Source organism: Herbaspirillum sp. SJZ099 (assembly GCF_007828355.1).
GTDB lineage: Bacteria > Pseudomonadota > Gammaproteobacteria > Burkholderiales > Burkholderiaceae_D > Herbaspirillum.
Genome location: NZ_VIUO01000013.1, coordinates 1 through 57,671, shown reverse-complemented (window position 1 = coordinate 57,671; position 57,671 = coordinate 1). Strand labels below are relative to the sequence as shown.

At 61.5% G+C, this 57,671-nt stretch carries 44 protein-coding genes (1 of these 44 running past the window's edge); 27 read left to right on the top strand and 17 right to left on the bottom strand.

Features of this window, described 5'->3' with window-relative positions:
* The 7 genes from FB597_RS19275 to FB597_RS19245 form a co-directional block, all read right to left on the bottom strand.
* Positions 1-1,377, bottom strand: the 5' portion of a protein-coding gene (locus FB597_RS19275) for an ABC transporter substrate-binding protein (RefSeq protein WP_141912763.1). It extends 210 nt beyond the left edge of the window; only the first 1,377 of its 1,587 coding nucleotides appear in the window; its start codon is at positions 1,375-1,377; the stop codon falls past the left edge of the window.
* Positions 1,378-1,583: 206 nt separating this feature from the next.
* Positions 1,584-2,600 carry an ABC transporter ATP-binding protein gene (locus tag FB597_RS19270; protein WP_141912761.1) on the bottom strand — a complete coding sequence of 339 codons (1,017 nt, stop codon included), beginning with the start codon at positions 2,598-2,600 and terminating at the stop codon, positions 1,584-1,586.
* A complete protein-coding gene (locus FB597_RS19265) occupies positions 2,593-3,603 on the bottom strand; it encodes an ABC transporter ATP-binding protein (protein WP_144770419.1) in 1,011 nt (336 codons plus the stop codon). Before FB597_RS19265 ends, FB597_RS19270 begins: the two co-directional genes overlap by 8 nt.
* Positions 3,600-4,535, bottom strand: coding sequence for an ABC transporter permease (locus tag FB597_RS19260; RefSeq protein WP_186442824.1), 936 nt, complete (start codon positions 4,533-4,535; stop codon positions 3,600-3,602). Before FB597_RS19260 ends, FB597_RS19265 begins: the two co-directional genes overlap by 4 nt.
* 26 nt (positions 4,536-4,561) lie before the next feature.
* Positions 4,562-5,536 (bottom strand): ABC transporter permease, encoded by a 975-nt coding sequence (locus tag FB597_RS19255; RefSeq protein ID WP_141912754.1) that lies wholly within the window; start codon positions 5,534-5,536, stop codon positions 4,562-4,564.
* A complete protein-coding gene (locus FB597_RS19250; protein WP_141912751.1) occupies positions 5,533-6,999 on the bottom strand; it encodes an NAD(P)-binding domain-containing protein in 1,467 nt (488 codons plus the stop codon). Before FB597_RS19250 ends, FB597_RS19255 begins: the two co-directional genes overlap by 4 nt.
* Before the next feature lie 76 nt (positions 7,000-7,075).
* Positions 7,076-8,011, bottom strand: coding sequence for a LysR family transcriptional regulator (locus FB597_RS19245; protein ID WP_141912749.1), 936 nt, complete (start codon positions 8,009-8,011; stop codon positions 7,076-7,078).
* A 236-nt stretch (positions 8,012-8,247) separates the two neighbouring features.
* Between FB597_RS19245 and FB597_RS19240 the strand changes: the two genes are divergently transcribed.
* From FB597_RS19240 to FB597_RS19205, 8 genes are all read left to right on the top strand, one after another.
* Positions 8,248-9,438 (top strand): aminotransferase class V-fold PLP-dependent enzyme, encoded by a 1,191-nt coding sequence (locus FB597_RS19240; protein WP_141912746.1) that lies wholly within the window; start codon positions 8,248-8,250, stop codon positions 9,436-9,438.
* A 177-nt stretch (positions 9,439-9,615) separates the two neighbouring features.
* Complete coding sequence (locus FB597_RS19235) at positions 9,616-12,054, top strand: TonB-dependent receptor (RefSeq protein ID WP_141912743.1); 2,439 nt, start codon at positions 9,616-9,618, stop codon at positions 12,052-12,054.
* 195 nt (positions 12,055-12,249) lie between these two features.
* The gene (locus FB597_RS19230) at positions 12,250-13,260 is read left to right on the top strand and encodes a methionine ABC transporter ATP-binding protein (RefSeq protein ID WP_144770417.1); all 1,011 of its coding nucleotides are present in this window, start codon (positions 12,250-12,252) and stop codon (positions 13,258-13,260) included.
* Complete coding sequence (locus FB597_RS19225) at positions 13,257-13,943, top strand: methionine ABC transporter permease (protein ID WP_144770416.1); 687 nt, start codon at positions 13,257-13,259, stop codon at positions 13,941-13,943. Before FB597_RS19230 ends, FB597_RS19225 begins: the two co-directional genes overlap by 4 nt.
* A gap of 47 nt (positions 13,944-13,990) precedes the next feature.
* Entirely contained in the window at positions 13,991-14,782 is a 792-nt protein-coding gene (locus tag FB597_RS19220) for a MetQ/NlpA family ABC transporter substrate-binding protein (RefSeq protein ID WP_141912735.1), read from the top strand.
* A gap of 345 nt (positions 14,783-15,127) precedes the next feature.
* The gene (locus FB597_RS19215) at positions 15,128-16,033 is read left to right on the top strand and encodes a LysR family transcriptional regulator (RefSeq protein WP_144770415.1); all 906 of its coding nucleotides are present in this window, start codon (positions 15,128-15,130) and stop codon (positions 16,031-16,033) included.
* Positions 16,034-16,252: 219 nt separating this feature from the next.
* The gene (locus FB597_RS19210) at positions 16,253-17,236 is read left to right on the top strand and encodes a M14 family metallopeptidase (RefSeq protein ID WP_141912730.1); all 984 of its coding nucleotides are present in this window, start codon (positions 16,253-16,255) and stop codon (positions 17,234-17,236) included.
* Positions 17,237-17,414: 178 nt separating this feature from the next.
* On the top strand, positions 17,415-18,212 hold the full coding sequence (locus FB597_RS19205) for a transporter substrate-binding domain-containing protein (protein WP_141912727.1): 798 nt from the start codon (positions 17,415-17,417) through the stop codon (positions 18,210-18,212).
* 79 nt (positions 18,213-18,291) lie between these two features.
* On the opposite strand, the gene FB597_RS19200 is transcribed toward FB597_RS19205, so the two are convergent.
* Positions 18,292-19,935 (bottom strand): methyl-accepting chemotaxis protein, encoded by a 1,644-nt coding sequence (locus FB597_RS19200; protein ID WP_141912725.1) that lies wholly within the window; start codon positions 19,933-19,935, stop codon positions 18,292-18,294.
* Between the two features lie 377 nt (positions 19,936-20,312).
* On the opposite strand from FB597_RS19200, the gene FB597_RS19195 reads away from it, so the two are divergent.
* The 3 genes from FB597_RS19195 to FB597_RS19185 all read left to right on the top strand — a co-directional run bounded on the left by FB597_RS19195 (position 20,313) and on the right by FB597_RS19185 (position 24,163).
* Positions 20,313-21,713, top strand: a complete 1,401-nt coding sequence (locus FB597_RS19195; protein ID WP_144770414.1) for a PLP-dependent aminotransferase family protein — start codon at positions 20,313-20,315, stop codon at positions 21,711-21,713.
* 145 nt (positions 21,714-21,858) lie between these two features.
* Complete coding sequence (locus FB597_RS19190) at positions 21,859-22,434, top strand: hypothetical protein (protein ID WP_141912720.1); 576 nt, start codon at positions 21,859-21,861, stop codon at positions 22,432-22,434.
* Positions 22,435-23,179: 745 nt separating this feature from the next.
* Positions 23,180-24,163: a porin gene (locus tag FB597_RS19185; RefSeq protein ID WP_141912718.1), complete on the top strand. Its 984-nt coding sequence runs from the start codon at positions 23,180-23,182 to the stop codon at positions 24,161-24,163.
* Positions 24,164-24,579: 416 nt separating this feature from the next.
* Here the strand turns inward: FB597_RS19185 and FB597_RS19180 are convergent, their stop codons facing one another.
* The 3 genes from FB597_RS19180 to FB597_RS19170 all read right to left on the bottom strand — a co-directional run bounded on the left by FB597_RS19180 (position 24,580) and on the right by FB597_RS19170 (position 29,091).
* On the bottom strand, positions 24,580-25,584 hold the full coding sequence (locus FB597_RS19180; protein ID WP_141912715.1) for a two-component system response regulator: 1,005 nt from the start codon (positions 25,582-25,584) through the stop codon (positions 24,580-24,582).
* Between the two features lie 39 nt (positions 25,585-25,623).
* Complete coding sequence (locus FB597_RS19175) at positions 25,624-28,566, bottom strand: MHYT domain-containing protein (RefSeq protein WP_186442823.1); 2,943 nt, start codon at positions 28,564-28,566, stop codon at positions 25,624-25,626.
* 210 nt (positions 28,567-28,776) lie between these two features.
* Positions 28,777-29,091, bottom strand: a complete 315-nt coding sequence (locus FB597_RS19170) for a hypothetical protein (protein ID WP_144770413.1) — start codon at positions 29,089-29,091, stop codon at positions 28,777-28,779.
* A 131-nt stretch (positions 29,092-29,222) separates the two neighbouring features.
* Here FB597_RS19170 and FB597_RS19165 point away from each other — a divergent pair, with 131 nt between their 5' ends.
* From FB597_RS19165 to FB597_RS19135, 7 genes are all read left to right on the top strand, one after another.
* Positions 29,223-31,271, top strand: a complete 2,049-nt coding sequence (locus tag FB597_RS19165; RefSeq protein WP_255463905.1) for a bifunctional diguanylate cyclase/phosphodiesterase — start codon at positions 29,223-29,225, stop codon at positions 31,269-31,271.
* 386 nt (positions 31,272-31,657) lie between these two features.
* On the top strand, positions 31,658-32,158 hold the full coding sequence (locus tag FB597_RS19160; protein WP_144770412.1) for a rhodanese-like domain-containing protein: 501 nt from the start codon (positions 31,658-31,660) through the stop codon (positions 32,156-32,158).
* A 96-nt stretch (positions 32,159-32,254) separates the two neighbouring features.
* On the top strand, positions 32,255-33,064 hold the full coding sequence (epsC, locus tag FB597_RS19155) for a serine O-acetyltransferase EpsC (RefSeq protein WP_370454733.1): 810 nt from the start codon (positions 32,255-32,257) through the stop codon (positions 33,062-33,064).
* Between the two features lie 11 nt (positions 33,065-33,075).
* Positions 33,076-33,396 carry a helix-turn-helix domain-containing protein gene (locus FB597_RS19150; protein WP_255517219.1) on the top strand — a complete coding sequence of 107 codons (321 nt, stop codon included), beginning with the start codon at positions 33,076-33,078 and terminating at the stop codon, positions 33,394-33,396.
* A gap of 78 nt (positions 33,397-33,474) precedes the next feature.
* Positions 33,475-34,407: a family 2A encapsulin nanocompartment shell protein gene (locus FB597_RS19145; protein WP_141912700.1), complete on the top strand. Its 933-nt coding sequence runs from the start codon at positions 33,475-33,477 to the stop codon at positions 34,405-34,407.
* 18 nt (positions 34,408-34,425) lie between these two features.
* Positions 34,426-36,300, top strand: a complete 1,875-nt coding sequence (locus FB597_RS19140; RefSeq protein ID WP_370454734.1) for a family 2A encapsulin nanocompartment cargo protein cysteine desulfurase — start codon at positions 34,426-34,428, stop codon at positions 36,298-36,300.
* Positions 36,301-36,650: 350 nt separating this feature from the next.
* Positions 36,651-38,342 (top strand): methyl-accepting chemotaxis protein, encoded by a 1,692-nt coding sequence (locus FB597_RS19135; RefSeq protein ID WP_144770409.1) that lies wholly within the window; start codon positions 36,651-36,653, stop codon positions 38,340-38,342.
* A 171-nt stretch (positions 38,343-38,513) separates the two neighbouring features.
* Here the strand turns inward: FB597_RS19135 and FB597_RS19130 are convergent, their stop codons facing one another.
* Entirely contained in the window at positions 38,514-39,638 is a 1,125-nt protein-coding gene (locus FB597_RS19130) for an MFS transporter (RefSeq protein ID WP_255517218.1), read from the bottom strand.
* 192 nt (positions 39,639-39,830) lie between these two features.
* Here FB597_RS19130 and FB597_RS19125 point away from each other — a divergent pair, with 192 nt between their 5' ends.
* Complete coding sequence (locus FB597_RS19125; protein ID WP_144770408.1) at positions 39,831-40,823, top strand: LysR family transcriptional regulator; 993 nt, start codon at positions 39,831-39,833, stop codon at positions 40,821-40,823.
* Between the two features lie 185 nt (positions 40,824-41,008).
* Here FB597_RS19125 and FB597_RS19120 read toward each other — a convergent pair whose 3' ends face one another.
* Positions 41,009-41,971, bottom strand: a complete 963-nt coding sequence (locus FB597_RS19120) for a Dyp-type peroxidase (protein ID WP_144770407.1) — start codon at positions 41,969-41,971, stop codon at positions 41,009-41,011.
* Between the two features lie 502 nt (positions 41,972-42,473).
* On the opposite strand from FB597_RS19120, the gene FB597_RS19115 reads away from it, so the two are divergent.
* The 7 genes from FB597_RS19115 to FB597_RS19085 all read left to right on the top strand — a co-directional run bounded on the left by FB597_RS19115 (position 42,474) and on the right by FB597_RS19085 (position 47,787).
* On the top strand, positions 42,474-43,022 hold the full coding sequence (locus FB597_RS19115) for a response regulator transcription factor (protein ID WP_255463910.1): 549 nt from the start codon (positions 42,474-42,476) through the stop codon (positions 43,020-43,022).
* The gene (locus tag FB597_RS19110; RefSeq protein WP_186442822.1) at positions 43,015-43,665 is read left to right on the top strand and encodes a GGDEF domain-containing protein; all 651 of its coding nucleotides are present in this window, start codon (positions 43,015-43,017) and stop codon (positions 43,663-43,665) included. Before FB597_RS19115 ends, FB597_RS19110 begins: the two co-directional genes overlap by 8 nt.
* Positions 43,666-43,980: 315 nt before the next feature.
* Positions 43,981-45,114, top strand: a complete 1,134-nt coding sequence (locus tag FB597_RS19105) for an ABC transporter permease (RefSeq protein ID WP_144770422.1) — start codon at positions 43,981-43,983, stop codon at positions 45,112-45,114.
* Entirely contained in the window at positions 45,108-45,959 is an 852-nt protein-coding gene (locus FB597_RS19100) for an ABC transporter ATP-binding protein (protein ID WP_144770405.1), read from the top strand. The genes FB597_RS19105 and FB597_RS19100 overlap by 7 nt, the downstream gene beginning before the upstream one ends.
* Before the next feature lie 2 nt (positions 45,960-45,961).
* Complete coding sequence (locus FB597_RS19095; RefSeq protein ID WP_141912682.1) at positions 45,962-46,879, top strand: MlaD family protein; 918 nt, start codon at positions 45,962-45,964, stop codon at positions 46,877-46,879.
* Positions 46,876-47,517 carry an ABC-type transport auxiliary lipoprotein family protein gene (locus FB597_RS19090; RefSeq protein WP_144770404.1) on the top strand — a complete coding sequence of 214 codons (642 nt, stop codon included), beginning with the start codon at positions 46,876-46,878 and terminating at the stop codon, positions 47,515-47,517. The genes FB597_RS19095 and FB597_RS19090 overlap by 4 nt, the downstream gene beginning before the upstream one ends.
* Positions 47,518-47,565: 48 nt before the next feature.
* Complete coding sequence (locus FB597_RS19085) at positions 47,566-47,787, top strand: hypothetical protein (protein WP_144770403.1); 222 nt, start codon at positions 47,566-47,568, stop codon at positions 47,785-47,787.
* A 355-nt stretch (positions 47,788-48,142) separates the two neighbouring features.
* Here the strand turns inward: FB597_RS19085 and FB597_RS19080 are convergent, their stop codons facing one another.
* The 4 genes from FB597_RS19080 to FB597_RS19065 are packed head-to-tail and all read right to left on the bottom strand — an operon-like array spanning position 48,143 to position 56,456.
* On the bottom strand, positions 48,143-48,859 hold the full coding sequence (locus tag FB597_RS19080; protein ID WP_144770402.1) for a M48 family metallopeptidase: 717 nt from the start codon (positions 48,857-48,859) through the stop codon (positions 48,143-48,145).
* Complete coding sequence (locus tag FB597_RS19075) at positions 48,859-52,011, bottom strand: type I restriction endonuclease subunit R (RefSeq protein ID WP_144770401.1); 3,153 nt, start codon at positions 52,009-52,011, stop codon at positions 48,859-48,861. Before FB597_RS19075 ends, FB597_RS19080 begins: the two co-directional genes overlap by 1 nt.
* A 39-nt stretch (positions 52,012-52,050) precedes the next feature.
* The gene (locus tag FB597_RS19070) at positions 52,051-53,955 is read right to left on the bottom strand and encodes a restriction endonuclease subunit S (RefSeq protein ID WP_144770400.1); all 1,905 of its coding nucleotides are present in this window, start codon (positions 53,953-53,955) and stop codon (positions 52,051-52,053) included.
* Positions 53,952-56,456, bottom strand: coding sequence for a type I restriction-modification system subunit M (locus tag FB597_RS19065; protein ID WP_144770399.1), 2,505 nt, complete (start codon positions 56,454-56,456; stop codon positions 53,952-53,954). The genes FB597_RS19070 and FB597_RS19065 overlap by 4 nt, the downstream gene beginning before the upstream one ends.
* 733 nt (positions 56,457-57,189) lie before the next feature.
* Here FB597_RS19065 and FB597_RS19060 point away from each other — a divergent pair.
* Positions 57,190-57,525, top strand: a complete 336-nt coding sequence (locus FB597_RS19060; RefSeq protein WP_144770398.1) for a hypothetical protein — start codon at positions 57,190-57,192, stop codon at positions 57,523-57,525.
* Positions 57,526-57,671: the final 146 nt, after the last annotated feature.

The window sequence follows — 57,671 nt, the reverse complement described above, 5'->3', positions numbered from 1 at the left end:
CACGGCCGGGTTGCTGTAGTGGTTCCAGTTGGAAGCGCCGATGCCCTTCTTGGGATCGACCGAACCCAGCACGTTGACCAGCGCATAGCTGGCTTCGCCGGTGCCGTTGCCCCATGCCAGTACCGATACCGCGAACTCGTTCTTGTTGGCGCGCGAGGAGTAGGACGCCCACGGCAGCACCTCGACCTGGGTCTTGATGCCGATGCGGGTCCAGAACTGGGCCACCGCCTGCATGGTTTCCGGCGCTTGCGGGTAGCGGTCGTTAGGCACGTGGATGGTCAGCTTGAAGCCGTCCGGGAAGCCGGCGTCGGCCAGCAGCTTCTTGGCCTGGGCGGCGTCGAACGGGATGTTCTTGATCTCCGGGTTGTAGCCGAAGGTATCCGACGGCATCCACTGGTTGGCCTCGGTGGCGGCGCCCTGCAGGATGCGGTCGATCAGCGCCTTGCGGTTGATCGCCAGCGACATGGCGCGGCGCACGCGCACGTCCAGCAGCGGATTCTTGTCCAGCTGCTTGCCGGCGTTGTCGGTGATGTACGGGCTCGGGCCTTCATGGAAGCTCGGCTGGATCAGCAGCACGCGCAGGCCGTTGTACGGATAGACCGTGACGTTGGGCGACTGCTTGAGCTTGGCGATGTCGGACACCGAGACCTTGTCGATCACGTCCACATCGCCCGACAGCAGCGCCGCGGTGCGCGCGGCAGCGTTGTTGATGTAGCGGTAGTTGACCTTATCCCACAATGCCTTGCCGCCCCAGTAGCCGTCGTTGCGCTGCATCACCACGCGGTCGCCCGGGGTGTAGGAGACGAACTTGTAGGGGCCGGTGCCGACCACGGCGGCGCCGCTGTTGTAGTTCTCGGTGGCGGACTTCTCACCCACGTGCTTGCTGACGATATGCACCGAGGCCAGGTTCAGCGGCAGGTCGGGGTTGGGGATGTTGGTCTTGATCACCAGCGTCAGCGGGTCCTTGGCGGTGACCGACTCCACCGTGCGCAGGTAGCCGGCGAAGGTTGCCACGCTGCCCGGCACGCTGCGCGCGCGCTGGTAGGAGAAGATCACGTCGTCGGCGGTGAACGGCTTGCCGTCCTGCCACTTGACGTTGGGGCGCAGCTTGAACTCCCAGGTCTTGGGGTCGATGTTCTTCCACGACACGGCCAGGCCGGGCTGCAGCTTGTTGTAGTTGTTCTCCACCAGCAGGTCCCAGAAATGCAGGTCCACCGAGCGGTCGCCGGCATGGTTGTTCAGCTGCGGGTCCAGCGAGGACAGCGGGTCGGCGAAGGCGATATTCAGGTTCTGCGCGCGGACCGCGTCGGCGGCCGAGGCCAGTGCCACGCCGGTCAGGGCGACCGCCAGCAGGCGGGTCAGGAGTGTTTTTTTCATGTGCTGTTCCTCTCTAGGTTGAAAGCAATCAATAACTCATCGATAACATTGCAACGATGTTGTGATTCATGTTCGGCGCCGGTGCGTCTTCGATACGCGGCGTTGCCGCTACTCAGTCCGAACGGTAACCAATAAACATCCGTTCGGACTGAGTAGCCGCATAGCGGCGTATCGAAGGCACATCAGCGATACCGCACCACCAATCCTTAGTTCCCATCATTCAAATGACACGCGCTCATATGTCCCGGCGCGATTTCCTTCAGGGCCGGCGCCTCGTCGCGGCAGCGCTGCGTGGCGTACGGGCAGCGCGGGTTGAAGTGGCAGCCGGAAGGCGGGTGCAGCGGGCTGGGAATCTCGCCGGTGATCGCCGTGAACTCCTTCTTGCGCGCCGACAGGCGCGGCACCTCGGCCAGCAGCGCCTGGGTGTAGGGATGGTTGGCGTGGCCGAACAGCTCCTGCACCGGCGCGCTCTCCACCACCCGCCCCAGGTACATGATCACCACGCGGTCGGAGACATGCTCCACCACGCCCAGGTCATGGCTGATGAACAGGTAGGTCAGGCCAAGCTGCTCGCGCAGGTCGGCGAACAGGTTCAGGATCTGCGCCTGGATCGACACGTCCAGCGCCGCCACCGCCTCGTCGCACACCAGCATGCGCGGCTGCACCGCCAGCGCGCGGGCGATGCCGATGCGCTGGCGCTGGCCGCCGGAGAACTGGTGCGGATAGCGGTCGCGCAGCGCCGGGTCGAGCCCGGCGCGCAGCAGCTGGCGGCAGACGTAGTCGTCCAGGTCGCCTTCGACCTTGCCGTTGACCTGGGCCGCCTCGCCCACGATCTGGTCGATGCGCAGGCGCGGGTTAAGGCTGGCGTAGGGATTCTGGAAGATCATCTGCACATCCAGCCGGGCCGCCTCGCGCTCGGCGCCGGTCAGCGCGGCGCGGTCGCGCCCGCCCACCAGCGCCTGGCCGTCCGACGGATCGAGCAGGCCGCAGGCGATGCGGCCCAGCGTCGACTTGCCGCAACCGGATTCGCCCACCAGCCCCACCACTTCGCCGGGCATGACCTTGAGGTCGACGTTGTCCAGCGCCCGCGTGACGGCCGGCGCGCGCATCCAGCCGCGCTGCTGCAGCTGGCGCGCCAGCCAGCCGTCGCGACGTTCGCCGAAGCGCTTGCTGACGCCGCGCGTTTCGATGATGGGAACGGCCTGATGTTGCACGTCATGCATGGTGTGGCACCTTGGATTCATGTAACGCCGGGTGGAAGCAACGCACCAGGCGGCCGGCCAGCGGCTCGCTCAAGGCGGGCGCTACGAGGCATTGCTGGCTGACCCGCTCGCAGCGCGCGGCGAAGGCGCAGGTCGGCGGCAGGTGCAGCAGGTTGGGCGTCATGCCGGGAATCTGGCGCAGGCGGCGGCTGCCACCCTTGCGGTTATTGCTGGGCAGGCTGCCGATCAGGCCTTGCGTGTAGGGGTGCAGCGGCGCGTCCAGCACGGCGTCGACCGCGCCCTGCTCGACGATGCGCCCGACATACATCACCGCCACTTCATCGGCCAGGCCGGCCACCACCGACAGGTCGTGGGTGATCCAGATCAGCGCGGTGCCGTGCTGGCGCGCCAGCTTCTGCACTTCCGACAGGATCTGCGCCTGGATGGTCACGTCCAGCGCGGTGGTCGGCTCGTCGGCGATGATCAGGTCGGGCTTGTGCAGCAGCGCGATGGCGATTGCCACGCGCTGGCGCATGCCGCCGGAGAGCTGGTGCGGATAGGCCTGCAGCCGTTCTTCCGGGCTGGCGATGCCCATCATACCCAAGGTGTCGCGCGCCAGTTCGCGCGCGGCCTGGCGACTGACCTTGCTGTGCGCCAGCACGGCATCCACCATCTGCGCCTCGACCTTCAGCACCGGATTGAGCGTCATCATCGGGTCCTGGAAGATCATGGCGATGCGGTTGCCCTGCAGTTCGCGCAATTCGGTGCGGTTCATCTTCACCAGGTCGCGCCCCTGGAACAGGATCTCGCCGCCGACGATGCGGCCCGGCGCATCGACCATGCCGAGGATGGAGAAGCCGGTGACGCTCTTGCCCGAGCCGGATTCGCCCACCAGGCCGAGGATGCGGCCGCGGCCGACCGACAGCGAAACGTCGTCCACCGCCGGCAGCACGCCATCGGGGGTAAAGAAATGGGTGCGCAGGTTGCGCACTTCCAATGTAGGAATATTGTTGGGCGCGCTCACTTCAGCCACCTCGGGTTCAGGATGTCGCGCAGGCGGTCGCCCACCAGGTTGATGGCCACGATCACCACCAGCAGCGTGATGCCGGGATAGAAGCTGATCCAGTATTCGCCCGAGAGCATGTACTGGTAGCCGTTGGAAATCAGCAGGCCCAGCGACGGTTCGGTGATGGGCACGCCCAGGCCGAGGAAGGACAAGGTCGCCTCCAGCGTGATGGCGCGCGCCACCTGCAGCGTGCCGATCACGATCAGCGGCGGCAGGCAGTTGGGCAGGATGTGGCGCACCATGATGCGCCACGCCGACAGGTTCAGCCCGCGCGCCGCTTCCACATATTCCTTCTGGCGCTCGACCAGCGCCTGGCCGCGCGCGGTGCGGGCGTAGTAGGCCCACTCCAACACCACCAGCGTGATCATCACGTTCATGATGCCCTTGCCGACATAGGCCAGGATCAGCATCGCCACCAGGATCGACGGGAACGACAGCACCAGGTCGGCCTGGCGCATGAGCAGCGTATCGACCTTGCCGCCGGCATAGGCCGCCAGCAGCCCGACCAGCGTGCCGATGATGCCGGCAATCAGCGCCGAGCCGACGCCGATGCCCACGCTGATGCGCAGGCCATAGAGAATGGCCGAGACCAGGTCGCGGCCCTGGCCGTCGGTGCCCAGCCAGTAGGTGAACGTGCCGGCGCCGTTGGGCGTGCCGGGATGCAGGCGCGCATCCATCACGTCCAGCTGCATCAGGTCGTACGGGTTCTGCGGCGTGATCCAGGGCGCGACCAGCGCGGCCACGATCAGCAGCAGCACGATGGCCAGGCCCAGCATGGCCGACTTCGAGGCGATGAAATGACGCACCACACGGCGCCAGGGCGACTCGCGGCGCGGCGCGACGAAGGCGGACAGTTCGGCGATACGCGCCCGCACCTGCTCCTGCGTCATTGCCTGGATGCCTTGCTCTGGCGCGCTCATGCCTTGGCCTCCACCCGGACGCGCGGATCAAGAATCTTGTAGAGCACGTCCACCACCAGGTTGATGGCGACGAACATGCACACGATCACCATCAGGTAGGCCACGATCACCGGGCGGTCCAGCGCGTTGATGCTGTCCAGGATCAGCTTGCCGGCGCCGGGCCAGGCGAAGATGCTTTCGGTCACTACCGCGAACGCGATGGTGGAACCGAACTCCAGCCCCAGCACCGTCACCAGCGGGATCAGCGTATTGCGCAGCACGTACATCAGCACCACGCGCGCCGGGGCCAGGCCCTTGGCGCGGGCGAACTTGACGTAGTCCATCGGCAGCACCTCGCGCACGTTGGCGCGGGTCAGGCGGATCACCAGCGAAATCTTGAACAGCGACAGGTTGAGCGCCGGCAGGATCATGTGGCGCCAGCCGTCGGCGGTCAGCCATGACCACTGGATGCCGAACAGTTCCGCCGTCTGGCCGCGCCCGCCGGAAGGCAGCCAGCCCAGCGAGACCGAAAAGGCCATGATCAGCATCAGGCCGATCCAGAAGGTCGGCAGCGAAAAGCCGAAGATGCTGCCGGTCATCACCAGCTTCGAGAACGGATGGTCGGGCTTCATGCCGGCGAACAGGCCCAGCGGCATGCCCACCAGCACGGCCAGGATCAGCGCCGCGAAGGCCAGCTCCAGCGTGGCCGGCAGGCGCTGGAAGATCAGCAGGATGGCCGGCGAGTTGTACACGAAGCTGTTGCCCAGGTTGCCGTGCAGCGCGCCGCCCAGGAAGGACAGGTACTGGCGCCACACCGGCTGGTCCAGGCCGAGCTCCTGGATGATACGCAGGCGGTCGACCTGGTCGACGTCCTGGCCGATCAGGATATCGACCGGGTTGCCGATCAGGTGCAGGCCGAAGAAGACGATCACCGTCATCAGCAGCACCACCATCAGCGCCTGCAGCACGCTCTTTGCGATGGCCATGGTCATCCCGGCAGCTCCCATTCGGACGGGGTCCACTCGTCGCCGACCAGTTCGGGTTCTTCGTAGGCCTCGATATTGCGGTAATGGTATTCCACATCCTCGCCGTACATCAGGGAAGCGATGCCCTGCGCCAAGCGGTAAGCGCCGTCGCTGATGGCGGGAATGTCGCCGGAAACGGTGCCGTGGCTGGCGGTGGCCGGATAACAGAAACAATGCACGCGGTCCAGTCCGGGCAGCGCGCCGGGGGTCTTTTCCTGGAATTGGAACACCGGGCCGAGGTAAGGCGAATCGGCCAGCTCGGCATCCTCGTCGCCGGCCGGCGGCGTATAGCGCTCGCGCCAGGTCAGGATGTGCGGGCCGATGGCGGCGAATTCGGGACGCGCGCTCCAGTCGACGCGAAAACCGGTGGAGAAGAACAGGAAGTCCAGTTCCAGCGGGCCGCGGTTGGTGTCCAGCCGCAGCGCGCCATCCGGCTGGACGGCCACCTCCTCGATCGAGGTGCCGAGCAGGAAGCGGGCATTGGCAAAGCGCGATACGCGGCGGGTGCTGCCCGACGGCGGCGGCACCTGCTGCGCGTTGACGTAGTGGCGGATGCGCCATTTCCATTCGTCCGGCAGATGCTGGTGGCCGTTGACCAGGCCCGGGTTGCCCGAGCCCTTGCCCTTGTTGACGCGCGGCAGTTCCTTGCGGCGGATCAGCAGGTCCACCCGCGCCGCGCCCTGTTCCAGCGCGGTAGCCGCACTGTCCATGGCCGACGAGCCGCCGCCCACCACGCCCACCCGCTTGCCCTTGAGCGCGGCGTAATCGAACACATCGGAAGAATGCGCCCAGCGCGCGCGCGGCAGCTTGTCCACCAGCGGCGGCAGGTAAGCGCCGCCCAGGCCGTCGCGGCCGGTGGCCAACACCACGCGGCGCGCCAGCACCGACGACTCGCCCTGCGGCGTCGCCAGCTTCAGTTCCACCACGCCATCGGCGCGCGGCAGCACGGCCAGCACGCGGTGTTCGTTGCGGATATCCAGGCGCATCACGCGGCGGAACCAGCGCAGGTAATCCATCCACTGCAGGCGCGGGATCTTGTCCAGTTCTTCCCAGGCCTGCGCGCCGAACTGGGTTTCGAACCAGGCGCGGAAGGTCAGCGCCGGAAAGCCCAGCGCGGGACCGGTCAGGGTCTTGGGCGAGCGCAGCGTTTCCATGCGCGCGGTGGTGGCCCAGGGGCCTTCGAAGTCCTTGGGCGACTGGTCGTAGATGACATTGGGGATGCCCAGGTGGCTCAAGGCCACCGATGCGGCCATGCCGGCCTGGCCGCCGCCGATGATGGCCACGTCGAGCACCGCTGCGCCATCACGCTCGGTCTGCGGCGTCCAGGCCTTGCCGGGCAAGGCCAGCCATTCGAGATCCTGGCGCAGGCGCGCCTCCAGCGCCGCCAGGCCTTGCGGCGCAGTAGCGGCGGTCGATTCCATATTCGGCATGTGGCCCTCTTCAAAAGCGAAAAACGGACATGGCAGGCAAACCGTGGGGCCGCCTGCCGTCGCTTGTATCTGTCAGTTACAGCAATTCGTCATGTTCGGCCGCGTCGCGCTTGACGAAGCCGTGCAGGATGTTGCGCGCGGCGGTTTCGACCGCCCCGATCAGCGCCTGGGTGATGCCTTCGACCGGTTTGCCGAACGGCGTCACCACGCCGAAATAAAACGGAATATCCACCGCCAGCGGCCTGGCCACCAGCCCCTCGATGGGCATGCCCAGCGCCGTGATCGGCTCCACCAGCGCCACCCCCAGGCCGGCGCGCGCGGCCATGATGGCGTTGAAGGAGGTATTGGTGTCGATCGCCACGTCCAGCAGACTGTCCTCGCCCAGCGCGGTTTCGATGCGCTGGCGCAGGCGGTAGCGGTTGGACATGGTGATCACGCGTTCGCCGCGCAGGGCCGCGCGCGTGATCTTGTCTTTCCTGGCCAGCGGATGGTCGGCGCGCATCACCGCCACGCAGGGCGCCTCGCCGATCCAGTGCAGGTCGAGCCCGCGGTGCGCCACCGGCAGGCTGGTCAGGCCCAGGCTGACGGTACGGTGCAGCACGGAATGCACTACCTGCTCGGCCGAGGCGCTGCGCAAATGGATATGCTCCGGAAACGCCGAACTGCCCTGCGCCACCAGTTGCAAGGCCGCCGGCGCGATGGTCGAGGCCAGCGCCGGGGTCGCCACCAGATGCACCGGCTGCGCCTCTTCGCGGCCGATCTCGGCGGCGCGCTCGCGGATGCTGCGCAGCCCGACCAGCGAACGCTCGACCTCCTCGTACAACAGGAAGGCCTTGCCGGTCGGCGTCACGCGCGGCCCGTTGCGGTCGAACAACGCATAACCCAGCTCCGCTTCCAAGTCGCCGATGGCCTTGCTCACGGCCGGCTGCGAACGGCCCAGGCTGCGCCCGGCGCCAGTCACGCTGCCGATCGTCATTACCGCCGCGAAAGCTTCCAACTGGTTGAGATCCATCAATGTCCCGAATCAAGATCCATGCATATGATTTTCGGATTATAGGTTTGTATTTATTCTATTTCAGTATAATAATTTTGTATAAGCTAATGTAAGAAGCGCAAGGTCGGGCATAAATGGCCATACTTCCTGCCTGGCCCGCCATTTCGCCTTGTCTTTCAGGCAAGGCATGGCGCCATGCCCAAACCCAACGCTGCCCCAACGCCGCTTTTCCTGGACTTCCCGAATCCGCCGTCATGAACGCCCCCGCTCCCTGTCGCCCGCCTGCCAGCCTGACTTTCCCCATTTACCTGGACTATGGCGCCACCACGCCGGTCGATCCCCAAGTCGCCAGGATCATGTGCGACTTCCTCACCGACAAATTCGGCAACGCCGCCAGCAGCTCCCATCCTTTCGGCTGGGAAGCCAGGCGCGCGGTGGAAAAGGCGCGCGCCCAGGTGGCCGGCCTGCTGGGCGCGCAGCCCGGCGAGATCGTCTGGACTTCGGGCGCGACCGAATCGAACAACCTGGCCATCAAGGGCACGGCCCAGGCGCTGGCCGGCAAGGGCCGCCACCTGGTCACCGTGGCCACCGAGCACAAGGCGGTGCTGGACACCATGCACACGCTGGAACGCGCCGGCTTCGAAGTCACCTTCCTGCAACCGGGCGACAACGGGCTGGTCACGCCGCAACAGTTCCGCGCCGCGCTGCGCCCGGACACCATCCTGGCCTCAGTGATGTATGTGAACAACGAGATCGGCGTGATCCAGCCGATCGCCGAACTGGGCGAGATCTGCGCCGAACGCGGCATCGTGTTCCACGTCGACGCGGTGCAGGCGGCCGGCAAGATCCCGGTCGACCTGGCGCGCCTGACAGTGGACCTGATGTCGGTCTCCGCACACAAGGTCTACGGTCCCAAGGGCATCGGCGCGCTGTATGTGCGCAACCGTCCCGACTTGAAGCTGCAAGCCCAGATCGATGGCGGCGGCCATGAGAATGGCATGCGCTCCGGCACGCTGGCTACGCACCAGATCGTCGGCATGGGCGAGGCATTCGAACTGGCAGGCCAGTTGCTGGCCGAAGAAAGCGCGCGCATCCGCGCCCTGCGCGATCGCCTGTGGGCCGGCATCGGCCACCTGCCCGGCGTGCAATTGAACGGCTGCGCCGCCAACCGTGTGCCGCACAACCTCAACGTCAGCTTCCCGCCGACCCGCTACGGCACCCTGGCCAGCCAATTGCTCGGCATCGCGGTGTCGGCCGGCTCGGCCTGCAACTCGGCCGCTGCCGCGCCCTCTTTCGTGCTGCTGGCGATCGGCCGCTCGCCCGAAACGGCGCGCAACGCGATCCGCTTTTCGCTCGGCCGCGGCACCACCGAAGCCGAGATCGATTATGTGATCGCGGCAATTGGCCAGGTGATGGCGCTGGATGTGGTTGCCGATGGCGCCTGAACGCCGTCCTGCTTCCAGCGCCCTGAACGCTCGCGGAATGCGCCTGAGCCTTCGCCATCCCGATGCGCCGGCCTCATAAGGATATGCGGATCCCTTATGCAGAAATGCTGTATCTGTTTTGGATTTGAGCTCCCAGTTCGGCGACAATCCCCTCCATAGCATAAGGGGGAGCACGAATTGAACATCGCCGACGACACCCGGACGACAAGACATCGCCCGGCCGGCTGGCGCCTGGGCCTGGTGCTGGCAGCCATCGCAGCCGCCTGTCCGGCATGCGCGCAGGCGGCGGACCAGCATGGCGCCAATAACACCAATAGCGCCGATGCCAGGGTTGCGGCCGCAGCCGTACAGGCACAGGCATCGGCCCCGGACGATATCGCGCCGGACGCCTTGCAGACGATTACCGTCAACGCCCGCCGGCGCGATGAAGACCCGCAAAAAGTGCCGGTGCCGATGACCGTCCTCAACGGCGCAACGCTGGAAAACCAGCGCGTCTACCAATTGCAGGACTTGCAGCAACTGCTGCCCTCCACCAGCATATCGCTGGCGCAGCCGCGCCAGGCCAGCATCAGCGTGCGCGGCATCGGCGCCAATTCCGGCAACAGCGACGGCATCGACAGCAGCGTCGGCATCTATCTGGACAACGTCTACCTGGGCCGCGCCAGCATGGCCGTGACCGACCTGCTCGACATCGACCAGGTCGAATTGCTGCGCGGCCCGCAAGGAACGCTGTTCGGCAAGAACACCACCGCCGGCGTACTCAACATCCATACGCGGCAACCCTCGTTCGAACGCGACAACAGCGTGGAAGCCTCCACCGGCTCGAATGGCTATTACCAGACCAAGGCGATCTTGTCCGGCCCGATCAGCGATACCTGGGCCGGACGCCTGACCGTCTCGCAAACGCATCAGGGCGGCAATGTCGACAACCTCGCCAATGGCGAAAAGCTCAACGGCGGCACGCGCCGCGGCATCCGCGGCCAATTGCTGTACCAGCCGGACGACCGTTTCAGCCTGCGCCTGATCGGCGACTACAGCGAAGAAAATTCCAGCAATGGCGTCTCGGTGTTCTACAACGCCGGGCCGACCATCAACGGCGTGAACAAATACCTGGCCTCCAGCGCGCAGCTGGGTAACCGTCCGGTCACCGACCCCAGCCTGTACCAGGTGAATTTCGATGCCGACCAGCATGTCAGCGTGCGCCAGGGCGGCGCCTCGGCCGAAGCCAACTGGAAACTGGACAGCGGTTTCAAGCTGACCTCGATCACCGCCTGGCGTTTCTGGGACTTCAAGCCCGACAACGGCGCATTCACCCCGGTACTTTCCAATTACGGCGTGCAAGTCGAGGACAGCCAGTTCTCGCAAGAAATCAGGCTGGCTTCCCCCATCGGCGGCGCGTTCGATTATGTGGCGGGCGCCTATTACTTCAACCAGCGGCTCTCCAACCGGACCTTCTTCAACTACGGCCCCAAGGCCGACCTCGGCATTGTCGGCGCCAATTTTGGCGTGCTCAACAATGTGACATTGATCTCCCCCGGCCAGGTCGACACCGACAGCTACGCCTTGTTCGGCCAGGGCACCTGGCATGTCACCCAGCGTCTGGACGTGACCGCCGGCGTGCGCGGCACCTATGAGGAAAAACGCGGCTGGGTACGCCGCGACACGCCGCACAATGCCAATCCCGCCACGGCGCCGTTCTGGAACGCGTTCGGCCTGACTCCCTACGATTCGGGCAATCTGAAGATCGGCAATTTCAGCCCGTCCGCCCTGCTGAACCTGGCTTACAAGATCGATGACAACGTCCTGGGCTACGCCACGCTGTCGCATGGAGAAAAATCCGGCGGCCTGAGCATCGTCGGCGTTTCCAATGCGCCCACGCTGGGCAGCGGCTCGCTGCTGATCGGCCCCGAACGCGCCAACGCCGCCGAACTGGGCATCAAGAGCGCGCTGTTCGACCAGCGCCTGCACATCAACGCCAACCTGTTCTGGACCGGCATCAACAATTACCAGGCCACGGCCTTCCTGCCCAGCCCAAGCGGCATCAACCTGCCGACGCTGGTCAACGTCGGCAAGGTACGCAGCCGCGGCGCGGAACTGGACATCCAGGCCCAGCCGCTCAAAGGCCTCACGCTCGGATTCAATACCTCGTTCACCGATGCCACCTACCTGTCCTACGACAAAGCGCCATGCCCGGCCGAAATCGCCAACGCGGCCGGCGCGCCCTCCAGCTGCAGCCTGAGCGGGGCGCGCGTGGCCGACGTGCCGCGCTGGAGCGCCAGCCTGTCGGCGCAATACCGGCATCATGTGAGCGACAACGTCGACCATTACGTGGCCGGCAGCTACGCCTGGCGCTCGTCGGCGCGCGGCGCGGCGGACAATTCGGTCTATTCCGAAATCCCCGCCTACGGCCTGCTCAACCTGGCCACCGGATTGCGCCTCTACCAGGGCGACAGCAAGTCCTGGGAACTGTCCCTGTGGGCCCGCAACGTGTTGGACAAGCGCTATTACCTGTCGGTGTATTCGGCCGGCGCCGGGACGCAAGCCAGCGGCCTGTACTACAACGCCGCGGCGGGCCAGTCGCGCACCGTCGGCGCCACCTTGCGCTACAACTTCTGAGACGGCGGACATGGGCATTTTCCGGTTCTTGCCGGTCCGCCCGGCCCGCTGAATCCCGATTAATCGATCGACAAGAGGTTTCGCGCCCGCCAGAGCGCGCTTAATTCCTTTTTTTCATAAGCAAAAAACTAATAAGAACTTCCAGCCTAAATAACCAAAAGTTAGACTCGATCAGTCCCATCCATCCTGATCATCGTGATTCGCATCGAGCATCTTCATAAAAACTACCGGGCCGGCAAGCGCGACATCGTCGCCCTGCAAGACATCAACCTGGAAATCGCCCAAGGGGAGATCTTCGGCATCATCGGCCGCTCCGGCGCCGGCAAAAGCACGCTGATCCGCACGCTGAACCTGCTGGAACGTCCCGACAGCGGCCGCATCCTGATCGACGGCGAAGACATCACCGGACTCGGCCACGATGGCCTGCTGGCGCTGCGCCAGCGCATCGGCATGGTGTTCCAGCACTTCAACCTGTTGAACGCCAAGACCGTGGCCCAGAACATCGACTGGCCGCTGAAGATCACCGGCCGCTACAGCCGCGAGCAGCGCGACCGCCGTGTCGCCGAACTGCTGCAGCTGGTCGGCCTGGAAGCGCACCGCGACCAGTATCCGTCGCAACTGTCGGGCGGGCAAAAGCAGCGTGTCGGCATTGCCCGCGCGCTGGCCAATTCGCCGCGCCTGCTGCTGTGCGACGAGGCGACTTCCTCGCTCGATCCCGAAACCACCCAGTCCATCCTGCGCCTGCTGCTGGAAATCAACCGCAAGCTGGGCCTGACCATCGTACTCATCACGCACGAGATGCAAGTGATACGCAACATCTGCGACCGGGTGGCGGTGCTCGACGCCGGCATCGTGGTCGAACGCGGCGCCGTGGTCGATACCTTCCTGCATCCGAAACATGCGGTCACGCGCGCGCTGCTGGCCGAAAGCCTCGCCTGGGACGAAACGCTGGCGCCCTATGCGCGCCGCGCCGACAGCAAGCTGGTGCGCCTGACCTATGCCGGCGAACTGGCGGCCCAGCCGATCCTGTCGCAACTGACCGCGGCCACCGCGGCGCTGGCCACCATCGTGCAAGGTACTGTCTCGCGCATCAAGGACACGCCCTATGGGCAATTGCTGGTGGAGTTTTCCGGCGGCGAGCAGGCCGTGGCCCAGGTGCTGGAACGCCTGGCGGCCTCCGGCATCGAGCATGAGGTGCTGGCATGAGCGCGCTGGCAGATTTGCTGCAAACCTCGCTGTCGCAGGTCGACTGGAGCGAGGTGTGGGACGCCACCCTGGAAACCCTGGCCATGACCGGCGGCTCGCTGTTCTTCACGATACTGCTGGGCCTGCCGCTGGGGATCCTGCTGTTCCTCACCAACCGCAAGCAATTGCTGGCGCAACGCGGCGTATACCTGGCGTTGTCGCTGCTGGTCAACGTGCTGCGCTCGGTGCCCTTCCTGATCCTGCTGATCGTATTGATCCCGTTCACGCTGTGGCTGGTGGGCACCTCGCTGGGCGTGACCGGCGCCATTCCGCCCCTGGTGATCGGCACCGCGCCTTTCTTCGCGCGGCTTACCGAAAGCGTGCTGCGCGAGATCGACCGCGGCGTGATCGAGGCCTGTACCGCCATGGGCGCGCGGCGCCGCCAGATCATCTTCGGCGCGCTGCTGCCCGAGGCCCTGCCAGGCTTGCTGGCGGCGGTCACGATCACCGCCATCACGCTCATGTCGTATGCCGCGATGTCGGGCGTGATCGGCGGCGGCGGCCTGGGCGACCTGGCGATCCGCTACGGCTACCAACGCTTCCAGACCGAAGTGATGGTGGTGACCGTGGCCATCCTGGTGGTGCTGGTGCAGTTGCTGCAATTCTTCGGCGACCGCCTGGTGCTGCGCTTTACCCGTAAATGACCTTTTGAACACCTTTTGAACTCTCACAACAAGACTGGAGCGAATACATGTCCCGCAAACTGATCCCCCACCTGTTCGCCGGCGCCGCACTGGCGTTTTCCATCGGCGCCCATGCCGCCGACAAGCTGGTGATCGCCGCCACCCCGGTGCCGCATGCCGAGATCCTGGAACACATCAAGCCGGTGCTGGCCAAGGAAGGCGTCGACCTGCAGGTGAAGGTCTTCACCGACTACGTGCAGCCGGCCGCGCAGACCAACGAAAAGCAGGTCGACGGCAACTTCTTCGCGCACCAGCCGTATATCGACCAGTTCAAGAAAGCGCACAAGAACGACATCGAAGTATCGGTCGCCAAGGTGCACGTCGAGCCGTTCGCCGCCTATTCGCAAAAGTACAAGAAGATTGCCGACATCCCCAACGGCGCCACCATCGCCATTCCCAACGACCCGTCCAACTCGGGCCGCGCCCTGTTGCTGCTGGCCCGCAACGGCCTGATTAAACTGAAGGACAGCGCCAACATCTCGGCCACCCAGAAAGACATCGTCGAAAACCCGAAGAAGCTGAAATTCCGCGCGCTGGAAGCGGCCACGCTGCCGCGCGTGCTCAACCAGGTGGACGTGGCGCTGATCAACACCAACTACGCGCTGGAAGCCAAGCTGAACCCGGTCAAGGATTCGCTGTTCATCGAAGACGCCAACTCGCCCTACGCCAACCTGCTGGTGGCGCGCGAAGACAACAAGGACAGCCCCGCCATCAAGAAACTGGCCGCCGCGCTGAACTCGCCTGAGGTCAAGAAGTTCATCGAAGAGAAATACCAGGGCGCCATCGTGCCGGCGTTCTGAACCATCTCCCTCCTGCACGGGCCGGCCGCCATGAGGGCGGCTGCAGAAGCGCGCGAAGCGCCCTGCCGGTGCGTTCCACTGCGGGCCGCGGAGAAATCCGCGGCTTTTTTCTTTCCTCAACGGATCGATGTTGCGCATGCGCGGCGTCTCCTGGTTCCCGGTTCCCGGTTCCGGGCTCTGGCGGCCGGGGCCAGTATAAGTTCGGCAGAACTCGCGCGCAGCGGCGGCGAAGGTTTACAATCGCGCTCCAATGCAAGCAGCCCGTGCTTTGGAACAGGTCTTGCTCTTTCCGCACCGATCCACACCGCGCGCGAAGCTTGTGCGCTCAAGGCAAAGGAACCGCAAGTGCATCTCGTCTGGCTGGAAGATTTCATCGAACTGGCGCGCACGCGCAGCTTTTCGCGCGCTGCAGAAAACCGCTTCGTCACCCACCCCGCATTCGGTCGCCGCATCAAGGCGCTGGAGCAATGGGTGGGCGCCGAACTGGTCACGCGCACCCAGCCGGTGACGCTCACGCGCGCCGGCAAGCTGTTCCTCGATGCGGCGCACAATTCGGTGGATGTGCTGTATGCCGCACGCGCCCAGTTGCAGGAATCCTCGGCCGAGCCCGAGAAGGTGCTGCGCCTGGCCACAGGACGCACGCTGTCGCAGACCTTCTTCCCGGACTGGTACGAAGGCATCAAGCAGCATTGCGGCATGTTCCCGGTCTCGATCAGCACCGGCGGCGCGCAGGACGTGATCATGAAGCTGGCCGCCGGCGAGGCCGACATCCTGCTGATCTACTCCAGCCCCGCCACGCGCATGCTCATCGACCATCAGCGCTATGAGTCGCAGACCATCGCACATGAACTGCTGCTGCCGGTGTCCGCGCCCGACAAGCGCGGCAAGCCGCTGTACATGCTCGAAGCCAAGGCTGGCGCAATACCGTGGCTGGCCTTCTCGCAGACGCTGACGCTGCGCGGCGTACTGGCCAAGCACCTGGCTGAGCTGGAGCAGAAGCCGGCGCTGAAGATGGTCTACCAGGCCGACTCCTATGAATCGATCCAGGAGATGGCCGTGCGCGGCACCGGCGTGGCCTGGCTGCCGCAACGGCTGGTGCAGAAGGACATCGCCGAAGGGCGCTTGCTGGCGGTAGGCGAGCAAAACCTGCGCATCCGCTTCGATGTATCGCTGTACCGCGTACGCGGCAGTACGAATGAACTGGTCAACGCCATCTGGAATTATGCCGCGGCTGGCGACAGCCAGCACTGAATCGTCTCGACGGCGGCTCATTCCCGCCGCGCGGGACGCCGGGCAAGCACGCTATTGGTGAGCAAGCGCCCCAAGTTCGCGCGCCCGATGTCTTTCGCGCCCCGCCTTCAAACATCTCCTGCAGCGCCAATCCAAACGGCACAAGCCTGTGCCGAATCGGCACGGGGTCGCATGCGCGCCTGCCTATACTCGCCTGAAAACACAACGACCCAAGCATCCATGAAGACTCTGGAACAGATCCGCGCAACATTGCCGCAATACCCCGTAGAAGTTCAATTCCCCGACATCGGCCGCTGGCGCCACGGCAATACCGGCGTCGACTACGTTCACACTTTCGACAGCCATATGGAAGGCCCGCACGTGATGATCCTGGCGCTCATGCATGGCAACGAGGTCAGCGGCGCAATTGCCGTCGATCGCCTGCTCAAGCAGGGCCTGCATCCGGTCAGGGGCCGCGTCACGCTGGGCTTCGGCAACGTCGCCGCGTATGCGCGCTTCAATCCGCAGGACGCCGATGCCTCGCGCTACATCGACGAAGACATGAACCGCGTGTGGAGCGCGCAGCGGCTGGACGGCGACGACGACTCGTCCGAACTGCGCCGCGCGCGCGAACTGCGCCCCGTGATCGACACGGTGGACTTCATGCTGGATCTGCACTCCATGCACGAGGCCGCGCCGCCGCTGATCGTCAGCGGCCCGCTGGACAAGGGCATGGACTTCGCCGCGCAACTGGGCACACCGCAGCACGTGATCGTCGACCATGGCCATCCCAATGGCGTGCGCATGCGCGACTACGCCGGCTTCGGCGATCCGGCCAGCATGAAGAACGCACTGCTGGTGGAATGCGGCCAGCACTTTTCCGCCGCCAGCGAGCGCGTGGCACAGGACGTGGCCGCCCGCTTCCTGCTGGCGACAGGCGCGGTGGAACGCGCCGACGTGGCGCATCTGATGCAGCAAGGCGAACTGCCGGCGCAACGCTTCATCGGCGTCACCGAGCCGGTGGTGGCGCAAGGCATGGAACTGGAATTCGCGGCCGACTATCGCGGCATGGAGGTCATCCCCAAGGCTGGCACGGTCATTGCAAAAGAGAATGAGCGCGAGATCACCACGCCCTATGACGACTGTACGCTGGTCATGCCCTCCTTGCGGCATATCGGATCGGGCGTCACCGTCGTCAGGCTGGGCCGGGATATCGCGCGATAGCAGAAGAGACGAATCTCTCGCACGGCGCATCAGACGCCGCACGACCCGCGGCGGCATGCAGATATCACCGCGGTGCAGATGGACGGGCCGCATCCCTGTCCCCATCTGCACGAAGGGGCGGCATCCGGAACCTGGGGCCGGCGCCGCAAACCAAGGAACTTACTTTCAAAGGGTAATTATGAAATTTGCAAAACCGGTGCTGGCCGCTTCCTTTGGCCTGCTGTCCGTCTTCACCGTCAACGCCCACGCCGATGCGCTGGCCGACATCCAGAAAGCCGGCGTGGTGAAAATCGCCGTGCCACAGGATTTCGCCCCGTTCGGCTCGGTCAACGCCGACCTGCAATTGCAGGGCCTGGACATCGACGTCGCCAAGCTGATCGCGCAAAAGATGGGGGTCAAGGTGCAACTGGTGCCGGTGGCCAGCGCCAACCGCATCGCCTACCTGCAAACGCATAAGGCCGACCTGGTGATCTCCACCCTGGGCAAGAATGCCGAGCGCGAAAAGGTGATCGACTTCTCGCAAGCCTATGCGCCCTACAACAACAGCGTGTTCGGCGTGGCCGCCATCAAGGTCGCCAATGCCGCCGACCTGGCCGGCAAGACCGTGGGCGTGGCCCGCGGCACCTTCCAGGACATCCAACTGACCGATACCGCACCCAAGAGCACCACCATCAAGCGCTATGAAGACAACAACGCCATGATCTCGGCCTACGTCTCGGGCCAGGTGCAACTGGTCGGCACCGGTGACTTCGTCGCCTATGCGCTGGGCGAGAAGGCGCCGGACAACAAGCCGGTGCTGAAGTACATCATCAACGAATCGAGCTGCAGCGTCGGCCTGAACAAGGGCGAACCGGCACTGCTGGCCAAGGTCAACGAAGTGATCACCGCGGCCAAGAAGAACGGAGAGATCAACGCCATCGTCAAGAAGTGGCTCAACGTGCCGCTGCCGCAGAAGATGGCCACTACCTTCCAATGATGTCCAGCTGATGCTGATGCATCCATGAAAAACGGCGGACATTGTCCGCCGTTTTTTTTCGTCTCATCCACACCAGCAATCAAGCCTGCAGCAACGCCCTCTTGCGCCCCAGCAACGGCAACCGCCTGCCGGAAACAGCAGCCGCCTCAACCTCCGGCAACCCCGACTCCCCACTGCCGTCCACCTGGAACACACTGACCAGTTGGGTAAGATTCCCGGCCTGGCCCCGCATGGAAGCCGCCGCCGCCGCTGCCTGCTCAACCAGCGCGGCATTCTGCTGAGTCACATCATCCAGTTGCGCGATCGCATCGTTGACCTGCTGGATCCCTTCGCTCTGCTCGGCACTCGCAACGCTGATCTCATTGACGATGGCGTTGACGTGCTGCACGCTCTCGACGACGCGCGTCATGGTCGCCCCGGCTTGCTCCACCAACGCGCTGCCGGCGCCGACCTTGTTCACGGAATCGTCGATCAGCGTCTTGATCTCCTTGGCGGCGGCCGCCGAACGTTGCGCCAGCGAACGCACTTCAGACGCCACCACCGCGAAACCGCGCCCCTGCTCGCCGGCGCGCGCCGCTTCCACCGCGGCGTTGAGCGCCAGGATATTGGTCTGGAAAGCGATGCCGTCGATCACGCTGATGATGTCCACTATCTTCTTCGACGAATCGTTGATCTCATCCATCGTCTCCACCACGCGCCCCACCACCGCGCCGCCTTCGCCGGCAATGCCGGAGGCGGCAGCCGCCAGGCGGCTGGCCTCGCGCGCGTTGTCGGCATTGGTGCGCACGGTGGAAATCAGTTCTTCCATGGCGGAGGCCGTTTCCTCCAGCGCGCCGGCCTGCTGTTCGGTGCGCGCCGACAAGTCCTGGTTGCCTTCGGCGATCTCGCCCGAGGCGGTGGCAATGGCATCGGTACCCTGCCGCACGCGGGTGACGATGCCGCGCAGGCGGCCGTTCATCTCCATCAGCGAACCGAGCAACTGGCCAACCTCGTCACGCGAGCGGATCTCGATGTGCGCCGTCAGGTCGCCCTCGGCCACGCGCCTGGACAAGGCCACCGCCTGCTTCAGCGGATGCACGATGCCGCGCGTGAGCACCCAGGCGCACAGCACGCCGAACAACAGCGCGGCGGCTTCCAGCGCCATCAGCAGGATGCGGCTTTGCTTCGCGACCTGCTCGATGTTCGACGATGCCAGGTCGATCTCGCTTTGTTCCGCCTTCAACAGCTTCTGCATCGTCGCCTGGTATTTCTTGGCCATCGGCATGAACTCCTGGATCAGCACGTTGTTGGCGCCGTCCTGGTCGCCAGTGGACTTCATGTCCATCATGTTCAGGTAAATCGACTTGTAATTTTTCTGCAAGCCTTCGATCTCGGCGTACAGCGACTTCTCTTCATCGGAGGCAAACAGCTGCGCCAACTCCTTCTGCAGCTCGGCGCTTTCCTTGCCGGAAGCCAGTTCCTCGTTGAGGAAGTAGTTGTTCAGCGTCGGATCGGTACTGCGCGACATGGCGATGGTGCGCAGGATGGCCGCGCGCAGGTTGCCGTACCAGGCGGAAATCAGGCGCTCCTTGCGCACCGATTGCGTCACCATCTGGTGTGTCACGTCGGTGACCACCTGCAGGCGCCACACGCCGATCGCCATGATCAGGATCGACAGCGCCAGCACCACCGCGAAACCGATCGCGAGGCGGCCGCCAATTCTCATGTTCGAAAAAACCTTCATTTGTACATCCCCTTCATTGACTGTTGTCCGACGGCCCCCGATACCGCCGCCCCAAATATTTTCAGCAAGAAATGTACCCGCCATGCGAGCGGCAAGCCCGTGAGGATGCCGCCATCCCGCAGGATGGAAAAGTCCACCGCGGGCGCATGGGCTACTGGCAGGTCGTGGTGATCGTTCCGCAGACAGGCCCCCTGTTCTCAATACTTGGCATGAAGCTTGCAAATAGCTGACAACCTATATTCGCGGCCGTGCCGCGCGGCGGCTTGCGCCGTTGAAAAAAAACCATCATCTGTATTGCCCTCACGGCAGTACAGCCATTCTCGCCGCCCGATTCTGCACAGGCGCATTCGACAACACCTCAACGCAAAAGGAATTCAATGGCGCTGGTCAGGATTTCCGGAAGTTCGGAGCTCTCGCTGGTAGAACAGATCGTCGGACAAATGAAGCAACTGATCGACAACGGCGTGGTGCGCAACGGCAGTCGCGCGGTGTCGATCCGCTGCTTTGCGCGCGACCACAAGATCAGCGCCCACACCGTGGCCGAAGCCTACGCGCGGCTGGTCGCACATGGTTATTACCAGTCCCGGCCGCGCAGCGGGTTCTTCGTCTCCCGCCCGCAGGTCTACGCGCACAGCAGCGATGCGGCTGAAGACGGCGCGATGGAACCCGACCACCTGTGGCAGTTGCGCTCTCACTTCACCATGCGCCACGACCGGCTGGGCGCATCCAGCGGCCGCATGCCATCGGACTGGCTGGATATCGACCTGATCCGCAGCGGCATGAAATTACTGGCGGCCAAGGCCGACACCAGCCTGGCGCAATATGGCGATCCCTACGGCTATGCGCCGCTGCGCGGCCTGCTGCAGACGCGGCTACTGGGTCTGGGCATTCACGCCCAGCCAGAGCAGATCCTGCTGACCAGCGGCGCCACACAGGCAGCCGACCTGGTGATGCGCTGCTTCCTCAAGCGCGGCGATCGGGTACTGGTGGAGGATCCCGGCTACTTCAACCTGTTCAGCAACTTGCACCTGCACGGCATCCGGCCTGTTCCCGTGCCGCGCAAGGCCGATGGCCCCGACCTCGACATGCTCGACGCGCTGGCGCGCGAACACCGGCCGGCGATGATGTTCGTGCAGTCCATGCTGCATGCGCCGACCGGCTCCAGCCTCTCGCCGGCCAACGCACACCGCCTGCTGAAGCTGGCCGAACAGCACGACTTCCGCATCGTCGAAAATGATGTCTACTGCGACATGCTGGGCCTGACGCTGCCGCGCCTGGCCACGCTGGACCAGTTGGCGCGCGTGTTCTATGTCGGCAGCTTTTCCAAGACCCTGTCATCGGCCACGCGCGTGGGCTTCATCGCTGGTGCGGCGCAGTTCGTGGACGAGCTGTGCAGCCACAAGATGGTGGCCAGCATCACCGGCAGCCAGGTCGACGAACGCCTGGTCTACCATGCGCTGAGCGAAGGCCAGTACCGGCGCAGCGTCGAGCGCATGCGCTATCGCCTGGCCAATGCCCTGCAGATGGCCGGTGACATGCTGGAAGAACAGGGATTCGAAATCTTCTGCCGCCCGCTGGGGGGCAAGTTCGTGTGGGCGCGCCACCTTCAGATCGACGACTCGGAAGATATCTGGCGCCGCGCCGCCCAGGCCGGCATCCTGATCGCGCCGGGCAAGGTGTTCCGCAACCATCTCCAGGCCACCCCCTGGTTCCGCCTCAATGTCGCCTATTGCACGGAACCTGCGCTGCTCAATTTCCTCCGTGGCCTGCGGGCCTGAAGCATGGGCGATTCCCGCGCCGTGGCAAGCGCTTGATGTAATCGGCACCTGCCTGTGCCGAAAACGCAATTCCACCTGCCTCCCCACTTCTATACTGCACACGCATCGCAGTAAAGCCGACGCGAACACGCTATGCCTGGAAGGCATGGACTCTATGCAAAGAGAGTCATTTTCAAGCATGGCCCGCGCGCCTACACTTACCTCAATTTCAATCGTTCCGTCGCAGCCGCAAAGCTGTGCGGCGGCCACCTTATCTGTGGAGGACGGCGTGCCACCTTCGTCAATGCATCAACATGCCCTCGCGCCGCAAGCACGCCTGGCATCGAACCGCATGCGCGCGCCGCTGCGCCTGCGATTCGGTTTTCCGCGCGTGTATCTGGTGAAAATGCTTCAGCGGAAAATCGCCGAGCAGCTCTACATCGGCAGCGAAGCCTGTGCCATCGGCATGCGCGACGAAGATGGGAGATTCCTCACACTGGCAGACGGCGATGAATTCGACGGCCCTGACTTCACATTGCGGCTCATCTACGCGATCGGATCGCAACGGGTATTCGACCATGGCATCGATGTCAGCATCGGCATCCTGTTGGGTTGCTACGTGCTGACCGTACGCGACCAGCGCTTCAACATCGGCTTCATCCCGACGCTGGATGAAGCGATGCTGACCACCGCGGTGCGCTGGATCATCCGCAATCTCGATACGGCAGCGCTGGCGCGCTGACCATCACCGGTTCCCTGGCGACTTTTACGAGTCACCCTCTGTTACCGCGCCTTAGGGCGCGGTTTTTTTTGCGATCGATGCCAACACGATGGTGCATGGCGTGCGCGTTTCCAGTGCGCCTTCGCATGCTTTTCATGCACGCCTGGAGATGCCTCCAAGAGCGACTCTCTTCTTGTTCCGTTTCACCACGCCTCGCCTCGACCGGGCCTGAATAATTTTTTATAACATTGTTGTTTCACCGCCACTGGCGCGCAAGAAAATTCATCACGCGCGGCATCCCTTCCTCCTGCCATTGCACCTTCTGTATTGCCCGCCGCCGGCAATCTGTATGCGACCGCCCGCCCCTCCGGCCACCACGCTCTTCTCCTTGCGAGTCCGCCCGGCGCGCTGCGGCTCATTGCCGCAGATGCGCGAGCAAAACCGGATAACTGCCATACAAGTCACGGCGCGCCTGCGCATCGCTTCGTCCACCCGGCTGTACTGATTCGCCGCCAATACAGCAATGGCAAATCGCTGGCGATCTGTCTATCGCTGCATTCCGGCTCGCTCCCTACCATTGCTTCAACAAAAAATCATTCGGGGGAATGCAGTGATTCCGGGCCATCGCCGATGCGACGGCCGCACCAGGCAGTTTCCGCGGCTGCGAGGCCGCGGATGACCGCGCATGTCGCATGTGTCGCCATATCCGGGTCGCCGGACGGGACGCTTGCAGCACTCACACGACGTTCAACTCACAGGGGTAAAAATGAAAAAATCACTGTTGGCATTCGCCGCACTCGCATCCATCACCGGCGTCGCATCGGCACAAAGCAGCGTCACCATCTATGGCGTGGTCGACATGGGCCTGAAAGTGGAAAACGCCGGCTCCGGCACCCGCTTGTCCCTGGATAGCGGCAACCAAAGCGGCAGCCGCATCGGCTTCAAGGGCAGCGAGGATCTGGGCGGCGGCCTGAAGGCCAACTTCGTGCTGGAGTCCGGCTTCAACGCCGACACCGGCGCCATGGGCGCAGCTGGCGTGCTGTTCAACCGCCAGTCCTACGTCAGCCTGTCGGGCGGCTTCGGTGAAGTCAAACTCGGCCGCACCCAGACCATGGTCTACTCCAACGCATCGGTGTTCGATCCGTTCGGCGACACGCTGGCCGGCGACTCCGCGCGCATCTTCAACTATGGCGGCAGCCGCACCGACAATACCGTCAACTACAGCTACTCCGCCGCCAACGGCGTGAACGGCCAGGTTGCCTACAGCTTCGGTGAAGTGGCCGGCGACAACAGCGCCAACCGCACCATGGCCGGCGCAATCGGCTACGCTGCCGGCCCGCTCGCAGTAGTGCTGACCCACCAGAACACCAAGAACGCCACCGGCTCCGATGCCGCCAAGACCACTCTGCTGGGCGGCAACTACAACTTCGGCCTGCTGCAACCCTTTGTCGCCTACGCGATCAACAAGGGCGTCGGCACACTGGACACCCGCGATGCCCTGCTCGGCCTGAACATCAACGTCACGCCCAACGACGTCATCATGACCTCGCTGATGCACAAGTACGACAAGTCCGCCGACCACCGCGACGCCACCCAGATCGCGCTGGGCTACAGCCACAACCTGTCCAAGCGCACCAACCTGTACACCAGCTGGTCGCGCCTGTCGAACAACTACGCCGTCAACTACAAGGCTGACCGCAACGGCTCCGCCGACAACCTGTTCAATGTCGGCATCCGCCACAAGTTTTGATGCCTGAGCGCCGCCGCACAAACGGCGGCCCTTGCATCCTTCGCAGTTCTTGAGGGGCCGCGCCGCCCGAACACCGGTGGCGCGGCCTGCAGTGCCGGCAGTGATTGATGCGAACAAGTCACTGCTTTTCATGTCCGGCTGGGCCTCTGGCGCAACCGGACTTTTTTCGCCGCCGGGCTCGCAGCAGACTACTGGCCCGCACCTCGCGAGAAAGTCCCGGCATGTGCGCCAACAAATTGTCAACAAATGGCAACGGCCTCCAGCGAGGCGCCGATGTTCCTGGCGGAATAAAAAAAGACGATGGAAAATTCCACCGTCTTTTTTATTGCCATGGCATGCGCACATGCCGTCACGCCTGCGTCCGCTTCATGCCGGCATCCTGCGCCATCGCCTCCTGGCAATCGACAGATGCGCGCTCAGACGGCGACATCCATCGGGTCGCTCCAGCGCGCCTTGATCTCAAGAATCTCCGGCAGGCATTCGATGAATAGCGGCACCAGTTCGGGATCGAAGTGCCTGCCGCTTTCGCGCCGGATCAAATCCAGCGCATCGTCGACCGACCAGGCGGATTTGTACGGCCTTGCGCTGGTCAGGGCATCGAACACATCGGCGATAGCGATGATGCGCGCCGCCTGCGGGATGTCGTTGCCGGACAAGCCGTTCGGATAGCCGCTGCCGTCCCATTTCTCATGATGGTACAGGGCGATGAGCCTGGCCGTCTTCAGCAAGCCGGAAGCATGCTCGCCGATGATGTCCGCACCGATGCGCGCATGCTGCTGCATGATGAACCACTCTTCCGGCTCAAGCTTGCCGGGCTTCTGCAGGATCGCGTCGGGAATGCCGATCTTGCCCACATCGTGCATCGGCGCCGCATGCAGCAGCTCCTCTGCTTCGGCCTCGCCATAGCCGGCGCGCAGCGCCAGGGTTTTCGCATAGTGACTCATGCGGATGACATGCATGCCGGTTTCGTTATCCTTGTATTCGGCGGCCATGCCCAGGCATTGCACCACCTGCAGCCGGGTCTCCCGCAGCACGTCCAGCTGCACCAGCGACAGTTGGCTCTTGACGCGCGCCTTGACGATGATCGGGCTGAACGGCTTGGTGATGTAGTCCACCGCGCCCAGGTCGAAGCCCATCTGCTCATCGGATACCTGGTTCAATGCCGTAATGAAAATGACCGGGATCGACTGGGTCGCCGGCGCGCTCTTGAGCACCTTGCAAACGTCGTAGCCGGTCATGCCCGGCATCATCACATCCAGCAGGATCAGGTCGACCTTTTCGGTCTGCGCCAATTGCAGCGCCTTTTCCCCGTCCCGGGAAAACAGGAGCCGATATTCGTCCTGCAGCGTATGCTTGAGGACTTGCAGGTTGGTAGGCTCGTCGTCTACCAGCAAGATGCATTTTCGTTCTTCGTTTTTCATAGCCTTGTGCTCTTCAACATGGTCGTCCGCCCCGGCTTCTTATACGGCGGGCGGCTGCTCCGCCTTGAGTGATTCGATCAGTTTTCCAAGCTGTTCATCGGCGCTCTCGAAATCGAACGATTCGATGGCGTCATGGATCGAATTGCGAACTCCGACCTCGCCATTCTCGATCAGCCAGTTGCTGATCTTGTCGAAATTGTCTTCATCGAGTTCACCATGCCGCAAGCTCTTGCTCAGCTGTTCCAGCGCGGCGGCGATATCGGCAGGATCGACCGGGCTACCGCCAGCGGCCGCGATCTGCGAGGAGGACCATTGCTGCTCCTGCAACACGCTCTTGACCAGGTCCAGCTGCTCCCGCAACGCTTGCAACTGCCCGAACCAGTCTTCGGCGGGGCCGTCGGTTCCCCGTTCCAGAATGCCGCTCAGGTTCGCCACGGCACTCAAGCCCAGGTTGGCGGCCGCGCCGCGAATGCCATGCAGGCTCTTGGCCGTCAACGCCCAGTCCACCGTATCCGCGGACGCATCCCGGGGCGGCAGCGGATGGCGTTTCTCGACCTCGGCCAGGAAGCGGAAAATGGCTTCGGCCATGCGTTCCCTGGTACGCCACAACTGTTCTCCCCTGGCCCAATCGATCACCTTGTCCTGGCCGTCCTGGAGGTCGATCATGACCCGCTCGCCAGGCGCCACTTTCAGCACGCGCGCAATTTCGGCACGCAGCTTGGGAATATCGAAAGGCTTGCTGGCGAAGCCGTTCATGCCCGCCGCCTGCGCCGCTTTGCGGTCGGCCTCCATGACACTGGCGGTCAAGGCGATGATCGGCGTCTTGTCGCGCCCCTGCCGGGCTTCCTCGACGCGAATGCGGCGGGTGGCCTCCAGGCCATCCACGTTCGGCATATGCACATCCATCAGCACCAGGTCGTAGCGGCCCGCGAAGAACAGTTCTATCACCTGGGTGCCGTCGCTGGCGGCCGTCACCGTATGGCCGGCTTCTTCCAGCAAGAGCGTGAGCAGCTCCACATTCTGGGGAACGTCATCGGCAATCAGCACATTCAATGCCGGCAGCTTGCTGATGCCCAGTGCATTTGCCTGGAACGCCGGCTTATCGCCGGGCTTGAGCGGAAGCGACAGCCTGAAGACGCTGCCTTTGCCCAATTCGCTTTGCGCCGAAATCGTTCCTTCCATCAATTCGATCAACTGGCTGGCAATCGTGGTGCCCAAACCCGTCCCGCCGAAGCGGCGGCTGATGGAGGCGTCGGCCTGCGAGAACGGGTCGAAGATGCGGCTCAACTGTTCCGGCGTCATGCCGATGCCGGTATCCCACACTTCGATGCCGACGCCATCGCCGTCCCGGAAAAGATGCAGGCGTACCGTGCCTTGCTGGGTAAATTTGATGGCGTTGCCGAGCAAGTTGGTCAATACCTGCTGGATCCGCAGCGGATCGCCCTTGAAATACTCCGGCATGCCCTCGGCGTAATCGAGGATCAGGTTCAGTTTCTTCTTTTCGGCATTGAGCCGCAGGGAAGTCACGATTTGCTGCGCCACTTCCAGCAGGGAAAAGTCGATGCTCTCCAGCGTCACGCCGCCCTTTTCCAGCTTGGTGGTATCGAGGATGTCGTTGATCAGGCCCAGCAGCGAGCGCGCCGACTGGTGCACCGTGGTCATGTGGGCGCGTTGCGTGGCGCTCAACTCCCCCTTGAGCAGCAGCTCCGAGAATCCGATCACGGCATTCATCGGGGTGCGGATCTCATGGCTCATGTTGGCCAGGAAGGTGGTCTTGGCCGCCGCGGCCTGTTCGGCCTTTTCCGCGGCTTCGCGCAACGATGCCTCCAGCGCCCGGCGCTCGCTGATGTCGGTCACGAAGCCGACGAACAGGGGCGTTCCCGGCAAGTCGACCTGTCCCACGGCCAGGCGCACGGGAATCAGCTTGCCGCTCTTGTGCAGCGCGGTCACCTCGCGCCCCTGGCCGATGATCTTGGCGAGTCCGGTAGCCAGGAAATTCTTCAGGTAACCGTCGTGGCGCGACTGGTCCGGTTCCGGCATCAGTATCTTGATGTTCTTGCCCAGCACCTCATCGGCCGACCATCCGAACAGGCGTTCGGCCGAGCGGTTCATCGCTTGCACCGTGCCCTTGCTGTCGATGGTGATGATCCCGTCGACCGCCGTCTCGACGATGGCGCGGATGCGCGACTCGCTCTCCTTCATCATCTGGAATGTCTGCTTGTAACGCATCATCCCATTGGCCGCCGTCACCAGTATCGTCACGGTAATGGTGAACATGGAAAGCGCCAGCGAGGCAAATGTCGTGCTGATGAGGATCCCGCCATGCTGGGTGTCGGGCGAGCCGATGAAACGGGCCGCGCTCATGCCGGTGTAATGCATGCCGCAAATCGCCAGGCCCATGATGCAACCGCTGATGACCAGGCGCGTGAGGCGCCGCATCCCGATGCCTTGCAGCTTGAAGCGCACGCCCAGGGAGATCGTCGCCAGGACCACGGCCACCAGGATGGACAGGGAGAAATACAGGGGGTCGTAACGCAAGACAGCCGACATCCGCATGGCCGCCATGCCGGTGTAATGCATGGTGCCGATGCCGGCGCCCATCAGCACGCCGCCGGCCAACAGTTGCAGCATGGATACATTGTCCCGCGACAACATGCTCAATGCCACCCATGAGGCGGCCAGCGCCGGGACGATCGACAACGCCGTGATCCCCAGGCTGTAATCCACCGACACGCACAGATCGAATGCCAGCATGCCGATGAAATGCATCGTCCAGATGCCGCCCCCCAATGCGATGGCGCCCGTGGCGATGGCGACCTGCCGGTGCAGCCGCTGGGTGCTATGCCTTGCCACATAAGCGGTTTGCAAGGCCATGGTGGCCGAAAACATCGACACGAACAACGACAGCAGTACCAGCCCGGGACTGTAAGTGCCTTGTAGAACATCCCCGCCATTCAAGGCACTAAAAAAGAAATTGCCCATCCGCCTTCTTCCCCCGACACATCAAAAGTTCACATATTTTGTGACATTCTATCCATTAATTGCCAACCCATTGTTCCAATAACGCTATCGGCATGGCAGGCCCGGCGCACGACATGGCCTGGGAGACATGTTCGTGCGAACCTTCATTCCCGGCGCCCATTGGGCATGACTTTCGGATACTTCTCAGGCATGATTCGGAAAACAAAAAAATCAGCCGATGCGCAGCACCACGCGCCTTGGCGATAACGAGCGCCATGTCCCCGTCTTGTTTTCCATGTTTCTCCGGAACCCAATGCGGGCATTCCTGATGGACTGCCCGCCCGCGACAACACATCCTTTGTCGCGCCGGGAGACGCAAGCAGGAGACATGCGATTGAGACAAACAACAAAGGGAAAAACCCGGCGCATCTGAGTTAACAAAGGCCAAACCGCAAAGGGAAATGCCTGCACATCCGAGTTGTGTGCGGCGGCATCCGATGCGGCGCCCAATATGATCCATTGCCACCGCAGCAATGTTCCGTTCATGTGTTACCGGTTCGACGGCAAGACCGCAATCAGTGTGGAAAACAACCATGTCCGTGCCTATCAGCGATACTCACGATCTTCCAGTCACCTCCCAAGCATATTTTCCGCCACGACACGCAAGAAACCGCACCTTGCCAGAACGCAGCTCGCGCCATTTCCATGAACAGGCGCTGGTTGGCGTTTACATGGTCGATGCGGTGGGCAACGTGCTGTACGCCAACCCCAAAATGGCGGATATCCTGGGCTACGGCCATGCGGAGGCGATGATCGGATTGCCGTTTCCAGAGCTGGTCGCGCCGGAAGACCTGGCGCAGGTCCAGGCGCACCACCGGCAATTGCTGGAAGGCGCGCGCAGCCACGTCCGCCATACGCGCCGCATGGTCGGCCAGGATGGCGTCCGGCGCTGGGTGGATGTACATGGCAGCGTGGATGAGCTTGACGGCCGCACGGTCCTGATTGAAATGGCGCTGGATGTCCACGAGCAGGTGCAGGCGGCGTGGCATTCGCGCCTGGCCGACCGGGTGTTCGAATCGGCCAGCGAGGGCATCCTCATCACCGATGAACAGTTCCGCATCCTGACGGTCAACCCGGCTTTCACCCGGATTACCGGTTACGGCATCGATGAGGCGCTCGGCAAGCATTCGCGCATGATGACCGGCCCCAGCTCCCGCACCGGCGTCAACCGCAGCATGCTGGAACAACTGGCCTCCATCGGGAACTGGCAAGGCGAAATGATGGACCGGCGCAAGGACGGCACCTGGTACCCGGCCTGGCTGTCGATCTCGACCATCCGCGGCAATCACGATGCCATTTCACATTATGTGGGCGTCTTCACCGACAACACCATCCGCAAGGAAGCGGAAAACAAGCTGGCCTACCTGGCCGAGCATGACAGCCTGACGGGACTGCTCAACCGCAACAGCCTCATGCGCATCCTTTCCGAAAAGATCGGCAGCGCAGAACAATGCGATCGGCAGCTGGTGCTTTTTTTCATCGATTTCGACCGGTTCAAATCCGTCAACGATACGCTGGGCCACCATTCCGGCGACCAATTGCTGGTTGCCGCGACCGAACGGCTGCGCCGGCAATTGCGGCAACAGGATGTGCTGGCGCGCTTCGGCGGGGATGAGTTCATCGTGGTGCTCGATGATGCCGCCTCGGAAGGCATGGCGGCCGAGTTGGCGCAACGCCTCATGTCCGACATGGCCGAACCGTTTTTCATCAACGGCCACAAGATATTCATGAGCGCCAGCATCGGTTGCGCGATTTATCCGCAACATGGCAAGGATGCCATGACCATGCTCAAAAACGCCGATATCGCCATGTACCGCGCGAAAGAACGCGGGAAGAACGCCTTCCAGCTGTTCAACAAGGAAATGAGCGACCATGCGCTGGAGCAGATGCTGCTGGAAAACAGCTTGCGGCACGCCCTGGAACGGCAGGAGTTCGAACTGTTTTACCAGCCGCAGTTCGGCGCCGCCGACAACCGGCTGTGCGGCATGGAAGCGCTGGTGCGCTGGCGCCATCCGTCCCGCGGACTGGTGGCGCCGGGGCTGTTCATCAGCCTGGCAGAACAAACCGGGCTGATCGTTCCGCTGGGCGGCTGGATTTTGCGGGAAGCCTGCAGGCAGGGCAAAGCCTGGCTGGATCGCGGGTATCGTTTCGGGCGCATTGCCGTGAACCTGTCGCCGTGCCAATTCCTGTCCGACGATCTTCCCGCCGCCATCGACGCCGCGCTGGCGCAAAGCGGCCTGCCGCCCTCCCTGCTGGAACTGGAGATCACCGAGAGCGCAATCATGCAAAACCAGCAGGCGGCCACGGCGCTGCTCAAGCGCATGCGCGAACTGGGCGTGGCCATTTCGGTCGATGATTTTGGCACGGGCTATTCATCCCTGGCGAGCCTGAAGCAATATCCGCTCGACACGCTCAAGATCGACCGCAGTTTCGTCAAGGACATTCCCCATGACGCCGACAACGTCGCCATTACCGAAGCCATCATCGCCATCGCGCATAAGCTGCGCCTGCGGGTGGTGGCCGAAGGCGTCGAGTCCGAAGAGCAGAATGCCTTTTTGCGCTCGGCCGGCTGCGATATCATCCAGGGCTACCTGCACGCGCATCCATTGGCGCCTGCTGAAATCGAAAACCGCTGGCTCGCAGACAAGCGCAGCGTGGCATGTTGACGGTCGGCGCCAGCCCCGCCCCATCGCTCCCCCGGATGCGACAGCGGCCGGGGCGCTGATCCAAGCGGCCGGCCCTCGCATGCGCCAGGACAGGCAAACCGGCCGGAGCCGCGCTCCCGCCATTGCCGTTGCGCCCGATCCCGATCGCGCCTTGATCCATGCCGCCGCCATGGCGGCATGGATCAAGGCGCAAGGCTTCCCCGATAGCCGGCGGCAAGCAGCATGGGTACACCGCCTTATGCGTTTTACTTCTTTCAAGCCTCCCTTTTATTCGTTCGCTTTCTTCTCCCGTGGTTTTAGAGTGGCCCCATGAATTGCCGTCTATAACCACCAATTCCGGGACTGCTTTCGCAACGGCAGCACCCCTTGCATCAGGAGAATTCGCGATGTCATCAGGCTCCCCCCTCAGCGCCGTCCCGGCGAAACTTGCCGCCCCGCTCGAACTGCCGCAGGAACTGGCCGCCATCCGCGACCAGGCGGCCGCCGCCGGCCTGCCTTACGCCGGCGGCGTGACGCCGCAGGCCGCATGGGCGCTGTTCTCGGCCGGCAAGGCATTGCTGGTCGACGTGCGCACCGCCGAAGAACGCAAGTTCGTCGGCCATGTCCCCGGCAGCGCCCATGTCGCCTGGGCCACCGGCACCTCGCTGTCGCGCAATCCCCGTTTCGTGCGCGAACTGGAAAGCAAGATCGGCGGCAAGGAGGTGCCCACCCTGCTGCTGTGCCGCAGCGGCAAGCGTTCGGCGGCAGCGGCACAAGCCGCCGCCAAGGCCGGGCTGACCTGTATTTTCAATGTGCTGGAAGGCTTCGAAGGCGAGATCGACGAACAACTCCAGCGCGGAAAAGCTAACGGCTGGCGCTTCCATGGCTTGCCCTGGCTACAGGACTAGGATCGGGACTAGGGTAAGCACGCATCCGGCTGCACAACATATCTCACGAGGACCACGTGGCCAATTTCGATATCCACCAGATCGTCCAGTCGCTGCATGAAGCGCGTTTGGACTGGCGTCTCTCGCAACGGCGCAACAACGACGCCAATGGCCGTGAATTCCCCTCGCGCGACGCGCTGGCGACGATCGTCGACAGCCTCAAGGGCGTGCTGTTCCCGATGCGGCTGGGGCCGCCGGACTTGCGGCAGGAAATACAGCGCCAGCCTGCAAAACAAGGCCGTGCCGGAGCTCGATGCCGACGCCTTGCATGTGACGCGCGCCTTCGGCGCCTCGCTCCCGGATATCCGCAGCCTGCTCGACAGCGACGTGCTGGCCGCCTTCCATGGCGACCCGGCTGCGCGCAGCGTCGACGAGGTGCTGCTGTGCTACCCCGGCACGCTGGCGATGATCCACTACCGGCTGGCGCATCGCCTCTACCAGCTGGGCCTGCCGCTGCTGGCCCGCATCATCTCGGAACTGGCGCACAGCGCCACCGGCATCGATATCCACCCCGGCGCCCGCATCGGTTCGGGCTTCTTCATCGACCACGGCACCGGCGTGGTGATCGGCGAAACCGCCATCATCGGCAATAACGTGCGCATCTACCAAGCCGTCACGCTGGGCGCCAAGCGCTTTCCCACCGATGCCCAGGGCAAGCTGGAAAAGGGCAATGCGCGCCATCCGGTGGTCGAGGACGATGTCGTCATTTACGCCGGCGCCACCATCCTCGGCCGCATCACCCTGGGCCGCGGCGCGGTGATCGGCGGCAATGTCTGGCTGACCCACGATGTGCCGGCCGGGGCGCATATCTCGCAGGCGGCGTCGCGCGAAGAAGGCGCCGTGTTCACGGCCGCCGCCGCGGCATGACGGAGATCGACATGAACCCGGTTGCCGACAGGCCAGCGCTGCGCACCGAGGACGAGGCGCTGTCCAGCGCGCTGGTCCAAAGCTTCGGCATCGGCGTGCGCCAGCTGCGGCGCGCGCGCGGCTGGTCGCAGGAGCGCCTGGCCGAAAACTCGAACCTGAACCGCTCCTACATCGGGGAGATCGAGCGCGGTACCGCGATCGCTTCTTTGGTGACCGTGGAAAAACTGGCCAATGCGCTCACCTTGTCGCCGTCCGAACTGGTGACGCGCGGTGAAAACATCAGTCAGCAGAATCTCGTGCGTGGTTTGAAATTGATGGCTATAGCATGTTGAGCCATCCCCTGCCAGCCGCGACACTTTGAGCCGTCGCTTCACACACTTTCCCCTTAACCCACCCATATTGGAGTCCAGATGTCGGCAACAGTCGGCGGTACCACCGCACTCGGCGATAACGCAGCAAGGCAACTAGCCAACGCCACCAAAACCGCGCCCCAACTCGAAACCATCAGCCCGCGCTGGTTGACGCATCTGTTGCAATGGGTTCCGGTGGAGGCCGGCATCTATCGCCTGAACAAGGTCAGGAATCCGGAATCGATCAAGGTCACCTGCACCGCGCGCGAAGAGGAAAACCAGTTGCCGCGCACCTTCGTCGACTACGAGGAGCAACCGCGCGAGTATTTCCTGAATGCGGTGTCCACCATCCTCGACGTGCATACCCGCGTCTCGGACCTGTACAGCAGCCCACACGACCAGATCAAGGAACAGTTGCGCCTGACCATCGAGACCATCAAGGAAAACCAGGAAAGCGAACTGATCAACAACCCCGACTACGGCCTGCTGGCCCAGGTGACGGAGGAGCAGCGCATCTTCCCGCTGACCGGCGCGCCGACCCCGGACGACCTCGATGAGCTGCTGACCAAGGTCTGGAAAGAGCCGGCCTTCTTCCTGGCGCATCCGCTGGCGATCGCCGCCTTCGGCCGTGAAGCCACCCGCCGCGGCACCCCGCCGCCGACCATCAGCCTGTTCGGTTCGCAGTTCATCACCTGGCGCGGCGTCCCGCTGATCCCGTCGGACAAGGTGCCGGTGGCCGACGGCAAGAGCAAGATCCTGCTCTTGCGCGTGGGCGACAAGCGCCAGGGCGTGGTCGGCCTGTTCCAGCCGGGCCTGCCGGGCGAACAGAGCCCGGGCCTGTCGGTACGCTTCATGGGCATCAACAACCATGCGATCTCGTCGTACCTGATCTCGCTGTATTGCTCGCTGGCGGTGCTGACCAGCGATGCGCTGGCGGTGCTGGACGACGTCGAGATCAACAAGTACCACGACTATCCCGACACCTACAAATAAGAGGACGCAATCGTGAGCATCCCCTCTTCCGCTCCCGCCGGACCGGGCCTGCCGCCGGCCGCGGCAGTGCCGGATGCGTCGGCAGCGCCGTTCGACCCGGCGCTGCTGGCGCGCCTGGCCACGGAACTGTTCGCCGCGCCTCCGCTTTCAGCGCCATTTGCGCCGCATGGCGTGCAGGCGCCGGCCAACATCGCGCCGCCGGCCTCGCCGCTGTCCGGCCCGGCCGGCTTCGGCCAGGGCGTTCCCGGCACCGCCATTCCCCAGGGACTGGCGCCGGGCGTCAACCTAATCCCGTCGTCGCCGCACCAGGTGCTGTCGCTGGGCAACCGCGCGCCATCGCTGGCGCCGGCCGCGCAAGCCGGCAACGGCGTCCCCGACAAGGCACTGTCGGCCTTGCCGGCTTATGAGCCGCGCCTGGGCGGCGCCGTCACCGGCGTGCCGCAGACGGCCTCGCCGGCGGCGGCCTTGCCTGCGGCCGATACCGGCTATTACTTCCTCGACGGCGGCCACGGCCATCCCTCGGCGGGCACGCCGCCCCAGCCGCCGCAGGCATCGGCCACGCCGCAGTATTACTTCCTGCATGCTGTGGAACTGCCCGGCGGCTTCGTCACGCCGCCCAAGCAGGACCCGCACAACCGCGCGCCGCTGGCCGGCAGCGGCCGGCATCCTGCGTTCGACGTGCATGCGGTGCGGCGCGACTTTCCGATCCTGCAAGAGCGCGTCAACGGCCGCAAGCTGATCTGGTTCGACAACGCCGCCACCACGCACAAGCCGCAGTCGGTGATCGACCGCATCAGCGAGTTCTACCGCCGCGAAAACTCCAACATCCACCGCGCCGCGCATGAACTGGCCGCGCGCGCCACCGATGCCTACGAAGGCGCGCGCGAACGGGTGCGCGGCTTCATCAACGCGCCGGACGTGAACGAAGTCATCTTCGTGCGCGGCACCACCGAGGCCATCAACCTGGTGGCCAAGAGCTGGGGCGCCAAACACGTCGGCGCCGGCGACGAGATCATCGTCTCGCACCTGGAACACCACGCCAACATCGTCCCCTGGCAGCAACTGGCGGCCGAGAAAGGCGCCAGGCTGCGGGTGATCCCGGTGGACGATTCGGGGCAGGTCTTGCTGGACGAATATGCCAAGCTGCTCAACGACCGCACCAAAATCGTGGCCGTCACGCAGGTCTCGAACGCGCTGGGCACGGTCACGCCGGTCAAGGAAATCGTCGAACTGGCGCATCGCGCCGGCGCCAAAGCGTTGGTCGACGGCGCGCAATCGGTGTCGCACATACGCACCGACGTGCAGGCGCTGGGAGCGGACTTCTTCGTGTTCTCCGGCCACAAGGTGTTCGGGCCGACCGGCATCGGCGTGCTCTGGGGCAAGCGCGCAGTGCTGGAAGACATGCCGCCCTGGCAAGGCGGCGGCAACATGATCGCCGACGTCACCTTCGAGAAGACCGTGTTCCAGCCGCTGCCCAATACCTTTGAAGCCGGTACCGGCAACATCGCCGACGCCGTCGGCCTGGGGGCGGCGATCGACTATGTCAACCGCATCGGCATCGAGAACATCGCCGGCTATGAGCATGCGCTGCTGGAGTACGGCATGCAAAAGCTGGGCGAGATCAAGGGCCTGCGGCTGATCGGCACGGCCGCGCACAAGGCCAGCGTGATGTCCTTCGTGCTGGACGGCTATTCGACCGAGGAAGTGGGCAAGGCGCTCAACCAGGAAGGCATCGCGGTGCGCACCGGCCACCACTGCGCCCAACCGATCCTGCGCCGCTTCGGCGTGGAGACCACCGTGCGTCCGTCGCTGGCGTTCTATAACACCTTCGACGAAATCGACTGCCTGCTGGCCGTCGTCGGACGCCTGGCCGCCCAACGCGGCAAGCACTGAAGGCGCAGGAGTACGGCAGATGGCCCGGGTGCAACAAGGGCCATCTGCCGCCCCTGATGCTCAGGGCCAGCAGCCCATCGCGCTCCTGGTCGCCGATACTTCCCCACCTCCCCGACGCCCTCCCGGCGCAACGGCCCGTTCCGTCTCCTGAACCGATATCCCGCTAACGGCGCCTTCTCCCGCCTCCGGACTGCGACAGCTATTGCATTGCTGGAAAGAAATACGCACAATCAGCACCAAATGTGTGCGCCGCTGCGGCTTGCCATCCATGGCGCCGGCATTCACCTTCCACACACTCGCCTGACAGCCGGTTTCAACAGTTTTTTCACGACGTCAAAAAGGGGAAGAAAATGCGCATAACAAACTTGAAAATTGGTACACGCCTGGGCATCGGCTTTGGATTTCTGGTGGTGTTGTTGATGGCAATGGCAACACTGGGCACCTCACGGCTGTTTCTGCTCAATTCGCAGATGGACGATGTCATCAACGACAAATATCCTAAAACCGTACTGGCCAACGAGATCATCGACAAGGTCAACCTGATCGCGCGCGCTTCGCGCAACATATTGCTGATGACCGATACCGGACAGACCGGCAAGGAAATACAGGTGATCCATGAGGCCAGCCAGAAGACCCAGGCTGCAATCGAGAAACTCGACGGCATGATCAAGGGAGACAAGGGGCGCGCCCTGATGAAGGACATCCTGGAAGCGCGTACGCAATACAATGCCAAGCGCGACGAGGTGTTGCGGCTGGTCCAGGAAGGCGCCAGGAACGAGGCCACCATTCTCTTGCTGGAAACCGTCCGCCCCTTGCAATTGGGCTACATGAGCACGGTTGAAAAATTGATCGCGCACCAGAACCAGCTGATGCACGAGTCCGGTGAAGATGCCAAGACCGAGTACCGGGAAGCGCGCAACCTGATGATCGCCCTGGGCACGATGGCCATCGCGTTCGCCGTGCTGACGGCCTGGCTGGTCACGCGCAGCATCACCTGGCCGCTCAACCGCGCCGTCAAGGTGGCGCAAACCGTCGCCGCCGGGGACCTGACATCGCAAATCGACGCCACCGGCAAGGATGAAACCGGGCAGTTGCTGCGCGCGTTGCGGACCATGAATGACAATCTCCTTAATATCGTCACGCAGGTACGCCTGGGCACCGACACCATTTCCACCGCCTCGACCCAGATCGCCGCCGGCAACCTGGACCTCTCCAGCCGTACCGAGGAACAGGCCAGCTCGCTCGAAGAAACGGCCTCCTCCATGGAACAGCTGACTAGCGCGGTCAAGCAGAATGCCGAGCATGCGCGCGAAGCGAACCAACTTGCCATCTCGGCTTCGGCCGTGGCAGTCGAAGGCGGCAACGTCGTCGGCCAGGTGGTCGACACGATGACGGCCATCAATGAATCGTCGCGCAAGATTGTCGATATCATCGGCGTGATCGACGGCATTGCCTTCCAGACCAATATCCTGGCCTTGAATGCCGCCGTGGAAGCGGCGCGCGCGGGCGAGCAGGGCCGCGGCTTCGCGGTCGTGGCCAGCGAAGTGCGCACGCTGGCGCAGCGCAGCGCCGCCGCGGCCAAGGAGATCAAGTCGCTCATCGACGACTCGGTCGACAAGGTCGACTCCGGCAGCAAACTGGTCGGACAGGCAGGCCAGACCATGAACGAAGTGGTGGCCAGCGTCAAACGCGTGACCGACATCGTCGGTGAAATCACCGACGCCAGCCGCGAACAAGGCGAAGGGATCGAACAGGTCAACCAGGCGGTTTCGCAAATGGACCAGGTCACGCAGCAGAATGCGGCACTGGTCGAAGAAGCAGCGGCCGCCGCACAGTCCTTGCAGCATCAGGCGTCCAACCTGTCCCAGATCGTTGGCGTGTTCAAGATCGACGGCAACCGCCTGGCGCACGATACCGCTGCCGCGCCCGAACAATACGCCCGCAATATCACACCCAAGCTGCCCACCCTGACGCGTGACGACGGGAAAAAACGCCTGGCGCCAGCCGCTACGGCGGCCAAGGACGACTGGGAACAATTCTAACGATCGCCCCCGGACACACCCGCTGATGCGGGTGTGTTCATCACGGGCTTACCTTCGTCCATGAGGGCGCGGCTCACGGCAACCATTGATCTCATGCTCAGGAACAGCGGTCTGCCATTTCGATGTCTCTTATCGGCCAAGAGCAAACCTTCCATGCCTCGCCATTCTTGTTCAACGGCTGCGGGCGCCCGGTGCAAATCCGGCACGTGAAGCCAGCCAAGCCACCGTCGCAGCGGTCGCCAGCATCACGACGACCGCAACAGGCAACATCCCGGCGCCCCCGCTCTGCAACAACACGCCCCCCACCCCGCTGCTGGCGGCAAACGCCAGATTGAACACCGTGACGAGTATCGACTGCGCACTGTCTGCATGCTCTCCGGCATGATCGGCAAGTGCTGTTTGCAGCAGCGTGGGAGCCCCTCCGAAACTTAAGCCCCAGGTGGCAATGGCAACATAGATGAGCACGGAGTTGGCGGGTTCGAGGCTAAGCACTGCCGCTGTCGCTGTAAAGACCGCCAGACATCCGAGCACGAGGTAACGCAGCCAACGGTCGATCATCATGCCGACCAGCCAATTTCCGGCCACCGCACTTAGCCCGAACAGCAGCAATGCCGGCTCCAGCAAGCGTGCGAAACCTAGCCATGCAAGCAGCGAAGCTATGTAGGTATATAGCAGGTAGTGAGCGAATATCCAGAGCGCCAACACCAGCAGGATCGGACGAATACCGGGCTGCATGACTAGCTGCGCCAATCGCATGCGCCGATGCTCCGGCTCGCCGTCGAATTGCGGAACGGCGGCATATACCCATGCAATCAGGCTGACGCCCATCGCGGCCAGGAGGAAGAACACGCTGCGCCAGCCCGCCAATGCGCCCAGCCAACTGCCCAGCGGCATCCCCAGGGCCAGCGCCAGTGGAATACCGGCCATCGCCAGCGCCATGGCACCACCTTGTCGCTCGGACGTCACCAGGCGGCGCGCATACCCGGCCAGGAGACTCCAGGTCACGCCAGTTGCCAGGCCGATCACCAATCGGGAGAGCAAAGCTAGCGGGTAACAATCCGTCGCAGCAGTCACCACATTACCCACCACGAAAACCAGCAGCGCTGCCACCAGCAACCGGCGTCTCTGCCATCCTGCCGTCAGGGACGTCAGTGGGATGGCAGCCAGTCCGGCGCCGAAGGCACAGCAAGTGACTAACTGGCCGGCGCCCGCCTGCGAGATGCCAAAATCTGCGGCAATCCTTGGCAGCAATCCAGCCGGCATGCTCTCATTTGCGGTGGCAATGAAACTGGCCATCGTCAACGCCAGGAGACTGGGCAAGGGGAATCCCCTGCTTCCTGGCTCGCCGGCGCTCATATGAGTTAAGTTCGATTGTTTCGTCACCGTAGGCCCTTTCATCATCTTCCAAGTCAGGGATACAGTGTGATTTAATAATTTAGAATTGATAATTAGCTCAATATTTGAATTACTTTCAAAACCAAATGAATAATGGCCACTGATCGACTTGGCGACATACGCCTTTTTGCCGATACCGCCGTACTGGGAAGTTTGTCCGCCGCCGGCCGCAAGCTTGGCCTCTCGCCAGCGGCAGCCAGCGCCAGGCTCCTCAAGCTGGAGACGGCACTGCATGCGAAGCTCTTTCATCGGTCTACACGCAAGCTTCGCCTGACCGAGGAGGGGCGGGTTTATCTCCGCTATTGCAAGATCGCGCTGGAGGCCATCGACGATGCCGAGGCAGAACTCCTGGCAAACACGCGCGAAATCAGCGGCAAGATTCGTATTTCTGCCTCCGCTGATTTTGGGCGTCGCACCCTCAAGCCATGGCTGGACGAATTCTGCCGCCAGCATCCCCATCTGAAAATCGCACTCAGCCTGTCGGATGGATTGGCGGATTTGCTGCGAGACGACATCGACCTGGCCATTCGTTTTGGCATGCCCGCCGAAGGCACATTGGCCACGCGTCGTCTGGCGCCGAACTGGCGAGTGCTTTGCGCCACCCCAGCGTATTTGGCACGACATGGAACGCCGCAGACCGTGGAAGATCTCGCGCACCACGATTTTGTTTTACTGTCGACTAGCGCCGGACCGTTGAGCGAACTACGCTTCCAGAAAAATGGGCATCAGCAGTGTTTCGACATTCCTTTAGCGCGCGCTTGGGAAACCAATGATGGCGCCCTGGCTCGGGAATGGATGCTGGACGGTAAAGGGCTGGCCAGGAAAACCATCTGGGATGCCATCGACGACATCCGCTGTGGAAAAATCACATCCGTGCTTGACCAACATGGCATCGAAGAAGCAGGCGTCCATGCGGTTTTTCACGCCGGCACGTTGATGCCTGCACGCGTACGTGCGCTGCTCGACTTCCTGGTGATCCGGTTCGATCAGGCAACCTCGGAACTGTTGAGCGTGGTGCATGCTCCCGGAAAAGCGGGTGTCGCCACCAAGGCAACCACGCCAAAAAGGCTTGCATCGAAAAAGTAAGAGGCAGTGCAATGCTGAGGAAAAGGAAAAACAGGAAAAACGACATCCATGGAACGTCCAGAGCGATCTGCCAATCAGCCGGTGGTTAACTGTCTTGCGATCGACTCATGTCATTGAATCGAGGCCATCTTCGAACTTCTGGCACACCAGAGTGTTGAACCATCGGGAATGAAGAATTTACGAACCTAGTCGCTATCTTCCGGCGCGATCCCCGCGCTCGCCAAGGCATCCAAACTTGGCACGAAATAGATCGCGGAAGAAAGAGGCGTGGAAAAATCCAGCAACCGATCAGTCTGTTCAATCCCGTCGGGGCCGACCCCATACATCTGCTCAAGCATTCCCAGCGTCACGGAAATATCGCTGCAAAAGCCTACGAACATGATGCCCGACTCCCGCGCATTGCCATAATTGGCATTGCGCCGGACGATATCCATTTCCTCGCCATTCCTCCGGAACTGGTTTCTGCCGACATGGGAATTGCCAGGCAACGGATCCAGTTCGTGGCTTCCGGCCTTGGTTCGCCCCCAGACGCCTTCGGCCTCGCGCACGGGAAGGGCCTTCAGTTTGTCCACGTCCATGGACCATTTCTGCACCAGTACCGTCGAGCCGCCCGCGCCCTTCTCGCCGTCGGCAATGATCGCAACGCTATTGGCGCGGAACGGATTGGGATTGGCCACGCCATCGGCGAACCCATCGAAGGTCACGTTGTTATGGTAGGGAAAGCAGACCTGTTCGCTCACCAGGGTGGCAAAAGGACGCAGCAGCGCCACCGCCTTGCTCGTGCTGTCATAGAGCGTGGCCGCATTCGATTGCGTGATCCAGATCCAGAAATCCTGCTGGGTCGCGGGTGCAACCATGCCATTGATGCCGACCAGATCCTGGTCGAAGGAATGCAGGTTATCCGGAATATCCTCAGGAAACATCCCCCGCCACAGCTCCGGCCTGATGCCCAGGACAATATTCCCCGTCCCGCCGGCCAACTGGTGATGCCGATCCAGCGTCGGATCCGCGATGCCTGTTATCTCCGCTTCCCACAGTTTGCCCAGCACCTTGAACAGGTCGCGGACATCGGTATTCTGCTTTAACGCAAACTGCAAATGAATCTCATCACGGGCCACGACCGACAGCATTGTTTGTGGAATTGCCATTTTCCTGATCTCGCCTTATCGCCCACTTGGTTATCAACGCACTCCCCCCGCAAAAACCTCTTCGTGCAGGATGACAAGATAACTTATCTCGCTATGGCTGCCTATCTGCCTCCCCAATGCGCAAATATAAGCCTTACGGCGCCATCCGGATCAAATCGTTTTTCCGGCAGAAGAATAACGGCATGCCGGCCCACGAATATTGCCATGAAAAAATCTTATCGAGATTTTCTGTGAATATATCCCTGACGAAAAGAATGTATAACGTAACTATTAGTTAATAGCTCATCCGGTGAGAGCGCCAGTAACAGCGTATTTCGGTTTGGGGGATGTGAATCGACGTGGCCGTCTTAATCGTAGAGCACTCGAACGAGGGATCAGCGAGCATACGAAAAGCTCTTCATTCCATGGGACTTCCCATGAGATCTGTCTCCTCTGTTTTTCAATTGGATGTTGAGATTCAAAAAAAAAGCCCTCAATCATCGTCATTGAGGCTTCCCGAGCCATGGGCGATTTCCTGCCGCTGATTGCCAATTTGCGCCAGAAATTTCCCATGCTGGGGATCGTGGTGATCGCTGAGAATGTTGACGAAGCGGCGCATGCCAGGGCATTGCATGACGGCGCCGACTATTTTCTCTACAAGCCGCTCAAGGATTCGGTTTTTCTGGCGACGATCCGTTCGTTCCTGCGGCGACTGCATATCCTGCCCGACTCCGCCCTCGACACGGCCGAGTCGTGGCGCTTGCATCGGCGCAACGGCACCCTGATCAGCCCCGGAAATGAACGCATCAAACTGAGCGACAGGGAATGCGCCGTATTGACTACCTTGTTTCTGAGTCCGCATTTTCCGGTCAGCTCCGAGCGCCTGCTGCATGCGCTCAATATGGCCGCGGATATTTTTGATCCGCATCGAATCGACACCATCATCTATCGGATCAGGAAAAAACTAAACCAGCTCAATCATTCGACATTCGAAATCAGGAACATTTACGGCAAAGGCTTCATCTGCGTTGGAACGAAAGAAAGTGCGATCTTTTATGTCTGGGATGGATAACAATCTGATTGGATACGTGAGCAGTCTCGTGCTTGTGACCGTAGGCCTGGGCCTCGCCTGCGCCAGGCTGGCACGTATCGCAAGAGAACGGGATGACCTGGCCGCCAGGCTGGAGAAGTCGGCGGCGGCCAATGAAGAACTGAAAAAACTCGCGCTCTATGACTGGTTGACCGGGCTTCCCAATCGGCTGCTGCTGGAAGACCGCATCAACCAGGCAATCGCCAAGGCGCAAAGGGAACAGGGGCGCTTTGTCGTCCTCTTTCTCGACCTCGATTGCTTCAAGATGGTCAATGACAAGTTCGGCCACGCGACCGGCGATCTCCTGTTGAACCAGATCGCCTTGCGGCTTTCCGAGAATCTGCGCCATCACGACACCGTCGCGCGGATGGGCGGCGATGAATTTGTCGTCGTCGCCGAAGTCTCGACATCGCAGGATATTTCCGCGATCTGCGACAAGGTCGCCCAGTCTTTTTCCAACCCGTTCCTCATTGCCGAAAAAACGCTGGCCATCCATGCCAGCATCGGCCGCGCGCAATATCCGGAAGACGGTCAATCCATCGAAGACTTGCTGTCGAAAGCGGATGACGGCATGTACAACCTGAAAAATGGCAAACGTCTCGATGCGAACTACATCATGGGGTGACTCGCCGCCAATGGCTGTGAGCGGGAACCCGCCCGAAACCGGCAATGCCGTTCAGCGACTGCCTGAACGGCATTTTCATTTGCAGCGGGAAGATGTCGCCGGTCCAGGCCGGACAGCGGTAAAGTCGCCTACCACGCCCTTACGGGAAACAGGGGAATGACTTAATATAGGCCCGAACTTGCCCGCAATCATCTGCATTGCCCCAACACACCGTTTTTAGCATGGCGACCTATCCCGCGTTAGCTTCGATGCCCCTTAACGTGCCCGACAACCGGCCACGACGACAAAAGCGCGCGTTCTACCGTGGGTGACACATTGGACACCGCCGCCACCCTGCATCTGGACACCACATCGAATCCGCCGCATCTGCATGCGGGTGGCGACTGGACCCTGCCTCACTACGGCAAGCTGAAAAACCAAATTGCCGCAATACGCCTGCCGGCGGCGCCCTTGAACATCAGCGTTGCACAACTCACCGCGCTCGATACTTCCGGCGCCGTCCTGCTGGCCGAACTGCTGGGCGCCCCGCGCGCGCGTGAACTGGCGCAAGACGGGAGCGGCCTGCCCGCCGCATGGCGTTCCTTGCTGGCCACGGTCGCCCAAGCGCTGGAGCAAACGTCGGCCGCGCCGCCGCCGGCCAAACATGGCTGGATCTCCGACCTGCTGGCGCGCATCGGCGCTGCCATGGTCGGCCTGCGCGCCAACACGGTGGCCTTGCTGGGCTTTACCGGCCTCACGCTGCAAACCCTGGCCGGCAGCCTGTTGCGCCCTTCCCGCTGGCGGCTGACGGCAACCGTCGCCCAGATTGAACAGACCGGCCTGGACGCCGTACCGATCGTGGCCCTGCTCACCTTCATGGTGGGCGCGGTGATTGCCTTCCTTGGCGCCACGGTGCTGGCCAATTTCGGCGCCAGCATCTACACGGTCGACCTGGTGGCCTTCTCCTTCCTGCGCGAATTCGCCGTGCTGCTGACCGCCATTTTGATGGCCGGACGCACGGCCAGCGCCTTTACCGCGCAGATCGGCTCGATGAAGGCCAATGAAGAAATCGACGCGATCCGCGCCCTGGGCCTGGACCCGTTGCAGATGCTGGTGCTGCCCCGCGTGCTGGCCTTGCTGGTTGCCATGCCGGCATTGACCTTCGTCGCCATGATGTCGGGCATGCTCGGCGGCGCCATGGTGTGCGCGCTGACGCTCGACATCAGCCCGACCATGTTCATGACCTTGCTGCAGCAGGATGTCGGCATCCGGCATTTCTGGCTTGGCATGTGCAAGGCGCCGCTGTTCGCTTTCGTCATCGCGCTCATCGGTTGCCTGGAAGGCTTCAAGGTCAGCGGCAGCGCGCAATCGGTCGGCCAGCATACGACTTCAAGCGTGGTGCAGTCGATCTTCCTGGTCATCCTGCTCGACGCCGTGGCGGCATTGTTCTTTATGGAGATGGGATGGTGACCCCGGACAACGGCCGCTATCCCGCCGCATCCGGCAGCCGGACGGCGCCGGACGTGGTGATCGATGTGAACGGGCTGACCAACCGCTTCGGCCAGCAGACGGTACACGACAAGCTTGACCTGCAAGTAATGAAGGGAGAAATCCTGGGTGTCGTCGGCGGCTCCGGCACCGGCAAGTCGGTTCTCCTGCGCAGCATCGTCGGCCTGCAGAAGCCGGCCGCCGGCAACGTCCATGTCTTCGGCCAGAACCTGTCCGCGCTGGCGCCCGGGGAACGCTCCCGCTACGAACGCCGCTTCGGCGTCCTGTTTCAGCGCGGCGCCCTGTTTTCTTCACTCACGGTACTGGAAAACATCGCCTTGCCGCTTATCGAATACGGCGGCCTGGCGGCCCGGGAAGCGCAGCACCTGGCGGCGGTCAAACTGGCGCTGGCCGGGCTCCCTCCGGGCGCCGGCGACAAGTATCCGGCCTCGCTGTCGGGCGGCATGGTCAAGCGGGCCGCGCTGGCCCGCGCCCTCGCGCTCGATCCCGACATCCTGTTCCTCGACGAGCCCACCGCCGGCCTGGACCCGATCGGCGCCGCCGCCTTCGACAACCTGATCGTCACCCTGCGCGACGCGCTGGGGCTGACGGTCTTCCTGGTGACCCACGATCTGGATACACTGTACGCAATCTGCGACCGGGTAGCGGTGCTGTCGGCCAAACGGGTACTGGTCGTGGCCGATATCGACACGGTGGCGGCAACCCCGGATCCCTGGGTACACGATTATTTTCAAGGGCCGCGCGGCCGCGCAGCCAGTAAAGCCGCACTTGGCAACGCCGCACTTTCGCAGCAGGAACCACACTGACCATGGAAACACGCGCCCATCACGTCCTCATCGGACTCTTCACCATCCTGGTCGCCGCGGCGGCCTTGCTGTTCTGCCTGTGGCTCAACAAGTCCAGCGGCGACAAGAACATCAGCCATTACACGATCGTCTTCAACGAGGCCGTCAGCGGCCTGTCCAAAGGCAGCCCGGTGCAGTACAGCGGCATCAAGGTCGGCGACGTCTCCTCGCTGACCCTCGATCCGCAAGACCCGCGCAAAGTGCTGGCGCGCATCCGCATCGTCGGCAACGTCCCCATCAAGCAGGACACCGGCGCCAAGCTCGCCCTTGCCGGCATCACCGGAACATCCCTGATCCAGCTCACCAACGGCTCTCCGCAAAGCCCCAGACTGGAGGCCAAGGGCGACAGCGATCCGGTCATCATCGCCACGCCCTCGCCGCTGAGCGCGCTGCTGGCCAACGGCGAAGATGTCATGACCAACGTCAACGACGTGCTGCTCAACGCCAAGCAGTTCCTGGCCCCGGACAACGCCCGCCGTTTCGGCGAAACGCTGCAGCACCTGGAGAAAGTGACCGGCAGCCTGGCGGCCCAGAGCGATGGCCTGGGCCAACTGGTCCAGCAAATCGGCGACGCGTCGCAGCAAGCCAATGCCGCCATGCTGCAGGCCAACCGCCTGCTATCGCATCAAGGCACCGACGCCATGAACAACATGCAGCAAGCCATGGCATCGCTGGCGGCCAGCAGCAAACAGATCGAACAGTTGCTCAGCCAGAACCAGGGCGCACTCAACAGCGGCGCGCAAGGCCTTGCCGAGATCGGCCCGGCCGTCGCCGAACTGCGCAACACGCTGGCATCGGTCCGGGCCATCAGCCGCAAACTCGACAGCAATCCCGGCGGCTATCTGCTGGGGCAAGAAAAAATCCAGGAATTCCAGCCATGAGCCTCCTCTCCTTTCGTACCCTGTCGGCGGCATGGCTGCTCAGCCTGAGCGCCGCCTGCTCGATCCTGCCCAAGTCCGAACCGGTCGCCATCTACCGCTTGCCGGCGCTGGCCGCCGGCCAAGCCGTAGCCGCAGCCAGTACCCCGGCTGCGCCGGCCAGCCAGCGTTCGCTGAAGATCATCACGCCATACGGCGGCCGCGCCATCGACAGCGAACGCATACTGGTCCTGCCTGAGGGCAACCTGATCCAGTCTTATCAAGGCGCGCGCTGGAGCGACCCGGCGCCGGTCCTGTTGCGCAACCGGCTGTTGCAGGCGTTTTCCGCCGATGGCCGCATCCGCAACCTGTCGACCGACGACAACAACGTCGCGGCCGACCTGGAACTCGGCGGCGACCTGGTTGCCTTCCAGACGGAATACCGCAACGGGGCGCCGGTCGTCGTCATCCAGTTCAATGCGCGCATGGTCGATACCGCCAGCCGCCGGATCATTGCCGTGCGCAGTTTCAACGTCAGCCAGCCGGTTGCGGGAACCAAGGTGCCGGAAGTCGTCAATGCCTTCGGCGCCGCCAGCGGTGCGTTGGCAGCGGAAATTCTCGATTGGGTGACGGGTGCGCCGGGCATGCATGCCAAGTCCTGATGCGGGGACCCATGCCCAGTACGACAAAATTGATGCCCAGACGATTGAATGGAGCAGATCACCTATCGTCGCCCCTATGACATACGGCATACATATGCCACCATCGACCTAATGGCGGGGGCGAATCCCGCCTGCTTGGCCAAGCGACTCGGTCACTCGTTCAAGACGTTTTTCGACATCTACGCCGGTTGGATCAATGGCGCCGACAACGACCGCGAAATGCTCAAGATCGAGGCGTCGCTAAGACGAAATGCCCCGAAGTGCTCCTAGAAGCGATGAAACAGGGATAGAAAAAAGAAAAAGCCCCTGATTTCTCAATGAAATCAGGGGCTTATATTTCTGGCGGGAGAGGGGGACTATAATCTCTCTCTCAAATCCCTATAGAGCCTGAACTTTTGCAAATAAAGTTAATGACATGTGCATTACCATGTGCATAAAAATATCCCCTGACGACTTCTTGTTCTTAATGCGTGACTCGCGCCGTACTGAAGAATAAGCCCCTAAAAATACTTTTCGACACTGCATATTCACAACACTTTTGATCACCTATTCAATTTACTCGAAGGCACAACTAACAGTAAGCCTATGGTATCCAACATCCAATCTGGCATGTTGGATTACGCAATCAATAATTCCATTTTTCATGCCTAACAGGCAATTGACTTAGCTCCCGACGCCGCTCTTCCCACTCAGGAAGAAACGTTTGCATAAGCGCCTTAAAACGTTCGCCATGATTCGGCTCTAACAGATGCATCAGTTCATGCACTACGATATATTCCAGACATCCGGGCGGTTTCTTGGCTAACTCGGTGTTGAGCCGTATTGATTTACGAGCCGGGGAACAGCTCCCCCATTTTGTCTTCATGTGTTGAACATGGACACGAGGAGCTTCCAGCCCAAGAGTGCGACTCCATTCGGCCACCATTGTTGCAGCACGCAGTTTTACCTCCTCCCGATACCAGCGAGCTAGTAAAGCATCCTTGGCTGCAGCGTCCGAATTTTTCCGCACGGCAAGTACTAATGTTCGGTGACGAAGTTCGACAAAAGGGGCTGCATCTGCAGCGATCAGCTTCAGCAAATAACGCCGTCCCCAAACGTAATGACTTTCGCGCTCCAGATACTCACGCGGTGCTTCGCGCTCCTGAGCAGCCATGTTCTCGCGTTGTGCTTTGATCCATGTGAGCTTGGACAACGCAAAAACACGGACCGTGTCGAGCGCCATGTGTCGCGGCGCCGAAATGCGCACCCGCCCCTTAGGCGGCAGCACAGTGAGGTGTACGTTGCGAATATCCTTGAACACGACATCAGCTTCAATCGTCCCTAAGGTAATACGGGACGACATTAGTATTCACCCTGAGCTTTGATGACCAGAAAAATACCTTCGACTTGCTCAGGATCTAGCAGCAATGCAAACAGCGCGGCTTTGATCGTGTTCTCTTTAGCAGGATTTCCCCTCCATCCATCAGGCCGCACCGTCTTCACAGTCTGGTCGATGCGCAATGCCAACGCCAACGCGGGATTGGAAGTCGCGGCTCCGTAGAGTGGTGCCGCCTCAGCCAATTGATGCATGGGTTTCGCCGCCAGCCAAGGTTGTAGGTTGTTGTATAACGCTCGCCGCCCTGGAGTCGTCAGTTCTATGGGCGCGTCCTCCTCCCTACCAGTCTCCACTTGCTGCACTAACCGTGCGATGCGCTGAAGGTACTGCTCATATTCCTCAGCACGCTCCTTACGCTGTTTGATGATGCTGCCAAGTAAAGCCGACATGCGCTCATAGAACGCTGGATCGTTCAGATGCTCTTTGACAATCTTGCTACGAACGTTATTTTCAATCGTCTCGGCAATCGCTTCGCGGCTGCCATCCAGCTCACCCAGTTTGGCGGCAATGGCATTGGCGATCCCGGTTTTGACGATCAGGTCCAACAGGCCCACGCCTTCGAATGGTGAAATCTGCCGAGGCTCCTCAGCCTCGATGTATGTGTCAATCAGGTGCCGCATGTCAGCCTCGTAAGGCTTCAGATCCAGCGTCTCCCCACTGGCCTTGCGCACGATCTCGCGCAGCTTCACGTAGTGGTCCAGTACTCCGCGTAGTCGAACACCATCGGCATCGGAATAGCCGGCGGCCTCTAATTCATCGGACACGTTCGCCCAAGCACGCAATAGCGCCACCACGCCCTTGTAGAGCATCACTCGCTGTGGCTCGTGTGCGGACAGATCGGCGGCAATCTCGGTATTGCCGCAAAAATAGCGGATGTGCTCCAGTTCCCCCCGCGGCGCTACTACTGGCTCGCACAACAGGGCCAAGGCTTCCACCGCGTCGTCCAGCCGCTTGCGACCGGCATCCAGTCGAGACTTCATCATCACCTCGGGATCGGCACCGCCAGAACTGTCGTCCAGTTCCGAGGTGTAGACGGCAATGGCCTTCTCCACCTTCTTGAATAAGTCCTTGTAGTCCACGATGTAGCCGAATTCCTTGTCTTCACCATCCAAACGGTTGGTGCGGCAGATGGCCTGAAACAGACCATGGTCCTGCATAGACTTGTCGATGTAGAGATAGCTGCACGGCGGCGCGTCGAAGCCGGTAAGTAGCTTGTCCACCACCACGAGCAGCTTCATGTTCGCCGGCTCTCTGGAGAACAGGGTCTTGGCCCATTCCTCGTAGGTCTCGGTAGCGCTCAGACCGGGCTTGGCATCAACGCCCTTCAGCAGTTCAGTATAGGTGTTGAAGATGAACTGCTTGTCGCTTTCGGTATTGGCGCCCACCTCTTCGGTGGTCACATCCTTAGCAAGCGGGTTGTACGAGGTGACAATGGCGCATTTTCCCTTGAATCCCGTACCGGCCGCATTGAACAACGTGAAATACTTACAAGCTTCGTAGATACTGGAAGCCACTAGGATGGCGTTGCCACGCCCGCTCGACAGCCGGGGCTTTCCGAACTTGGTAACGCTGAAGTCGAACTTGATGTCATCTACTACGCGCTGCATGCGCGAGCGCGAACTCAGCACCTGCTGCATCGTTCCCCACTTGGCTTTGAGCTCGTTCTTCTGCCAAGGATTCAAGTCGTCGGTTGCGGCTTCAAACCAGGCGTCGATCTTCGCGGGTGCCCCCAGCCGCTGATCTATGTCACGCGCTTCGTACACCAGATCAAGCACCACTTCGTCTTCCACCGCCTCACTAAATTTGTAAGTGTGAATGTAGCCGCCAAACACTTCGAGGCTGGACTGCTTGTCGGCCTTGAGTAGCGGCGTGCCAGTGAAACCGATGAACACCGCATCCGGCATCAGTGCCTTCATCACCCGGTGCAGCCGACCGCTCTGAGTGCGATGGCACTCGTCCACGAACACGAATAGCTCGCCGACCGCCGCTGCGGGCTGCGCCTCCAGCTCTCGGATGAAGGCCTCGAACTCACGCTTGTCACGCCCGCGTGCCTCCATACCGAACTTATGTACCAGCGAACACAGCAGGCGCGGCGCGGGTTGCGCCAGCTGCGTCATCAGGTCGCGTCCGCTACGACTGCGGTGCAGCTTCTCGCCCGCATCGGTGAACACTCGTTGGATCTGCTTGTCCAGTTCGTCCCGGTCGGTGACGATCACCACTCGCGCCTGCGGCCGGTGTTCCAGAATCCAGCGCGCCAGAAGCACCATCACGATGCTCTTACCACTGCCCTGCGTGTGCCAGAGGATACCGCCCTTGCGCTCCTGCACATGTGCCTGCGCCGCCTTGATTCCGAAGTACTGGTGAACGCGTGGCAGCTTCTTTCGACCAGCATCGAAAAGCACGAAGTCATACATCAGCTCAAGCAACCGCGCCTTGTCGCACAGTTTCAACAGGTACTTGTCCAGCTTGAAGCGGCTGTCATCGGCTTCGTCTTCCTTCCACTTCAGGAACATCTTCTCCGGCGTGTCTACTGTGCCGTAACGCAAGCCTTCGGAATCGTTGCCCGCAAAAACGAACTGGACCGTGCTGAAGAACGCCTCATGGAACATTGGTTGCTGGTTCGACAGGCACTGGCGGATGCCGTCACCCACCGACACGCGGCTGTTCTTCAGCTCGACCACACCGATTGCGATACCGTTGACGTACAGAACCATATCGGGCCGGCGCGTGCGGTCGCCCTTGAGCGTCACTTCCTCGGCGATGGCAAAGTCGTTCGTTTCCGGGTGTTCCCAGTCAATCAGTTGCACCGTCTCGGTCCGCGTACCGGCGGCGGTCTTCACCGCCACACCGTAGCGCAGCAAGCCGTACACGGCCTGATTGTTCGCGTAGAGCGTGCGATGGTGGTTACCAGCCTCGGTGTGCAGACGCAGCAGCGCGGCGCTGATCTGCGCCGGCGTCGCGCCGCGTTTCTGCAGCCAAGGCGAAAGCAAGCTTTCCTCGATGTTGGTATTACCTTCGCGGTCCGACCAGTCGCCAAGGTAGCGCCAACCCAGCTCATCGCGAAACAACGTCACCACACGGTTCTGCGTAGCACGTTCCGCTTGTCCGATCGATGTCATAGCTGCACTCCTGTTTTGGTAACTTGGTGACGGTCTGGGTCAGCCGTTGAACAATGCTTGGCACTTGGTGATAGCGCCGGCGATGTTGTCGTCCGAGAACAGTGCACGCGACAGCTTGGGTACCCACGCCGAGTGCGAAACGATGACACGCTTAATACCGGCCACATCGATCAACTCGCCTGAAGTAGCCAAGTCCACCATCGCCATATCTACCGTCGCAAGCAGTTCCAGGTCGTCGGTCTTGCGATAGCGGAACTGCTCCAGCCACTCCAGCGCGGCTGTGCCGTACCACTGCTCGAAGTAGCGCTGTGCCTGCTCGATCTTGTCACCTGCGACAAAGCCTTCGTACTTGTCGTTGCGCAGCACCTGCACGTAACCGCTTTTCAGTGCAATCGCTTCCGGCCCCTTGTATTTTGTATTCGGGTCGTAGGGGCCGGCGGCTTTCTTCAAGTAGCCGTCTGCACGACCTTCGGAGTGACGATGCAGCAGGTACATTAGCTTCACCCGGCGTTTACGTGGCAGCGGGAACTTCTCGTTGCCAAAACGCTGAGCCAGCACGCCAATGACCACGGCTTCATTAATCTGCCAGTTGTGGGCCGACTGAAGTGATGGCGAATCGGCTACGGCGGACTTGATTGGTAGCGGGATGACGTTAGAGACAGGCTGAACTAGGCGAATTCGACCGGTCAGCAGTGCTTGCATCATGGCTTGCTTGATATCACGAGCTTTGGTCAGCTTGTCTTCCAGTGTAGAGATGCTCTCATCCATCTCAGATAATGCGCGCGAGATCGCCGCTTGTTCGCTTTTTTCTACGGGTACCACGACCTCATATGCAGACAACTGCGTCTTTCCGATCTCCAAGAACGTACTTCCGCTGCAAAGGCCTATAAATCCGGGGCGCTGAATTTGAAGCAGGTAATATAAGTATTCGACATCAACGTTGTCGAACGGAACAAAGTTTTTAAATCCCTGGTTCGTCGTGACAGCAACCGTATTGATGGCGCATTCGCCAATCGTTGCGCGTGACGTCATGACAATCGACCTGGGAGGAATCAATTCAGCAGCGCTCGCGCGCGCACCGAGCGACGTGAGCTTCCTCTCGGTATCGCTTAAATACTTGTGTCCGTTTAACGCGGTGATATCCGTTGGTGTACACCATAAAATATCTCCGTTCCAGAACTGATTCTGCGTCGTGCTTGGAGTGCCACCACTACGAATAGCTGCCAGCTGATCGAGCCTTTTAGACGCCCAATCTTTGTTAAAGCCCGGCATGCGCTTCTTGCCAGTGAGCAGTTCCTGCATGGCACCTTGCTTGATCTGTCTTTTTTTGGCCAGCAGTAACGACACAGATTCAATCAATGCATCCGCATCGGCAAGCGCTTCGGCGATGGCTTGTTGTTCAACGAGAGTGGGTGGCGTAAGAAACCGAAGCTGATTGATTTTTTGAAGCGTCAATCTTGTTATCGCATTGCCAGCCATCGCTTCTTCGATTTGACGTTGGCCTCGTGTCGATAGAATTTGCTGGAGAAAGTAGGCTGCAGAATGCTGTTGCGAAAAGCGTAAAAATGCAACGCTTGAGAGCAAGCTGAATTCTTCATCCAAACTATTCAGGGCAGCGTTTCCGGTATTGGCACCGTCTTTCGTTAGAAGCAGATCACCTTTTTTGACATCACATCGCCGATATATGGCTGAGTGTTGAACTGCATCGATTGTCTCTGCCGTCGACAGATCAAGATGGCCGCGTTTAATGTTCTTGGAAGTAACGTAGAGATACGGACCACCATTGATACGTGGCGAAAAATGTGTCCCATCCTGAATTTTTGCACACACCTCGGCTGCGAACACAACTTTCCAATCGGAAGGAATCCCGGCACCAATTGGTACTGAAGGTTGTTGCTTGGTGGCCGCAATGTTATACACTGCGGCTGACTCTCTCACCTTCATTCGAACCCCATCTTCTCTAGATGCCGATTCACCCGTGCCTCGATTTCCGCCATGTGCTTGTTTAGTTGTGGCAAAGGTTTCTCGTACCGCTCCGCCAGCTCCTTGACTCGCGCCGCGAGCTGCTGGCTCAGTCGATCCATCTCTCTATGCACTGCCGCATCGAGTGTCGCGAACCACTTGTCATCTACTACCAGCCTCTGCACGTCTGCCTCGGTGAGCCTGGGGTACCAGGCATAGGCTGCCGCATCCAGTGCGGCATCGGCGTCCTTAACACTCTTCTTCAGCGCCGACTCTTCAGCGGCCAGCTTCAACCAATCCAACAGCGTGCGTAATTCGTCGCTGATAGTATCATCGGGCTCGTTAGCAGCCGTTACTCCACGTTTTCCGCGCTTAGCTGCCTTGATCTCGACCTTCAGTTCGTCTTCGATTTCACGCAGGCGATCCTTCACCGCCACGGCGTTGATTTTGTCGAAGCTGCCAAAGGCAGCATCCTCGCCGCTGTGTTCTTCTTCGAGTTCGGCGAGCTTGGCACTTACGCCATCCAGTTTAGCTTGAAGTGCATCGAGCGCAGCCTGCTCCTTGGCGAAATAACGTGCAACGACCAGCACCTTGGGCACCAAGTCGCAGGCCCAGCCCTTGTCTTTCTGTAGGCCCTTCTTGTCGATCTCGATGACACGGTAGGTTTCAGCTTTCCAGCCGTCGGCGGCAATCAGGTAACAATCGTCTTGCATCATCTGCGCCCAATAGTCCATCAGGTGCTGGTAGACGGCATAGGCATCGATCAGCGGCTGGCCCTGGTAGTGCGCGAGCAAGCTTTCGGAGAGCTCAGTGATCACTTGTTTTGGCTTGCAGCTGGGGCGCAGTGTCTTAAGCATTTTTGCCTGTTTTTTTCGCCACGAGGCGAAATGCGCGTTCATCTTCGTAATGAAGTCAACGAATTCGGGATGATTATGGATGGTGGACTTGATGGCGGTCTTGTCCACCGCCAGATCTAAATAGCTTGCGCGGTTAGGCTTGAACAGGGCATGCTTTAGCTGCGGACAAACGGCCCAGTAGCGGCTGACAAGGCTGTCAGGCGCAGTCACGTCGACCTCGGGAATGCCGCCGCGCAAGTGGCCTTCGATGTCCTGTAGGTCTTCGGGCACCTGGCTATCCATATAGCGTGACAGATTGAGGTTGTGGTCGTTCTTCTCGACCTCTTCCTGACTGACCTGACGTGCATAACGCGGTATGGCCTGGCGACGCTGGAAGGCATCGACAATCCGGTGTAGGTCGCGTTCGCGCAGGCGGTTCTTGGGGCCGTCCTTCATGAAGCCTTGGCTGGCGTCTATCATGAAGATGCCTGTGCCTGCGGCTACGCGCTTAGCCGCTTGCGACTTGTCGATGACGATTATACATGCGGGAATGCCGGTGCCATAGAACAGGTTGGCCGGCAGGCCGATGACGGCTTCGATGTAGCCTTTACTGATCAACGCGCGACGGATATCGGCCTCGGCATTGCCACGAAATAGCACGCCATGCGGCAGGATGCAGGCGCCGCGGCCGGTACTCTTGAGCGAACGCACAATATGCAGTAGGTAGGCGAAATCCCCCTGCTTAGTCGGCGGCACGCCGAAGCCGTCGAAGCGTTGCCATATGTCGTGCAGCGGGTCGATGCCAGTGCTCCAGCGCTTATCGGAGAACGGCGGATTGGCCACCACATAGTCGAAGACCTTGAGGCTCTGCTCGCCCGCGTTGCCTTCGCGAAATTTGGGGTCGGCCAGCGTATTGCCCTGCTCGATCTCTGCCGTAGGGTTGTCGTGCAGGATCATATTCATGCGCGCCAAACCGCTGGTGGCGGAGTCTTTCTCTTGGCCGTAGAGCGCTAGCTTGCTGTGCGCTGCATCAGCTACCTTCAGTAGCAGCGAACCCGAGCCGCAGGTTGGGTCGTACACAGTCGTTTCATGGCTTGTTTTGGCAGAGCCGATTGCCAATACATGAGCAACTACACGGCTGACTTCGGCCGGTGTGTAAAATTGTCCCTTGCTCTTGCCACTCTCGGTTGCGAAGTGTTGCATCAGGTATTCGTAGGCGTCGCCAAGGATGTCATCGCCATCGGCTCGATTCTTGGAGAAATCAAGTGCTTTGCTCTCGAAGATGGCCACCAGATCGGTGAGCCGGTCCACCAATTCTTTTCCGGTGCCTAGCTTTGTGGCGTCATTGAAGTCAGGAAAATCGGAGAGAGAAAGTTGCGCATTGGCTGCGACCAAAGGTGCAATGATCTTTTTGTTGATCTTGTCGCCGATATCCTTGTTGCCTTTGAGTGCCACCATGTCGGCGAAGCTCGCGCCGGGTGGGATAGTAAGTGGCTGATACGGCTTGCCGGCGTACTTGTCGCTGACATATTTGATAAATAGCAGTACCAATACGTAATCCTTGTACTGGCTAGCGTCCATGCCGCCTCGTAGAGCGTCACAACTCTGCCACAGCGATGAATAGAGTTCAGATTTCTTAAGAGCCATTATTTTTCCGCAAAATACATTAGCGTCTTTCGACGCTCTTTCGTCGCTAACTTATCGAGGTGACGTACCCTGCATGCTCTGTACAGTTTTATTTGGATTCGTCGAGAGGCATATCAAAACGCTAGAAAATCTCTCGTCGTACCTTCTACAAAATAGAGGTACATGCTGAAGCTACGTTACAAAGAACTACTTTCTTAGGAATCTGACCGCGTCGAAACCATCAGCAAGACTGCCAGCTTGCCCTCCTAGCATCCCAAACACAATTCGAAAGTTTCCCAAAAAACAATTATTTTCTGTAAAGGCGAAATTATGGCATGTCTATTAACGGGAGCGTGGGAATACTAGGCCATCTATTTGTCTCAACTTTATCTGTGACGATAATCTTCATTTCGCTTAATGCTAAATTTCATTTCCCCGAGATCCCACTCATTCAATTTCTGACAAAGATCGCCCCTTTTGCTAGAAAGCAGTGGCATCAAGAAATTGGCTTATTGAAAAATGACGCGAATGGTGGCGCGCCAATCGTTGAGTCGCATGTTTCATGCCTAGGAATTTGACTTCATTTCTATACATTCCAAAGAATTTCAACCACATATTCTCTTAGTGAGATGGACAATTATTCATCTCTGAAAGCTTAATCGCACCTAGTTAGGAGATATATGCATACCCCTTCAAATCCTTTCTCAGGCCTGTTTTCGACAGCCTGCTTCAATTTCAATACTTGGGAGCCATCATGACAATCGTCTCTTGCCCCCTCTGTGAGTCCACACATATCACCACGAAAGACTACGGTAAAAAAACCGGTGGCACAGTCGGCACGCTAGCTGGTGCTGCCGCTGGTTTTTCCGGCGCATTCAGCGGAGCTGAAGCAGGCATCACGTTTGGTGCAATAGCCGGCCCCGCCGGAGTCGCTCTCGGCGGCTTGGTAGGAGCAATTATCGGCAGCATCATCGGAGGTACCGCGGGTGGCGTAGCCGGGATCGCCTTAGGTGACATGGTCGATACCAACGTCCTGCAAAACTATCAATGCCGCGAATGCGATCACGCTTTTAGCTCCATAACGCAATAATCCTCCCCCCACCGTTTCGTCATTCAATTTAACTCGACTAGCCATCTCGATCACTGACCGGCCTGAAACAACTGGTCCAGACTTAAAGTTAGTCTAAGCGGCAAGCCGCAGTGGTGCTGGGGTTGTTGCCGGCAGCGTAGCCTGCG

Excerpts from the sequence above, each read along its gene's own strand:
- FB597_RS19270 (WP_141912761.1), bottom strand. The coding sequence starts at position 2,600 with ATGCATGACGTGCAACATCAGGCCGTTCCCATCATCGAAACGCGCGGC.
- FB597_RS19260 (WP_186442824.1), bottom strand. The coding sequence starts at position 4,535 with ATGACGCAGGAGCAGGTGCGGGCGCGTATCGCCGAACTGTCCGCCTTC.
- FB597_RS19255 (WP_141912754.1), bottom strand. The coding sequence starts at position 5,536 with ATGACCATGGCCATCGCAAAGAGCGTGCTGCAGGCGCTGATGGTGGTG.
- FB597_RS19250 (WP_141912751.1), bottom strand. The coding sequence starts at position 6,999 with ATGCCGAATATGGAATCGACCGCCGCTACTGCGCCGCAAGGCCTGGCG.
- FB597_RS19245 (WP_141912749.1), bottom strand. The coding sequence starts at position 8,011 with ATGGATCTCAACCAGTTGGAAGCTTTCGCGGCGGTAATGACGATCGGC.
- FB597_RS19240 (WP_141912746.1), top strand. The coding sequence starts at position 8,248 with ATGAACGCCCCCGCTCCCTGTCGCCCGCCTGCCAGCCTGACTTTCCCC.
- FB597_RS19225 (WP_144770416.1), top strand. The coding sequence starts at position 13,257 with ATGAGCGCGCTGGCAGATTTGCTGCAAACCTCGCTGTCGCAGGTCGAC.
- FB597_RS19220 (WP_141912735.1), top strand. The coding sequence starts at position 13,991 with ATGTCCCGCAAACTGATCCCCCACCTGTTCGCCGGCGCCGCACTGGCG.
- FB597_RS19210 (WP_141912730.1), top strand. The coding sequence starts at position 16,253 with ATGAAGACTCTGGAACAGATCCGCGCAACATTGCCGCAATACCCCGTA.
- FB597_RS19205 (WP_141912727.1), top strand. The coding sequence starts at position 17,415 with ATGAAATTTGCAAAACCGGTGCTGGCCGCTTCCTTTGGCCTGCTGTCC.
- FB597_RS19200 (WP_141912725.1), bottom strand. The coding sequence starts at position 19,935 with ATGAAGGTTTTTTCGAACATGAGAATTGGCGGCCGCCTCGCGATCGGT.
- FB597_RS19195 (WP_144770414.1), top strand. The coding sequence starts at position 20,313 with ATGGCGCTGGTCAGGATTTCCGGAAGTTCGGAGCTCTCGCTGGTAGAA.
- FB597_RS19190 (WP_141912720.1), top strand. The coding sequence starts at position 21,859 with ATGGACTCTATGCAAAGAGAGTCATTTTCAAGCATGGCCCGCGCGCCT.
- FB597_RS19185 (WP_141912718.1), top strand. The coding sequence starts at position 23,180 with ATGAAAAAATCACTGTTGGCATTCGCCGCACTCGCATCCATCACCGGC.
- FB597_RS19180 (WP_141912715.1), bottom strand. The coding sequence starts at position 25,584 with ATGAAAAACGAAGAACGAAAATGCATCTTGCTGGTAGACGACGAGCCT.
- FB597_RS19175 (WP_186442823.1), bottom strand. The coding sequence starts at position 28,566 with ATGGGCAATTTCTTTTTTAGTGCCTTGAATGGCGGGGATGTTCTACAA.
- FB597_RS19170 (WP_144770413.1), bottom strand. The coding sequence starts at position 29,091 with ATGAACGGAACATTGCTGCGGTGGCAATGGATCATATTGGGCGCCGCA.
- FB597_RS19160 (WP_144770412.1), top strand. The coding sequence starts at position 31,658 with ATGTCATCAGGCTCCCCCCTCAGCGCCGTCCCGGCGAAACTTGCCGCC.
- epsC (WP_370454733.1), top strand. The coding sequence starts at position 32,255 with ATGAAGCGCGTTTGGACTGGCGTCTCTCGCAACGGCGCAACAACGACG.
- FB597_RS19150 (WP_255517219.1), top strand. The coding sequence starts at position 33,076 with ATGAACCCGGTTGCCGACAGGCCAGCGCTGCGCACCGAGGACGAGGCG.
- FB597_RS19145 (WP_141912700.1), top strand. The coding sequence starts at position 33,475 with ATGTCGGCAACAGTCGGCGGTACCACCGCACTCGGCGATAACGCAGCA.
- FB597_RS19135 (WP_144770409.1), top strand. The coding sequence starts at position 36,651 with ATGCGCATAACAAACTTGAAAATTGGTACACGCCTGGGCATCGGCTTT.
- FB597_RS19130 (WP_255517218.1), bottom strand. The coding sequence starts at position 39,638 with ATGGCCAGTTTCATTGCCACCGCAAATGAGAGCATGCCGGCTGGATTG.
- FB597_RS19125 (WP_144770408.1), top strand. The coding sequence starts at position 39,831 with ATGGCCACTGATCGACTTGGCGACATACGCCTTTTTGCCGATACCGCC.
- FB597_RS19120 (WP_144770407.1), bottom strand. The coding sequence starts at position 41,971 with ATGGCAATTCCACAAACAATGCTGTCGGTCGTGGCCCGTGATGAGATT.
- FB597_RS19115 (WP_255463910.1), top strand. The coding sequence starts at position 42,474 with ATGGGCGATTTCCTGCCGCTGATTGCCAATTTGCGCCAGAAATTTCCC.
- FB597_RS19110 (WP_186442822.1), top strand. The coding sequence starts at position 43,015 with ATGGATAACAATCTGATTGGATACGTGAGCAGTCTCGTGCTTGTGACC.
- FB597_RS19100 (WP_144770405.1), top strand. The coding sequence starts at position 45,108 with ATGGTGACCCCGGACAACGGCCGCTATCCCGCCGCATCCGGCAGCCGG.
- FB597_RS19095 (WP_141912682.1), top strand. The coding sequence starts at position 45,962 with ATGGAAACACGCGCCCATCACGTCCTCATCGGACTCTTCACCATCCTG.
- FB597_RS19090 (WP_144770404.1), top strand. The coding sequence starts at position 46,876 with ATGAGCCTCCTCTCCTTTCGTACCCTGTCGGCGGCATGGCTGCTCAGC.
- FB597_RS19085 (WP_144770403.1), top strand. The coding sequence starts at position 47,566 with ATGGAGCAGATCACCTATCGTCGCCCCTATGACATACGGCATACATAT.
- FB597_RS19080 (WP_144770402.1), bottom strand. The coding sequence starts at position 48,859 with ATGTCGTCCCGTATTACCTTAGGGACGATTGAAGCTGATGTCGTGTTC.
- FB597_RS19075 (WP_144770401.1), bottom strand. The coding sequence starts at position 52,011 with ATGACATCGATCGGACAAGCGGAACGTGCTACGCAGAACCGTGTGGTG.
- FB597_RS19070 (WP_144770400.1), bottom strand. The coding sequence starts at position 53,955 with ATGAAGGTGAGAGAGTCAGCCGCAGTGTATAACATTGCGGCCACCAAG.
- FB597_RS19065 (WP_144770399.1), bottom strand. The coding sequence starts at position 56,456 with ATGGCTCTTAAGAAATCTGAACTCTATTCATCGCTGTGGCAGAGTTGT.
- FB597_RS19060 (WP_144770398.1), top strand. The coding sequence starts at position 57,190 with ATGACAATCGTCTCTTGCCCCCTCTGTGAGTCCACACATATCACCACG.